Genomic DNA, 57,671 nt, shown 5'->3' on the forward strand with positions numbered 1-57,671 from the left:
CCCTTGCCCATCTCGCCGGCGCGGGCCGCCTCGATGGTGGCGTTCAAGGCCAGAAGATTGGTCTGGCTGGCGATGTTGGTGATCAGGATCACCACTTCGCCGATCTTGGCCGCCGACTGCGAGAGCTCGATGATCTCCGTCTGGGTGCGTGCCGTCTCGTCCGCGGCGGTGGCGGCGATCTTGGCGGCGTGGGACACCTGCGAGCCGATCTCGCGGATCGAGGCGGTCATCTCCTCGGTGGAGGCGGCGACCGTCTGCACATTGTTGCTGGCTTCTTCGGCCGCGCCGCCCACGGCTTCCGCCTGACGGGAGGTCTCCTCGGCGGTGGAGGCGAGATTGCGGGCCGCTTCCGACACTTCGTTGGAGGACTGGGCGAAGGCGTTGGCGAGGGCGCCCATGCTGGCTTCGAACGTGCTGGCGATCTCCAGGCGCTCGTTGCGCACCTTCTCGGCGGAGCGCTGCTCCTGCAGGGCGGCCTCAGAGCGCAGGTGCTCGGCCTCGACCAAGCCGAGGCGGAAGGCTTCCACGCTCTTGGCGATGGTGCCCACCTCGTCCTTGCGATCGGTGCTCGGCACGGTGACCGTGAGCGCGCCGCCCTGGATCTGGGCGATCACCGCCAGGATGTCGTTGATCGGCTTGACGATGCCGAAGCGGGTCACGAGGGCCGCGATCACCAGCGCGGCAACCACGACGCAGCCCATGAGGATGTTGAGGAAGGTGACCGTGGACGCGGTTGATTTGTCGAGGTTGGTCAGAGCGGCCTTTGACTTTGTAACGCCTTCATCGATCAGTTTGGTCACGGCGTCGACCTGAGCGCGGAGGGCAGGGTCGCAATCCGCCACCATCATGCGGCCAGCCTTGATGATGTCATCAGGGGCCAGGGACTCTCGCGCCAGCTTGAGGGTTGGCGCGCAGGCGCCGCTAAGGACGGCACGCATGTCCACCCCAAGTTTGTCGATCTGCGCAGCTTGAGATGGCAGCATTGCCCGCGCCTCCTTGGCGCGGGTCTCGAATGCGGCGAGCGTCGAGGCGTAACGCTCTTCCGCGGCCTTGAGTTCGGTTTCGGTGGTGGCAACCGCGAGCTGGTAGATGGAGCGCTGGATGCCAACGGTCTGGCGGTTCACCCGGGCGAGCTGGAGATAGCCAGCCTCTTCCACCAGTGCGTCGTTGTAGGCGTCCGACACATCATTGATCTTACCGCCGGCGAAGAGGGTGCCGCCGAGGGCGCAGACACCCAGCATCAAGATCAGAATGCCGATCTTGAACATGATCGGAAGATTTTTGATCGACATGGCCGTGACCTTTCAACGTCAGGACGCCGCCGGTTCGGACGGGTCCGCAAGAAATGCATGACGTTGAAGGGCTTACCCCTCTTGCCCCGCCGCACTTACGGACAGTTGGGGAGGGATCTTGCGTGAGGCTGATGAGGGTGCAGGACGTGAAACATACAGCCTGCGGATAGTACGCCATTATGGAGCGGATGCGATCGGCTTGCCGCTGGAGGCCCATTCGGCCCAGGAGCCGTCATACAGTGCCAAAGGCATCTTGCCGATGCTCTCCAGTGCGACCCATAGGATGGCTGCGGAGACGCCGGACCCGCAGGTGGTCACCACCGGCCGATCAAGGTCCAAGCCGACGTCCAGCAAGGCGGCACGGACATTTTCGGGGGAGACCAGATGGCCATCCTTGACGATGCGGTTGAAGGGCAGGTTGAGGCTGCCGGGGATGTGCCCCGATGAAATGCCTGGGCGCGGCTCGGGCGCCGTTCCGGCGAAACGGTCCGCCGGCCGGGCATCCAGCACCTGGATGATCGACCCAGCAACCGCCGTTTCAACCTTGGCGATATCCGCCACAATGGAACGATCCAAGCGGGCAGAGAAGACCGCCGGAGCGCGGATCGCGGGGCCGCTTTCGGTGGGCCGGCCTTCCTCCACCCATTTCGGCATCCCGCCATCCAGAATCAGCACCTCGCGCACGCCGAAGGCCTTCAACGTCCACCACACCCGCGGGGCGGAAAACAGGCCCGAGCCGTCATAGACCACGACGCGCAGGCCATCGCCGATGCCCAGCGCGCCGACGGCGGCGGCGAAGGCGGTCGGGGTGGGGAGCATGTGCGGCAGCCCCGTCGAATCATCGGCAATGGCATCGATATCGAAGAAGACCGCGCCGGGGATGTGCCGCTCCAGGAACTCCGCCTTGCCGTTGCGCCCGCTGGGCGGCAGGTGCCACGACCCGTCGACAATCACCAGATCGGGTGCGGAGAGGTTGGCGGCGAGCCATTCGGTGGAGACGAAGGGGGAGGAGGCGGTCATTGCAGGGCTTTCGCGGTGTTGTCGGTCATTGCCGTCAGAGAAGGACGTTCGGGACCTCGACCTTGCGCTCCAGCCAGGCCGGAACCGGCAGGTCCTTGGAACGCAGGAACTCGGGGTTGAACAGCTTGGACTGGTAGCGGGTGCCGTAGTCGCAGAGAATGGTCACGATGGTGTGGCCCGGCCCGAGGTCCCGCGCAAGACGGATCGCGCCGGCAACATTAATGCCCGACGAGCCCCCCAGGCACAGGCCCTCGTGCTCCAGCAGGTCGAACACGATGGGGATGGCTTCCGCGTCAGGGATCTGGAACGCCGCGTCCACCGGCGCGTCTTCCAGATTGGCGGTGATGCGCCCCTGGCCGATGCCCTCAGTGATGGAACTGCCCTCCGCGTGCAGCACGCCGGTGGTGTAGAAGGAATAGAGCGACGCGCCCATGGGGTCGGCGAGGCCGATCTTGACCGCCGGATTGCGGTCCTTCAGCGCCAGCCCGACCCCGGCGAAGGTGCCCCCGGTGCCCACCGCGCACACGAAGCCGTCGACCTTGCCGTCGGTCTGGTCCCAGATCTCCGGGCCGGTGGTGGAGATATGCGCGTTCCGATTGGCCACATTGTCGAACTGGTTGGCCCAGATGGCGCCATGGGGCGCGGTCTTGGCGATCGCTTCGGCCAGACGGCCGGACACCTTCACGTAATTGTTGGGGTTGGAATAGGGCACAGCGGGCACCTCCACCAGGGTGGCGCCGGCGAGGCGGAGCATGTCCTTCTTTTCCTGGGACTGGGTCTCCGGGATCACGATCACCGTCTGGAAGCCGAACGGTGCCGCCACCAGCGCCAGGCCGATGCCGGTGTTGCCGGCGGTGCCTTCGACGATGACGCCGCCAGGCTCAAGCTGCTTCCTGGCGACGGCGTCCTGGATGATGCCCAGTGCCGCGCGATCCTTCACCGATTGGCCGGGGTTCATGAACTCGGCCTTACCCAGAATGGTGCAGCCGGTCAGCTCCGATGCCCGCTTGAGCTTGATCAGAGGCGTATGGCCGATGGAATGTACAAGCCCGTCGCGGAAATTCATGAGAACCACCTCAGCTATCTGGAGGCAGCCTACCGAACGGGCGAGAGGGCAGCAACCGCCGCCTCTGTGGTGTCCCGCCTCACCCGGCTGAGCGGATCTCCTTGCGGGTATGCTCGAACGCCCGCAGCGCCCGCTCACGGGCCGCGGCGTGATCGACGATCGGCCTGGGATAGTCCACGCCCAGGCGAATGCCGGCGTGGGCCAAGTCCAGGCTGGAGGCTTCCCAAGGCTTGTGAATCAAGCGGGCGGACAGGCGGGCGAGTTCCGGCACATAGGTGCGCACATAGCTGCCGTCGGGATCGAACTTCTCGCCCTGCAGCACAGGATTGAAGATACGGAAATACGGCGCCGCATCCGCCCCGGAGCCGGCCACCCATTGCCAGCTGGCCGGGTTGCTGGCGGGATCGGCATCCACCAGCGTGTCCCAGAACCAGTGCTCGCCGTCCTGCCAGTGGATCAGCAGGTGTTTGCACAGGAAGGAGGCCACCACCATGCGGACGCGATTGTGCATCCAGCCGGTGGTCCAGAGCTGGCGCATGCCCGCGTCCACGATGGGATAGCCGGTGCGACCGTGTTGCCAGGCCTTGAGATCACCGGAACATTCGCGCCAGGGAAAGGCGTCAAACGCCGATTGCAGGTTGCGGCGGGAGAGGTCCGGCATCGCATGGAGCAGATGGTAGGAGAACTCGCGCCAATAGACCTCGGCCTCGAACTTGCGCACGTCCCCCGCCGGCGCGTCGCCAGCCGCACCCGCAGAAGCAGCCGCGACGATGGCCTGACGGGGGGACAGCTCGCCAAACCGCAGGTGGGGGGACAGGCGGGACACGTGGGGCAGGTCCGGCCGATCGCGCTTGGTGCCGTAGCCGGCCAGGCCATCCTCCATGAACCCCTCAAGGCGCGCGCGGGCTGCGGGCTCGCCCGGGGTCCAAGCGGCACGCAAGCCGCCGGCCCAGTCCGGCGCGGTGGGTAGCAGATGCCAGGCGTCCAGCGCCTCGCTGGCCAAAGCGTGGGCGGCAGGGCGCAGCAGCGGCACCTGGAGCACGGCCAGCGCGGGACGATCGCGCACCGCCCCACGCATGAAGGCGGAGAAGGTGCGCGGCATCCCGCCGGCCACGGTCCGCACGCTGCCAGGCATATGCAGCAGATGGCCCAGGGTGGGACACACCTCGCGCCCGTCGGCCCGGAGCCGAGCCGTGACCGCCTCGTCCACCTTTGCGGCGGCGGCCTCGGTGCGGATATTGAACGCCACCAGCCCGCAGCCGGCCTGCCGGGCCACGTCGGGTACGATGCGGGCCGCCGGGCCGCGACGCAGCAGCAGGGGCACGCCATGGAGGCTCAATTCGTCCTGGAGCGCGCGCAGGGCGCCCGCCAGCCACCAGCGCGCGGCACCGCCGAGTGGACGCAGGCCGGGGCTGTCCTCGTCCAGCACATAGAGCGCCACCACGGGGCGCCCTTCGGCGGCGGCGGCACACAGGGCCGGGTTGTCCGCCAGGCGCAGGTCGTCACGGAACCAGACCAGGGCCGGGGAGATGGGGGAGGCTGGCTGGCGAGTCGCGGTCGAGGTTGGTGCGGTGGCCATGGCGTCATCCTCCGGCGGCACGATGTGGGATCGTGCAATGGATCTGCGACGCCCCGTGGGTGACGGGCCCGGTGGGGCGAGATCTGCGCGGGCTGACGTGCCTGCTCAGTGGCCGCGCCCCCACCTCAGATGCGGATATGGGCCGACGGAACCGTCATGTCCCTTGTACGCCCCACGCAGGGCAGGGGATCACTGGCCCGCGTTCACGCCCAACTGGCGAGGAAGGTCAGCACAGCCAGAATCATGACGACGCTCGCGAAGATCCAGTGCTTCGCGGTCCATTGATGCATCGTCACGGCGTGTCTCCCATGCGCGGTCGCAGGGCTGCGCGCCTACAACCCTGTCTCGTTCCGGCAAAGCATAGAGGGCCGCGGCCGGTGACAGAAGCGATTTTGCGCCGTCGTGGCGCCGCCCTCCGTGCCGTCTCCACGCACCGCGGGCGATCGGGCATGATCTCAACGTCAGAAACAAAAAATCCCCCAGGCGCGAAGCACCTGGAGGATCTTTTGAATGCGAAACGAGACAAGACCTAAGTCCATATCCCCCTTCGAATTTGGCTCCCCGGGCCGGATTCGAACCAGCGACCAACCGGTTAACAGCCGGTTGCTCTACCACTGAGCTACCGAGGAACGGGTGTTCAAACCCGAGGCCGGCGATATAGCAACCGTGTGCCGGCTTGTGAAGTCAAAGGCGCGCGATTTCTCACCCCATTTGTCCCAGAGCGGTGGATATCTTTCGAGAATCCAACGCCTGCAACGCTCAGGCGCTCAGGAGCGCCTGGCCTTCGATTTCGCCGCCATGCTCCGCTTCGGGCCCGTCCTTACGCTCGTGGGCGAATTGCACCTGATAGAAACCGTAATAGCGCCCGCGCCGAGCCATCAGCTCCTCGTGGCGGCCGCTCTCGGCGATCTGGCCGTGCTCGACGATGCAGATGCGGTCCGCGCGCACCACGGTCTGCAGGCGGTGGGCGATGACGATGGTGGTGCGGGTGCTCTGCAGTGCCTGCAGCGCCTTCTGCACTTCCGCTTCCGATTCACTGTCGAGCGCCGCGGTGGCCTCGTCCAGCAGCAGAATCGGCGAGTTTTTAAGGAAGGCGCGGGCGATGGCGATGCGCTGGCGCTGGCCGCCGGACAATTGCGCGCCGTGCTCGCCGACGGCGGTGTCGTAGCCATGCTCGAAGCTCATGATGAAGTCATGGGCATAAGCCGCCTTCGCCGCCGCGATGATCTCGTCCTCGCTGGCACCCTCGCGGCCGAAGCCGATGTTTTCCCGCACGCTGCCGGAGAACAGGTAGACGTCCTGGCTCACCAGGCTGGTCATGGCGCGGACCGAGCCGCGGTTGAAGCGGGTGATGTCCGCCCCATCAAGGCTGACCGTACCCGCGGTCGGGGTATAGAATCGCTCTATCAGGCTGATGATGGTGGTCTTGCCGCCACCCGAGGGGCCGACCAGGGCCGTGGTCTGGCCCGGCTCGGCGACGAAGTTCAGGCCCCGCAGCACCGGCTCGTTCTCGCGATAGCCGAACACCACATCCTCGAACACCACACGGCCAGGGCCCTTGGGCAGAGACGGCAGGTGGGCATCCTCGGTTTCCGGCGCCCGCATGTCGAGCAGCTCGAACAGCATGTTCGCGCCGATCACATGGGAGGCCAGCTCCACATGGAAGCGGGCGAGGCGCTTGGCCGGTTCATAGGCCAGCAGCAGGGCGGTCAGCACCGAGAAGAACTCGCCGGGGCTCTTGCCCACCACCATCACATTGTAGCCGGCATAGAGAATTACGCCGCCGATGGCGAATCCGCCCAGGGTTTCCATGAGCGGGCTGGACTTGGCCTGGGTGCGCACCAGCTTGTTGGCGGCACGCTCCACATCGTCCACATAGCTGTAGACCCGGCGTCGCATGATTTCTTCCAGGGTGTACGCCTTGACCGTGCGCATGCCCTGAATCACCTCCATGGAGGTGGACGACAGCTTGATGCCGCTGGCGAATTCCTTGCGGAAGATGTTCTTCGCCTTCTTGATGAGGTTGCGGGTTCCACCCACGGCCAACGGCATCAGCACCAAGGCGAACAGAGCCAGCGTCGGATCCTGGATCACCGCCACCGCAGCCAGCGAGATCAGCGAGAGCAGGTCGCGGCCGATGGAGGTGATGACCAGATTCAGCGTGTCGCGGGCGGAGTTGGCGCCTTGCTGCAGGCGCATGGTGATCTCGGCCGTATGCCGCGCGGCATAAAAGGAGACCTCCTGGCCGAGCAGATGGTCGAACACCTTCTTCTGATTGTCGGCGACGATGCGGTTGCCCACCTTCGACAACGCCACGGTCTGGCCATAGGCGGAAACGCCCTTGACGATGGACAGGCCCATGACACCCAGCGCCACGCCCCAGATGGCGGCGACGGTGGGGGTCACGAAGATGGAATTGACCGCGTCGCGCATCAGCCACGCCATGCCGGCGGTGGAGAAGGCCATCATCCCCATGAAGGCGAAAGCAGTCGCGTAGCCCCTCCAGTGCATCCGGCCGTCCGTAATGAACAGCCGTTGAACCACTCGAAGGCTCTCGTCTTTTTCGATGGTCGCACGCAGGCGCGCCAACGGTTTGAAGGTCATGAAAATCTCCGGGCGCGGGCCATGCGCCGATGCATCAACCGCCATCCCGGCGGCAAGTCAACGTCGCGGCACATTCTGTCGCGGCATCTCATCCCGCCCGGCCTATGGGTCTGGCGCGGGGAATAGCACGAGCCATCAGGGCTCGGAAAGCGGACGGCCATGCGGGAAGCGATTTCTGGCGGATGGCGCGTCGGCACTGGAGGCCACGCCCGGAATCGAACCGGGGTGCAAGGATTTGCAGTCCTCTGCGTAACCACTCCGCCACGTGGCCTCACCGAGCGGTTCCCTAAAGCACCGCGAGCCGGGGAGCAAGAGGCGAACGCGTATGCCGGCAAACTGTCCAACGGCATGTGAACGGGAGAGGCGGCGGCGCGTCTTGTTTTCGTTACCTTTGTACGGCACTCCAGGGCCGACTCCCAGCAAGGGAGATGTCCTGGAGAAAATGTCCATGTCCGTGCGCAAGTTCATTCTGACCGCCGCTTTTGCCTTGCTGCCCGGCATGGCACTGGCGGCCGGCCCGATTCTCGAATTCACCTTCGGCAATGTCACCGTTGCGGTGGCCAAGGTCTCTGCGGTGGATGCGGCTGCCCGTACGGTCACCCTGGTCGGTCCCGACGGTACGTGGTCGGCCATCAAGGTGGGGCCGGAGGTCAAGAATTTCCCGCAGATCCAGGCAGGCGACGAGGTGAAGCTGGCGGTGGAGCAGGTGACCAACATCCGCGTGGTGCACCCCAATGACGGCACGCCGGTTCCGGTGGAAGTGGTGACCGTGGACACCACCCCGCTGGGTGCCAAGCCCGGCGCCGTGGTCAGTGACCGCCGCGAATTCTCCGCCACCATCACCAAGATCGTGCCCGACACCCGCGCAATCACCTTGCAGGGCCCCGCTGGGAATTCTGTGACCTTCACCATGCCCGGCGACCAGGGCGATTTCAGCAAGCTGAAGTCCGGCGACCACATCATTTTCCGCCAGGTGACCTTCACGGGGCTGGCGGACCTGCGGGCCGACGCTCCCGCGAAGTAGCCGCGACGACGCCACATCGCCGCCTTGCAAAAACGGCGGCGGTGTGGCTCTTGAGCCCATATTGTGGCCCTGTCGGACCGGCCGGAGGATGAGATGATCGACTTCGTGGAGCTTCGCCGCGGCATGGTGGACAGTCAGGTCCGAGCCAATGACGTCACCGACCTGCGAATCGTTGCCGCCATGCTGGATATTCCGCGCGAACGGTTCGTGCCGGAGCATCTGCGGTCCCTGGCTTATATCGACGACGATCTGGTGATCCGCGCCGCCGCCAATGGTGCGCCCGCGCGATATCTCATCGAGCCCATGGTGCTCGCCAAGCTGCTTCAACTGGCCGACATTCCGCCGGACGCGCTGGTGCTGGATATCGGCGTCGGCACCGGCTATTCGGCCGCGGTCCTGGCGCGGCTGTGCCAGCAGGTGGTTGCCTTGGAGGATGATGGCGATCTTGTTGCGGCCGCCAATGCGGCATTGGCCGATCTTGCCATCACCAATGTGGCCGTGCTGAAGGGCGCGCTGACCGCGGGATGGGCGGGCGAGGCCCCCTATGATGTGATTCTGCTGAATGGCTCGGTGGATGTCGTGCCACAGGCGCTGTTCGCGCAACTCAAGGACGGCGGACGGCTCGTTTCGGTTGTGGGCCGTGGCGGGGCTGCCCGTGCGGCCGTGTTCACCAAGGTGGGCAGCGCGGTCAGCGAGCGCGTGGTGTTCAACGCTGCAATCCCGCCATTGCCGGGATTTGAGGCGGCACCCCAGTTTACCTTTTGACCACATCCATTTACCTTCTGACAACACCTGTGTCCGAACTGTCGCGGTAGCTCAAAAAAGCGTCGGTGGATCGAACCGGTTGGTTCCCTCTCCGAAGTCCGGTGGCTATGGTCCAGTTTAAATCCGCGCGTCTGGCTTCGTGTGGCGTCCTGCTTTGAGCGGAGCCGCGGTTCGGGAGATTTCGATGTCGCTTGCGACGAATATTGGCCGGCGCCTTTCTGTTTTGGCTACGGCGACGGCGCTGTCGGCGGTCCTGGCGTCGGGCGTTTCCGCCCAGACCCTGGATGCCGCCATGGCCCAGGCCTATGTGAACAACCCGTCCCTCAATTCCCAGCGTGCCGGCACCCGTGCCGTGGACGAGAACGTGCCGCAGGCACTGTCGGGCTATCGCCCCACTGTGTCTGCCGGTGCCAGTGTCGGGGGGCAGTACTCCCGGGCGACATCCTCGGGCGTAACCACGGACGGGACCCTGATGCCGCGGTCCGTGAACCTCACGGTCACGCAGACCATCTTCAACGGCCTGCTGACCGCGAGCACCACCCGCAAAGCCGAGTCGACCGTGAAGGGCTCGCGCGAGACCTTGCGCAATACCGAACAGACGGTGCTGCTGAACGCCGCCACCGCTTATATGAATGTGTTGCAGGCGATCGCCCTGCTGGATCTGCAGAAGCAGAACCTCGCGGCCCTGCAGCAGGAACTGCGCGCCACCCGCGACCGCTTCAATGTCGGTGAGGTGACCCGCACGGACGTGGCGCAGGCGGAGGCCCGCGTGGCCGACGCCAATTACCAAGTTGCCCAAGCCGTCGCCAATCTCTCGTCCGATCGGGCGGTCTACCGCCAGGTGATCGGCGTGGAGCCCGGCCAGCTGTCGCCGCCCCGGTCCATCGAATTCATGATCCCGCCCACCGTGGACCGCGCGGTCGCGCAAGGGCTGGCCCAGCACCCGGCGATCCAGGCCTCCAAGTTTGCCGTGGATGCGGCCATGTTCCAGGTGAAGATGTCGGAGGCGGGCCTAGCCCCCAATCTGAGCCTTCAGGGGCAATTGGCCCAGGGCTACGACCAGAGCAACGCGGTGGATAGCGCCAGTTCTGCCGGCGTCTCGCTGAACCTGACGGTTCCGATCTATCAGGGCGGTGCCGAATATTCCGCCATTCGGCAGGCCAAGGAATATCTGTCGCAGGCGCGCATCGAGGTGGATGTGAACCGCGATACCATCCGCGCCAACACCGTGCAGTATTGGGGCGCGCTTGAGGCTGCCAAGGTGCAGATCCAGTCGGCGCAGGCCTCCGTGGCTGCAAATACGCTGGCGCTTGAGGGCGTTCGCGAGGAATGGCGCGTCGGGCAACGCACGACCACCGACGTGCTGAATGCGCAGACGGACCTTACCAATGCGAAATCAGCGCTGGTGACTGCCCAGCGGGATCGTGTGGTGGCCGCCTACTCGCTGATCTCCACCATCGGCAAGCTCGATGCCGTGTCGCTGGCCCTGAAGGTTCCGGTCTATGACGCCCGCGTTCACTATGAACAGGTGCGTGATGCCTGGGCGGGAACCCGTACCCCGGATGGGAAATAATCACGGGACGGCGGCCGAACGCTGTTGTAGCGGCTCGGTGCGATGACATACTTCGAGCGATAGGTGGCGATTCTGGCGTCCATACTGAAACTCGGCGTTGCGCGCGGGTTGAAGGACGTCTTCGGCCGAGGGCGAGACATGTCCGCACATCCAAAGCCGCAAGAGCCTTCCATGGAAGAGATCCTGGCTTCCATCCGACGCATCATCGCCGACGACGATCAGGCGCCGGTCCGGCGCCCGGTGGCGCGGCGTGAGGATGGGCTGCCTGATGCACGGCGCCCGGAGGCGCCTCGCGCAGAGGCGTCTCGGCCTGCCGCACCGCGGCCGGAAACTGGCCGCGCGCCCGCAGACGAGCATCGCACGGAACGGGCGCCGGCGGATCGGGCGCGTCTCGAGGCCGACCGCGGGTTTGCGCCGCGCATGGACCCCGTGCGCACCGATGGCGGTGGCGGGGATGGTTCGCGCAATGACGCGCCGCGCCCGGTGACGGCACGGCCGGCTGAGGCGCCGCGGTCGGATCCGATGCGCGTGGAGCCGATGCGCGTCGAGCCCCAGCGTCCAGCTCCCCCGCGCCTTGATCCAGTGCGTGTCGAAATGGCCCCGCGGGCCGAACCACCGCGGGCGGAGGCGATGCGTCATGAGCCGCCGCGCGCCGAGGTGCCCCATCTGGATCGTCCGCGCCACGACGCCATCCGTCATGGCGCTGTGGTGCCGGACGCGTCACGCTTGGCGGCTCGGACGGAGGCAGCGCCTGCCGAGACCGCACATCCCGAGATGAGCCGGTCCGAGCCTGGGCGGGTCGAGCCGACGCATCGACAGGTCGCCCGACCTGAGGATGGCGCGTCTGAGGACGTGGCTTCCCGTCCGGTGCGGTTTGATCCGGTCCGTCCCGACGCCGCCCCGATGGCAGCAGAGCGTCCGGTTGCGGAGCCGCGGCGCCAGTTTGGCGAGCGACGCCCCTTCGCGGACGATGCCGCAGCGTTCGGAGACTTTTATCAGAGCGAAGGCTCCGCAGCGCTTGCCCACGAGCCGTCGGTGAGAGGCGGTGTATCCGCGTCAGCGGCTGCGGAACCTCAGCGGCCGACGGCCCGGGTCGCATTGGATGCCCGCCCGGCGCGTCCGGTGGCGTCGCCCGAACCCCGGCGCAAGGACCTGCTGTCGCCGGCGGTAGATGCCGCCGTCATGGCCGCGTTCGAGTCGCTGGGTGATGTCTCACTGGGCCAGGCCTCCCTGCCGCAGCAGGGGCGCACGGTGGAGGATCTCATCAAGGAGATCCTGCGGCCGATGTTGAAGACTTGGCTGGATGACCACCTGCCCGACATCGTCGAGCGCTTGGTCCGTGCGGAAATCGAGCGCGTCGCCCGCACCGGCCGCTGAGGCCGCTTCGGGCGTGTGCACCCGGCCGATCGGCCCTCGCACATCTTCGCCGCCATTGAGGCGCAAGAGGTCTCCGGCCTGTGATCGCGGCTGGATCGAGGCCTTCACGCCACCAGGCGCCATCTCTTGGTTTGGATGTGTCGTCTTTTCCCGCCACTGGCCGTCTCCGGAAGCGCCGGATCGTGATGGCGCGCGTCGCCCGTTGACGTGAGGGGCGTTGAGCGGCTTTAACGCGCACTCCGGGCCATCGGCGCTTTCGGCCCCTCGGGCCGCGGTGGTGGCCCCGCGCTATTCATGGGGACGGAGGATGGGCGCTGGTGCGCTCCCGGCCGGCCCATTGGTTTCTTCCTGAGGGACGCCCGCCGTCCGCGGAGCTGACATATGCTCGACAAGGTCTTCGACCCCGCCGCCGTTGAGGCCCGCATCTCCGCCGCCTGGGAAGAGGCCGGCGCCTTCCGCTGCGGCCGGCCCGAGCGCGTGGATGCCCCTGGTTTCTCCATCGTCATTCCGCCGCCGAACGTCACCGGCTCGCTGCACATGGGCCATGCGCTCAATAATACGCTTCAGGACATCCTGGCGCGGTTCGAGCGCATGCGCGGCAAGGACGTGTTGTGGCAGCCCGGCACCGACCATGCGGGCATTGCCACCCAGATGGTGGTGGAGCGCCAGTTGCTGGAGCGCAAGGAGCCCGGCCGCCGCGATATGGGCCGCGCCGCCTTTGTCGAGCGCATCTGGGCCTGGAAGGCGGAATCCGGCGGCACCATCGTCAATCAGCTCAAGCGCCTGGGGGCGTCCTGCGACTGGTCGCGCGAGCGCTTCACCATGGACGAGGGCCTGTCCCGCGCGGTGCTGAAGGTGTTCGTGGATCTGCACCGCAAGGGGCTGATCTACAAGGACAAGCGTCTGGTCAACTGGGACCCGAAGCTGCTCACCGCCATCTCCGATCTGGAAGTCCAGCCGGTGGAGATGAAGGGCAATTTGTGGCATCTGCGCTACCCGGTCGAGGGCGAGCCCGGCCGCTTCATCACCGTCGCCACCACCCGGCCCGAGACCATGCTGGGCGATACGGCGGTGGCCGTGCATCCCGACGATGAGCGCTATACGGATCTGGTGGGCAAGTTCGTCGTGCTGCCGTTGCTGGGCCGGCGCATCCCCATCGTGGCAGATACCTATTCCGATCCCGAGAAGGGCTCCGGCGCGGTGAAAATCACCCCGGCGCACGATTTCAACGATTTCGAGGTGGGCCGTCGGCATCACCTGCCGATGATCAATGTGTTGGATGCGGAAGCGCGCATCGTGGCGGACGACATTCGCTCGGACTATGAGGCCCGCCGCGAGGCCTATGTGGACGACCCGGATTTCGGCGGCGTGCTCAGCCACCTTGCCGGCATGGATCGCTTCGCGGCCCGCAAGCACATCGTCGAACTGCTCACCAATCTGGAACTGGTGGAGAAGATCGAGCCGCACGCGCACACGGTGCCCCATGGCGACCGCTCCGGCGTGGTGATCGAGCCCTGGCTCACCGACCAGTGGTATGTGGACGCCAAGACCCTGGCGCAGCCGGCCCTGGCCGCTGTGCGCGAGGGCAAGACCAGTTTCGTGCCCAAGAATTGGGAGAAGACCTATTTCGAGTGGCTGGAAAATATCCAGCCCTGGTGCGTCTCCCGCCAGCTCTGGTGGGGGCACCAGATCCCGGCTTGGTATGACCCGTTCGGCAATGTGTTCGTTGAACTGGATGCGGATGCGGCGTTCGAGGCGGCCCTGGCCAAGAATGTGGCGGCCGAAAACCTGACGCCCGATGAGGCGCAGGCGCTGATCGACGATGCGGACAAGCGCGCGGAATTCCTCACCCGCGACGAGGACGTGCTCGACACCTGGTTCTCGTCGGCTCTCTGGCCGTTCTCCACCATGGGGTGGCCGGACGAGACCGCCGAACTGAAGAAGTTCTACCCGACTTCCGTTCTCGTGACCGGCTTCGACATCATCTTCTTCTGGGTGGCCCGGATGATGATGATGGGCCTCCATTTCATGGAGGAGATCCCGTTCAAGGATGTCTACATCCATGCCCTCGTCCGGGACGAGAAGGGCGCCAAGATGTCGAAGTCCAAGGGCAACGTCATCGATCCCCTGGACCTGATCGACCAATATGGCGCCGATGCGCTGCGCTTCACGCTGGCGGCGATGGCGGCGCAGGGACGCGACATCAAGCTCGCCACCTCGCGGGTGGAAGGCTATCGCAACTTCGCCACCAAGCTCTGGAATGCCACCCGCTTCGCCGAGATGAACGGGTGTTCGCGGGTGGCCGGTTTCGACCCCATGACGGTCGATGGCACGCTCAATCGCTGGATCCTCGGCGAAGCCACCCGCGCCACCAACGAGGTCACGGCAGCCATCGAGGCCTATCGCTTCAATGAGGCAGCCGGTGCCGTCTATCGCTTCCTGTGGAATGTGTTCTGCGACTGGCACCTGGAACTGGCCAAGCCGGTGCTGACCGGCGCCGACGGCCCCGCCAAGGACGAGACCCGGGCCACCACCGCCTTCGTGCTCGATGTGGCTTTGCGGCTGCTGCACCCCTTCATGCCCTTCCTCACCGAGGAATTGTGGGCGCGCACCGGGGAGCAGGGCCCGGCCCGTGAGGGGCTGCTGGCGCTCGACCAGTGGCCGGTGCTGTCCCTGGAAGCCCCCGACGCCGAGGCGGAGGTCGGCTGGGTTCTGGATCTGGTCACCGAGATCCGCTCGGTGCGGGCGGAGATGAATGTTCCGGCCGCAGCGCAGGTGCCGCTGGTGCTCGTGGGCGTCAGCGCGGAGACCAGCGCCCGTGCCACCGCCTGGGAGGATGCCATCCGCCGGCTGGCGCGCCTCTCCGACCTCGGGTTCGCGGCTGATGTGCCGGCCGAGAGCGTGCAGATGGTCATCCGCGGCGAGGTGGCCGCGCTGCCGCTAGCGGGCGTGGTGGATCTGAAGGGCGAACTGGAGCGGCTGCGCAAGGAAGTGGCCAAGCTCGACCAGGAGGTCGGGCGGATCGACGGCAAGCTCGGGAATGAGAGCTTCGTCGCCCGTGCGCCGGAGGAGGTGGTCGAGGCGGAACGTGAGAAGCGTGCCGAGTATCTGGCCCGCAAAGACAAGGTGGTTTTGGCCATTAACCAATTGTCGCGCGGGGCTTGACCAGTCCTCTGGGCGCTAGGGGGCCGTGTGACAGCAAAGCCACACCGGCTTTCTTATAATGACTCTGGGGAGCTTGAGCCCCCAGACGCCGCGAAGCCGCCACAAAACGCCACGAAACCGAGTGGGGTAACGGCGGTCGCGTAGCTCGGGAAATGTTCCCCTCCGCCGGTCCCGAGGTGGGTTTCTGGATGCAAGGGTGCAGGACCGATTGTGGTCTTCAAGGATGGGCAATGGAGCCCCGCCGCCAAGGAGAAGCCTTGACGCGGCCTTGGGTCGGCCGTGATGTCGCCCGCACCCCATGGCACCTTGTGTCCATCATGAGATTGAACACCGCCATCATCGGACGACGTCACCTGCGGGTGGGCTTGGCACGCCCCGCTGCAATTGCGGCGGTGATGGGCTTGGCTTTACTGGTCGTGACGGGACTGCCCGCGCAGGCATTCGATGGCAACGCGCAAGGGGGCACATCGGCCGCCCTGACGCCGCCCGCCAGCCTGCCGTTGCCCCCCGGCGCGCGCCCGGTGGATGAGGCGTTCCGCTCCGGCACCCAGGCGCTACGCTCCGGCCAGACGGCCAAGGGGGTCGATGCGCTGCGCTATGCCGCGGACCAGGGCCATCCGGCCGCGCAATGGAAGCTGGGACGCATGTATGCGGACGGCGACGGCGTGAAACGCGACGATGCCAAGGCCTTCGAATATTTCAGCCGCATCGCCAATCTGCATGCGGAAGACTATCCCGGAACCGCGCAGGCGCGGTTTGCCGCCAGCGCCTTCGTGGCGCTGGGAACCTATTATCTGGCCGGCATCCCCAATACGGCGGTGCGCCGCGACCCCAACCGGGCGCGGGACATGTTCTCCTATGCAGCGTCCTATTTCGGCGATCCCGATGCCCAATTCCGGCTGGGCAAGATGTATCTGGACGGCGTCGGCACCCAGCGTGACCCCCGCCAGGGCGCCCGCTGGCTGATCCTCTCCGCGCAGAAGGGGCAGTATGAGGCCCAGGCGCTGCTGGGCCATCTGCTGTTCCGCGGCGACGACGGCATTCCTCGGCAGGGTGCGCGGGGCCTGATGTGGCTGACCTTGGCGCGCGACGGCGCCGCCGCGCCGGACGACAAATGGGTGGTGGACCTCTATGAGGACGCCTTTTCCGAGGCGACGCCGGACGAGCGGGCGCTGGCACTCCAGTATCTCGAACAATGGCTGAAGAGCGCGCAGCGCTGACGGCGCCGCGCCCCGGTCGTTTCCTCCGACACCTTCAAGCCGCGACGCGCAGGTCCACCCACACGGGCACATGGTCCGAGGGGCGTTCCCAGGCGCGCACGTGCTTGTCGATTCCCGCACCGATCAGTTTGTCCGCCGCCTGGGGCGACAGCAGCAGATGGTCGATACGGATACCGAAATCCCGCTGCCAGGCGCCGGCCTGATAATCCCAGAAGGTGAACAGCTTGTGCGAGTCGGATGTGGCGCGGATCGCGTCCGTCAGGCCAAGATGGATCAGATCCCGATAGGTGGCGCGGGTGCGCGGCAGATAGAGTGCATCCTGCACCCAGGCGGCCGGATCTGAGGCATCGGCGGGGCCGGGGATGACATTGAAGTCGCCCGCCAGCACCAGCGGCTCCTCAAGGGCCAGACGCGCGGCGGTGAAGGCCTTCAGCCGGGCCATGAAGCCCATCTTGTAGTCGTATTTCTCGGTCTGGGGCGGGTTGCCATTGGGCAGATAGATGCAGCACACCCGCATCACGCCACCCTTGACCGAGACCACGGCCTCAATGAACCGGGCCTGTACGTCGCCGTCATCGCCGGCGAGGCCCAGGGTAACGTCCTCCAGCGGCAGTTTGGACAGCACCGCGACGCCGTTGAAGGTCTTCTGGCCCAGCACCGCCACATTGTAGCCCAGCGCCTCGAACGGCTCGCGGGGGAACACATCGGTCTGGCACTTGATCTCCTGCAGGCAGACCACGTCCGGCTGGGCGTCCTTCAGCCAGGCCAGCACATGGTCGAGCCGAAGGCGGACGGAATTGACGTTCCAGGTGGCGATACGCATGGGCACTCCTTCGCGGCGGGAAGGATAGGGTGGGACGGCCCGGCTTTGAACCGGCTTGGTGAAAAATACCCGGTCCATGGCAGGGCGTGGAAATCCTGGGCCCGAGGATCCAAGCCCCGCGGGGGCCGCGCGGCGTTCGCAATCTCGTGATCCCGGCTTGCTCGCGCGGCCAAACGGTGGCATTGCCAGGGCAAGCCAGCCTGGAGATCGGCAACCACAGCATGACGTTCGCTTCGATAGAATTTTTATTCTATTTCCTGCCGCTCTTCCTGATCTTGTATTTTGCGGCAAAAGAGCTGAAGACGCGAAACGTCATTCTGATCGTTTTTTCGATCGTCTTTTATTCTGTGGGCTACACGCCGCATCTGATTCTTCTGCTCGCATCGATCTACGCCAACTATCGCCTCGCTTTGGCCATCGACCAGAGAGAAGGGGCCGCCCGCCAGCGGGTTCTCATCCTTGGCGTGGTGGGAAATGCGCTGCTCCTGGCCGTGTTCAAATATACCGGCTTCATTCTCCAGAACGTCAACGTCCTGCTGGAACCGTTGCATGCGCAGATTCCCGTTCCGGCCATTTCACTGCCGCTGGGGATCTCGTTCTATTCGTTTCACGCCATTTCCTATCTGGCCGACATCTACAAGCGGCGGGTGCATGCCAACCGCAGCCTGATGGAATTCACGCTCTACATGTGCATGTTCCCGCAGCTCGTGGCGGGGCCGATCGTGCGCTATTCCAGCGTGGCGCGGCAATTGGGAGAGCGGCGGACCACCTGGGGGCGGTTCTCCGCCGGTGCCCGGCTGTTCGTCATTGGCCTCGCCTGGAAGGTGCTGATCGCTGATGAGGTGGCCCGGCTGGCGGACTCGGTGTTCGATGCCACCACCAATCCCACCGTGCTGGAAGCCTGGGCGGGACTCTACGCTTATACCATCCAGATCTATTTCGATTTCGGCGGCTATTCCGCCATGGCAGTGGGACTGGGCGTGATGGTGGGCTTCACCCTGCCGCGCAATTTCCGCCTGCCCTATGCCGCACTCAGCATCACCGATTTCTGGCGGCGCTGGCATATGAGTCTGTCGTCCTGGCTGCGGGACTATGTCTACATCACGATGGGCGGCAATAGGAAAGGCCCGGCGCGCACCTATGCCAATCTCTGGGCGGTCTTCCTTTTGTGCGGGCTCTGGCATGGGGCGAGCTGGAATTTCGTGATCTGGGGCGCCCACCATGGCGCGTTCCTGGTGCTGGAGCGGGCCGGGCTGGGCCGGGTGCTCAAGCGCCTGCCGGCGGCGGTGTCGCATCTCTACACCGTGCTGGTGGTCATGCTGGGCTGGGTCTGGTTCCGCGCCGAGACGGTGCCCGAAGCCATCGACATGTTCGAAGGGCTTGTGGGCGTGAACGGCCTATCGGGCCAGTCCACCGCATTCGGGTTTGGCCTTCACCCGCTGAGCATCACGGCGCTGGTCGTCGGCGGCCTGATCGGCTTTTGGCGCTGGCCACGGCCCAAGGTGCTGAGCGGGGAGGGACTTCTCGCCGCCAGCGCGGATTATGCCATGGTGGGCGTGCTGATGCTGTTCTGCGTCCTGTGGGTGGGTGGCGGGACCGGTACGCCGTTCCTGTATTATCGGTTCTGACATGCCGCTGCTCTCCCGCCATCGCCGCTATCTCGGGCTCCTGTTCGTCGGCATCCTCGCGGTGCTGCTGCTCGGCAATATCGTGCCGGACCCGCTGGGGCGTGGCATTTGGCGCACCAAGGGCAGCGCGCCGGCCAATGTCTGGCAGCAGATCACCGGCACGCTGCAATCGGCCGGGCTCTATCTCCAGGATAATTTCGGCTTCCGCGCCAGTCTGCCGATTCTGCGGCGGGATCTGCGCGAGGCGCTTGGCTCGCCCAATGATCGCAACATCTATGTGGGCCGCACCGGGCGCCTGCTGTGGGGGCGGGAGAATACGCCGGAGCAATCCTCCGGCGCTCTGGTCAGGGCTCACGCCGTCGAGCGCTTCGTGGAGATGGCGGAGATCCTCCAGCGCGAACTGAAGCCGCTGGGAACGAAAGTGGTGGTGGCGATACCGCCCAATACCCAGTCGGTGGATCTCGACGCTTTGCCGGCGTGGCAGAAGGACTTCCAGCCCCGGCCGACGGAATATGATCTCATGCTGGCCGGACTGAAGGCGGGCGGGATCACCACCGTGGATCTGCGCGCTGTGCTGAAGGCGGCGCCGTTCGACGGGCCGCGCTATCTGCGGACCGATTCCCATTGGACCAACGCCAGCTCGGTCTATGCGTTCAACGCCACCATGGTGGCCGCCGGGCATCCGGACTGGCAGATCAACCCTGCCGACGTTCTCGGCCCGCTGGCGCCCACGCCCGGTGGCGATCTGACCAAGACCATGCGCATGCCGCCGGATATGCCCGACGCCAATTATGGGCTGCGGTTCAGCCCCACCGCGCCGGCAGAGACGCGCTCACCCGCATTGAAGCTCACCCACGAGCACCCCACCTTCCAGCCCTATGTGCAGCATTATGCCGACAGCGGGCCGCGCGTGCTGGTGATCGGCGACAGCTTCACCGCGCATATCTGGACGCAGTTCTTCGCCTTCACCCCGGTGGGGGAGGCTGCCTGGATGCACTTCAGCCGCCGCACGTTGGGCCATTGCGGATTCGATGTGGCCGACATCAAGGCCTACAAGCCCGATCTGGTCATCCTGGCGCGCACGGAGCGTTTCTTTCCCTGCCTTGGTGGGGCGTGGCCGTACAATCTGCCGAAACAGTGACGGGGCCGGGGCATTGCGCCGGCCCCGTTCGCTCAGAGCGCGAAGCTGGTGCCGCAGCCGCAGGAGGCGGTGGCATGGGGATTGTCGATCTTGAACGCCGAGCCGATGAGGTCGTCGACAAAATCAATCCGCGATCCGGAGAGGTAATCGAGCGACACCTTGTCCACCACCACGGTGGCGCCGTCCCGTTCGATGACGGTATCGTCATCACCCCGCTCGCGCGTCACGTCGAAGCGATATTGAAAGCCGGAGCACCCGCCGCCTTCCACGCTCACCCGCAGAACGCTCTCAGGAGCTTCCGTGGCTAGAATTTCAGATATGCGGCGTGCCGCGTTGGCGGTCACGACCACGGTTTCTTGATTGGGTTCCATGGCCTGCTTTCAGCGCCTTTCGGCGGTTGATCGGTTCGTCATTGGATAGTTAAGTGCGCGCGCCGCCAAGTCAACGCCGCCGGGTCGCCGGGCGGTCGGGATAATCATGCGGAAACGGGAGGGCGGATGGCGGTTTCTGGTGCACGGTCGAGGGTGTTGTGGGCCAGCGATCCGGTCTGGACCCGTGGGCGACTGGTGTCGGAGCCGGAAGGCTCCCGCAGCGCGTTCCGCCGGGATTGCGACCGGATCATCCATTCGACCGGCTTCCGCCGCCTCAAGCACAAGACCCAGGTCTTCGTGTTTCATGAGGGCGACCACTATCGCACCCGCCTCACCCATACGCTCGAAGTGGCCCAGATCGCCCGGTCCATCGCCCGGGCGCTGGGGCTGGACGAGGACCTGTCCGAGGCGCTGGCTCTGGCCCATGACCTTGGCCATCCCCCCTTCGCCCATGCCGGCGAGCGGGCGCTGGATGCCTGCATGGCGGCATTCGGCGGCTTCGACCACAATGCCCAATCGCTGCGCGTGGTCACCCGGCTGGAGCGCCGCTATGCGGCGTTCGACGGGCTGAACCTCACCTGGGAGACCCTGGAGGGCATCGCCAAGCACAATGGCCCGCTGACGGATCGCGACGGCGCGGTGCTGCATGGCCGGGGCGGCGGGCTGCCCCATGCCATTGTCGCCCATTCGGCTGTGCAGGACCTGGAGTTATGGAGCCATGCGGGCGCCGAGGCCCAGGTGGCCGCGATCTCCGACGACATCGCCTATGACGTCCATGATCTCGACGACGGCCTGCGCGCCCGCCTGTTCACCCTGGACGAACTGCGAGACCTGCCCCTGGTTGGTGACGTCCTTTCCGAGGTGCGGGCATTGTGGCCCGATTTGGAGGAGGGCCGCATCATTCATGAAGTGATGCGGCGACTGATCACCCGGCTGGTGGAGGATGTGGTGCGCGAGAGCGAACTGCGCGCCCATGCGGCGGCAGTGCGGTCCAGCTATGAGGTCCGGATGCTGGGCCACCCCCTGGTGGCTTTTTCCCCTGCCATGCGCACAGCGGAAGCGGCGGTGAAGGGGTTCCTGTTCCCGCATATGTATCGGCACCCGCGGGTCAACCGGATCATGGATGACGCCCAGGGCGTGATCCGGGATCTGTTCGGGCATTTCCTGGCGAACCCACGGGACATGCCCAGCGATTGGCACCTGAGCGACCCCGAGCCGGCCCGGCTGGCGCGGCGCGTCACCGACTATATCGCCGGCATGACCGACCGCTATGCGCTCGACCAGCATGCCCGTTTTTTTGACACGACGCCGGAATTGCGTTAGGCGCCGGTGCCCTCATCACATCGGATTGAGCCATGAACGTCTACGCGATCTTCGCCGATCACGTGCGAGATGCCGTTGCCGCCCTCGCCAGCGAGCAGGGTGCGGCAGGCACCCTCGATCTCACGCGCATCGTGGTGGAGCCGCCGCGCGACGCCAGCCACGGCGATCTTGCCACCAATGCCGCCATGGTGCTGGCCAAGGATCTGGGCCTCAAGCCGCGCGATCTGGCCGAGCGCATCGCCGCCAAGCTGGCGGCGATCCCGCAGGTGGTGAAGGTGGACGTGGCCGGTCCCGGCTTCATCAATCTGACCCTGGATCCGGCCTTCTGGCCGCTGGTGCTGGGCGCCGTGTTGCGCGCCGGGCCGGACTTCGGCCGCTCCACCGTTGGCGGCAATGAAGCTGTGAACGTGGAATATGTCTCCGCCAATCCCACCGGCCCCATGCATGTGGGCCATTGCCGTGGCGCGGTGTTCGGCGATGCCATGGCCAGCCTGCTGGCGTTCGCCGGCTACAAGGTGACGCGCGAATATTACATCAACGACGCCGGCGCCCAGGTGGACGTGCTCGGGCGCTCGGTGTTCCTGCGCTATCGCGAGGCGGTGACGGGGCAGGCGGCGGAAATCCCCGATGGCCTCTATCCCGGCGACTATCTGGTCCCGGTCGGCCAGGAACTGGCGCAGATCCACGGCTCGGCCTTCCTGGAGGCGCCGGAATCCGAATGGCTGCCGGTGTTCCGCAGTTTTGCCATCGGCGCCATGATGGTGATGATCCGCGAGGATCTGGCGGCACTGGGCATTTCGTTCGACGTATTCTTCTCCGAGCGCTCGCTCACGGTCGGCCCCGACCGCGTCGGCCTGACCATCGAGCAGTTGCGCCGGACCGGCGAGGTCTATCAGGGCCGGCTGGCGCCGCCCAAGGGCGCGCCCATCGAGGATTGGGAAGATCGCGAGCAGACCTTGTTCCGCACCACCGCGTTCGGCGACGACGTGGACCGGCCGTTGGTCAAGTCCGACGGCGGCTACACCTATTTCGCCGGCGACATCGCCTACCATAAGGACAAGTTCGACCGCGGCTTCCGGCGCATGATCGATGTCTGGGGCGCCGACCACGGCGGCTATGTGAAGCGCATGCAGGCCGCAGTGAAGGCGGTCTCCGCCGGTCAGGCCACGCTGGACGTGGAACTGTGCCAGTTGGTCCGGCTGTTCCGCCACGGCGAGCCGGTGCGCATGTCCAAGCGCGCAGGCTCGTTCGTGACCCTGCGTGAAGTGGTGGACGAAGTGGGCCGTGATGCGGTGCGCTTCATGATGCTGTTCCGCAAGAATGATGCGCCACTGGATTTCGATCTCGCCAAGGTGATCGAGCAGTCACGGGAAAATCCGGTGTTCTACGTGCAGTATGCGCACGCCCGGGCACAATCCATCCTACGCAATGCAAAAGAACAATATGCCGATCTCCCGGATGAATGCAGCTTCTATGCCCATGCGCCGCTCGGCCGGTTGGATGACGAGGGCGAGCTGTCACTGGTGAAGCGCCTCTCCGGCTGGCCGCGCCTGGTGGAGCAAGCCGCCACAGCACGGGAACCGCACCGGGTGGCATTTTATTTGCATGACGTAGCGAGCGATTTTCACGGCCAATGGAACCGCGGAAAAGACTTGCCACATTTACGCTTCATTATGGAGAATGATCGAGAATTGACCATGGCTCGACTGGCTTTGGTCCATGGCGTGGCCGCGGTCCTCGCCTCAGGCCTCGGCTTGCTGGGCGTTGAGGCCGTCGATGAAATGAAGTGACCGTCTCGTCTCGAACTCCGCTGCCGGTTGGCGCGGAGGTTTTCGGCGATCTGGGCGGCTAACGGGCACGATCGAGGCGACATGGGCGACGAAAGCAGGTTCCGCTACCGGCGCGACGAGAATTCCGCCAGCGATGGCCGCTTGCCGCGCGCGGAGCGCCCGGCTGCGCCTGCGCCGCGGGGCGAGGCCAGCGGGAGCCGCGCCGACGATGCGCTGGCCGAACTCGCCCGGTTGATTGGCGATGAAGACCCGTTTGCGGACTTTGGCGATCTGACCAAGCCCGAACCAGAGCCGGTGCGGGCACGTCCCCGCGCTGAACCCGCGCCGATGCCGAAGTTCGCGGCGCCGCCGGTGGAACGCCGGTTCGATGACTGGCAGCCCGGTCGTCGCGGGCTGCGTGAGCCCCCGGCGGGCACACCGGCCCCCCAGGCGCCGGCGCCCGTTCCTGCGGACGATTGGAGCGACCCGAGCCGTGGAAATGTCCGCTCTGGCTATGGATCGCTGTCGCGCAAAGCCGAGCCCGAACCTGAATATGATTATGACGAGCCGCAGGTGCCGGCCCGCCAAACCACGGCCTATGGGTCGACAGCCCCGGCGGCAGGTCAGGCCCAGCCGCAGGCGCGGGGCCAGGCCCATGCGGACGACGATGCCGCTTATGCCTATGGCGCGCAGCGGGACCAGTATGAGGATTATGACGACGCCTACGATCCGGCCTATACGGACGACGGCTACATGCCGCCCCATGACGACGATCTCTATGATCCAGAGCCCGCGCGTCGCAAGAACCGCCTGATTCTGCTGCTGGTTGCCTGCGTGCTCGGCCTGGTGGTCGCGGGTGTCGCCGGTGTGTTTGCCTATCGCATGGCGACGGGGACGGACTCGACGCAGAGCGCGGGCGCTCAGCCGCCCGTGATCAAAGCCGGGTCCACTCCGGTTAAGACCGCAGGTCCCACACCTGGCGCGCCGGCGTCCGATGGCCAGAAGCTGATCTACGATCGGGTGGGGGGCGCCCAGCCTGGCAATGAACGGGTCGTGCCCCGCGAGGAGCAGCCCGTGGACGTGAATGCCGCTGCCGCGGCCAATCAAGCGGCGAATGCACCGGGCACCACCGAGCCCAAGAAGGTGAAGACGCTGACGGTGCGTGCGGACGGCACGGTGGTGACCCCGCAGGCGGCCCCCGCCGCCGCGCCGGCTCGTCCGGCCGGTGTGGCGCCGGTAGCTTATGCCCCGAACCAGAACCCGCTGCCGGTGGCGGCGCCGACGCCGACCCCGGTGAGCACCGTTCCCGCCACCCCGACCGCACCGGCTGGTGTCACGGCCGCAGTGACCCCGCCGCCGGCGGCGGCGCCGGCTGGAGCGGGTGCCTATGTGGTGCAGGTGTCGTCGCAGAAGTCGGAGACCGATGCGCTCGGCTCCTGGAAGGTGCTGCAATCACGGTTCCCGCAATTGCTGGGCAGCTACAAGGCCACGGTGAAGAAGGCGGATCTGGGCGATCGTGGTATCTACTACCGGGCGCAGGTGGGGCCGTTCACGACCCGTGAGCAGGCGAACGACCTGTGCAACAGCCTGCGCGCCCAAGGCGGCGACTGCCTGGTGCAGAAGAACTGAGCCTGCGCCGCGGAACGCGCGGCGACGGCGGAGACAATGAAAAGGGGCGCCCCATGGGGGCGCCCCTTTTTGTTTCCATTGCTCTGGCCTTGTCGTTTGTGCGGCTCACCGAACGCAGATCGAAAGGCCGGGCACCTCGGCGCTCAACTGTCCTTGAGATGCACGCCCAGGCGCCCGGCCAGATCCTGAACATATTGCCAGGCGGTGCGCCCTGATCGGGCGCCGCGGGTCGTGGACCATTCCAGCGCCTCCGGGCGCCACACCGGCTCCTCGACCGGAATACCGTGATGGGCGATATAGCCGGCGACCATGGCCAGATACTCGTCCTGGCTGCACTTGTGGAAACCGAGCCAAAGACCGAAGCGGTCCGACAGCGAGACCTTCTCTTCCACCGCCTCGCCCGGATTGATGGCGGTGGACCGCTCGTTGTCCATCATGTCTCGCGGCAGCAGGTGGCGCCGGTTCGAGGTGGCATAGAAAATCACATTGTCCGGCCGGCCCTCGATGCCGCCCTCCAGCACCGCCTTGAGCGACTTGTAGGAGGTGTCGTCGGCATCGAATGACAGGTCGTCGCAAAACACGATGAACCGATGCCGCGAGGTGCGCACGTGCGCCATCAGCCCCGGCAGGGTTTCGATGTCCTCGCGATGGATCTCCACCAGCTTAAGGCGCGGTCCCGCTGGATCGGTCAGCGCGGCGTTGACATAAGCGTGGGCCGCTTTCACCAGCGAGCTCTTGCCCATGCCGCGGGCGCCCCACAGCAAAGCGTTGTTGGCGGACAGGCCGACGGCGAAGCGGCGGGTATTCTCCACCAGCTGATCGCGAACCCGGTCGATGCCCTGGAGCAGCTCCATGTCCACCCGATTCACCCGCGCCACCGGCTCGAAGCGCGTGGGCGCCGTGGCCCAGACGAAGGCATCTGCGAGGTCGAAATCCACCGCCGCATCCCGCGGCGGCGCGGTGCGCTCCAGCGCCTCGGCGATACGGGTCAAGACGGTGTGCAAGGCGGCGGCGTCGATCGTGCTGGTGTCTTGTGGCATCGGCATCTCCCTGCAGCGGCATTAAGGCTCGCGCCGTCCGCCGACAAGCGCCCGCACGCGCGGGCGCGGCACGGCAAGCCATGCACCTCGCGCAGACGTGCGGCGATGCCGGGGGCATGTTGCGGCGCAAGAAGAATGCGTTAACCTGCGCCTGGGACTATGGGGACGGGCTGGGTCGAAGGGGAACGAGCCGTTTGGGTTCGTCCGCTGATGGGCACCATCAACGGAGCACCGTATGCGACCAGGTAAGGGACAGGGCCGTGTGGCGTCGCGGGTGATCGGCGCGGCACTTTTGACATCGGCCGCAGGTTTTGCGCAGGCCGAGGATATCAAGACAACCATCGTCAGGACCGCCAACACCGATGGCAGCGCCGCCGTGTCGGTGGAGAGCGTCCCCGTGTGGCTGGACGGGACCAAGTTCGGCCTGGATCTGTCGCTCGCGGCGGCGCCCGTCGGCACGGTGCAGCCGAACCGCCCCCTGCCATGGACGGTGACCGATACGTCGGCGGCGGCGGCTTGGGCCAGGATGAGCGTTCCCACCCAGGCCCAATGGCTGCCATGGCAGGAAACGACGCTGGATATGCGGGTGGACCCCACACAGGACAGCAGCCGGATCGCCACCACCTTCACGCGCAGTTGGGTGGTGTGGGACCATGTGACCGCCAGCTTCAACGACAGTTATGCCCTGACCCGCAATCTCGACCAGGGGGGACGCTGGGAAACGGGCAAGTCGGTGAGCCTCGACCTCCAGGAGACCGGAACCCGGATCTCGGTGGCCGCGAACACCAACTCCAGTGATCATGCCTGGCTGCCGTCCGCCAGCGCCCAGCAGCAACTCCTGGGGCCGTTGAGCCTGACCACCACGGTGTCGAATACCGGCACCGAGATCACCAAGTCGATCACTGCCGGCTTCCGCCACACCTGGTAGCCCCACCGGGCGGGCGATCAGGGCCAGATGATCGCCACCAGAAAACGGGCGGCGATCAGCAGCAAGAAGACGCCGAAGCCGATTTCCAGAGTTCGGCGCGGTAGTGCGTGGGCCATTCGCACTCCCAGCGGCGCGGTCAGGGCGCTGACGGGGGCCATGCAGACGAAGCCGATCACCGAGACATAGCCCAGCGAGAGGGGCGGCAACTGGCCCATGTGGGCCCAGCCGGCGATGATGTATCCCACCACGCCGGGCAGGGGGATGAACATGCCGAGCCCCGCCGAGGTGGCCACCGCGGCGTGGATCGGCACCCCGTAGAGGCCGAGCAGGATGGTGGACAGGCCGCCACCGGCGACCCCGATCATGGACGAGGCCATGCCGATGAAGAAGCCGGAGATCCGCAGCGCGGTTTTTCCCGGCAGGCCGGTGCCGATGCGCCACTCGGTGCGCCCGGCGATGCTCTTTGTGGCCAGCACCGTGACCAGGGCGACGAAGATGGCCTGGAGTACCCAGCCACGGACGAAGCCAGCAATGGCACTGCCGACCACGACGCCCAGCACCGCGGGAACCCGCCAGGCGGCCAGCACACCCGGGATGGCGGCGCCGCGGGCCTGATGGGCCTTATAGGACCGGAAGGCGGTGGGAACGATGATGGCAAGCGAGGTGCCGATGCACAATTGCATCCGCACGTCCTCGCTGACGCCAATAATCCGAAACACCTCATAGAGCACGGGCACGATGATGCCGCCGCCGCCGACGCCTAGCAGGCCGGCCAGGATCCCGGTTGCCGCCCCGCCCACCAACAGGGCGATCACGAGGTAGCCGATTTCGGTCAAGGGGATGGCGGACAGCATGGGGACTCGCAAATGCCGGGACGGCACGGGAGCGCCATGTGCACCCCGGCGGTTCGCCTGTCCAGAGATGCCCCGTTGGGGCACCGTTCAGCGATCTTCTCCGGGCAGGGTGGCCGCCGTGCGTGGGCAATACAACCCACCGGGTCGTCTTGAGCGCCTCAGGCCGCGTCGGAACGGGCCTCGGGATGGCGGATGCAGGCCACCGCCTTCCGCACCACGGCGAGGCCGGCGCCGGGGACCAGGGCCTCTGTGGCCAGCGTCCGTCGATAGGCGCGGGCGCCCGCGCGCCCGCCAAACAGGCCGAGCATATGGCGGGTGATATCGTGCAGACGGCCACCCGCTTCCACATGGGCCGCCATATAGGGTTCGAACGCCGCTATGGCCGCAAAGCTGTCCGCATGGGGGGCAGGGGCGCCGAAGATGTCCGGATCCACCTGCAGCAGGAGATCGGGGTTCTGATAGGCAGCACGGCCGAGCATCACGCCATCGAGGCCAGCGCCTTCGCGCGCGGCATCGGCGAGGGTCAGCAGACCGCCGTTGAGCACGATCGGTACGTGGGGCAGCCGCGCCTTGAGGCGCCGGACCCGGTCGTAATCCAAGGGCGGCACTTCGCGATTCTCCTTGGGCGACAGCCCCTGGAGCCAGGCCTTGCGGGCATGCACGATCAGGCCGTCCACCCCGGCGGCGACCACCGCATCCGCCAGCGCATCCAAGGCAAGTTCCACATCCTGCTCGTCCACGCCGATCCGGCATTTCACGGTGACGGGGATCGACACCTCCGCCTTCATGGCCGCCACGCAGTCCGCCACCAATGCCGGGGCGCGCATCAAGCAGGCACCGAAATTGCCACCCTTCACGCGGTCCGAGGGACAGCCGACATTCAGGTTGATTTCGTCATAGCCGAACTCGGCGCCAATCCGCGCCGCTTGCGCCAGAAGGACGGGGTCGCTTCCGCCCAATTGGACCGCGACGGGGTGCTCACAGGGGGAGAAGCCCAAGAGACGCGCACGATCGCCATGGATCACCGCGAGCGCCGTGACCATCTCGGTGTAGAGCAGCGCGTGCTGCGTCAACGTGCGGTGGAACGCGCGACAATGACGGTCCGTCCACTCCATCATAGGGGCCGTGGCAAATCTATATGAGTGAGTTTTCGACATTATTTTCGTAACTTCAAGGAGTTGGGTCTCGTCGTGTGCATTCGAGTTTTCGCCACGATACGCCCCAATTTCCGATTTTTCGACGTGTGAGTGCACACGGAGCGCACACGGTTTGGCCACCCTCACTAAACTAAAATCCGGCTCCTGGAGAGCCCAGATCTGTCGGACAGGGCAGTAGGTCAACGAGACGTTCCTGCGCCGCAAGGATGCAGAGGAATGGGCGCTCGACATGGAGCGGCGCATCGATCGCCAGGAACCCTCGTCGCGCGCAGGTCGCGCGACGCGAAACGCTTCCGCGATCTCGTCGCCCGCCACCGCCCGGACATGGCAGAGGTGGGGATCAGGATCGGCCGCTCCAAGGGGTTCTGCCTCACGCCTCTCGATCTCGCGCGCATCGCCCTGAAGCGGCTCGGCCTGATCGGGAAAGGCAAGGAGCGGGATCGCCGTCCGACGCAGCATGAACTTGACCGCATCGTCACGGCGCCGGACGAGAACCCTCGGCAGAGCATCCCCGTCGGAGGGATCGACGCGCTTTGCCGTGGTCACAGGCCATGCGCCAGGAAGAAATCTGCCGGGTCGAATGGCGCGACTTCGATCCGGGGACATGGATGCAGCTCATTCGGGACCGAAGGACCCCCGCAGGAAGGACGGCAACCATCAGCGCATCCCGCTGCTCGACGTCTCGGGTGATGACGCGGCTCCCCGTGTAGATGCAGCCATCGTTGAGCCATGCCGCCACGATGGCTGGGGCGACTGCGGCCTGCGCCAATTCGTCAAATCGCTCTTCCGCGCCGCGCAGCATCATGCAGCGTGCGCGAGACACGCGCCGAATTGGGGCCCCGTGCCAGCCGCGTGGGGCGCACCGGCAGGCTGGTCCGCACGTCGTGTTCGATCTGTGCGACCTGCTGACACGCCACCGCCTCGGTAAGGCCGAGGGGCGCGACTGCGCAGCAAGCAAGCCCTTAACGGCGCTTTAGCCTAGGGGGATGCCTCTCATAAGGGTGCGCTTATCTTATTCACCTAGCCCCTTCGCATCCGTCACCTTCTCGATCCAGCTGACCACCTTGCCGTCAAGTTCCTCGGCCACGGGGCGGGTCACCCATGCGAGCCATAAGGCGCCGCACGGGCTTGCGCCCCACCTCGTGCCCCTGCCGGCGTAAATGGCGGACATCTGCATGGCATGGCGCCGGCTCCGCATCGAGAATTTGCGCGAGAATTGGCACCTTCACTCGTCTAACTGATAGGGAGCCCGTGCGGCCTCCCTAGCGCAGGAGCCCCGCGGGTGAACAAGACAACCTCCCAGAAACCGCCCCTGCAGCCGCCCTGCCGACCATGCCCCCCGCGCCGAGATAGCCGGCGAGGGAAACGCTGATGCCGGCCAGCACGCTCAGGATCTGGGTCTTCATCCATACGTGGACCAGCCTGGTCTGCACGGTCTTTCTCTTGCTGATCTGCCTCACCGGCCTCCCGCTGATCTTTCACGAGGAGATCGATCCGTTGGTCGATCCACCGCCGGTATATGTGCAGTTGCCGTTCGATACGCCGCATCTCAGTCTCGACAGCCTAGTCGGCCGGGCAGGGGGCATGTATCCGGGCGAGGTCATCGTTTCGCTCTTCAAGGACGACGACGAGCCGCAGGTGCTCGTGTGGATGGCGCCGTCATTCGCGGCGATCGAGGAGAACCCTCGGCTTGAGCATTTCATCCGCTTCGATGCGCGCACCGGGGAGGTGATCGATGAAACGAAGCCGCCGGAGCAGCAGCGCACGCGCTTCCTGACGCTCATGCTTCGGCTCCATGTGGACCTGTTCGCGGACTTGGCCGGCAACCTGTTCATGGGGGCGATGGGGCTGCTTTTCGTGGCGGCTCTCGTGTCCGGCGTCGTCCTTTACGGCCCCTTCACACGCAAGCTCGACTTCGGCGTGGTGCGTGGCACCCGCGCGCCGCGCACCCGCTGGCTCGACCTGCACAATCTCCTCGGCATCGTCACCGCCCTTTGGATGCTGGTGGTCGGCGCGACAGGTGTCCTCAACGAGCTGGCATCTCCCCTGTTCGACCTCTGGCAGCGAACGGACGTGCGCGCGATGCTGTCGCCGTGGCAGGGCCAGACGCCGCCCGCGCCAAACGAACTGGCCTCGGTGCAGGCCGTTTATGAAACCGCGACCCGTGCGTTGCCGAACATGCATGTGATCACCGTCATCTATCCCGGCAACCCGTTCGGAAGTCCGCATCATTATGTGCTTTGGGGGCATGGCAAGACGCCCCTGGCTGAGCGCCTGTTCAGCCCCGTATTGGTGGATGCGCGGACCGGCGAACTGACGGCGGTGGTGCAGATGCCCTGGTATCTGCGGGCGCTCGAAATCTCCCGCCCTCTGCATTTCGGTGACTATGGAGGCGTGCCGCTCAAGATCATCTGGGCTCTGCTCGACCTCGTGACCATCGCGGTGCTGGCGAGCGGCCTCTACCTCTGGCTCGCCAGGCACCGCCGCGCCTCGTCCTCGGGACGCAAGCACCTTCCAGGCCCCGCTGCCACCGCGTTGCCGGAGGCGGCGGAATGACAGGCCGCCATTCCCCCTTCTGGCGACAATGGCGCTGGCCGCTTGGCCTTGCCCTTCTCACCATGTTCGGCCTGATGTCCGCCTTGCTGGGAGAGGGCGGCATCTGGTGGGTCCTCTCGTGGATCGCCCTCGGATTCCCGCTGTTCGTCGCGCTCCGGCACATCCTTCGCTCCCGGCGGTCGCAAGCGGCGGGCTGAGCCGCGTGTGCACCCAGGATTCGCGCGGTACCGCCGCCACGCTCAGGATCGGCGAATGGATCTGCGTGGCCCCGGTTGTTTTGGGATACGCAGATCAATTGGCGGCCCCGCTTCGACCAATGGTCTGAAAAGAAGCGTTTTACGCAGACGGAACCCGCGAAGCGGATCTGGCGGGCCGCTTTGCTTAGAACCGATATAAATCATTGGTGTTGCGATAGAATTTCCATTTGCGCTAAATCGCACTCTGTTTTGTTGGACGCCGCGCGTGACGGTTCTCCGGTGCAGCTAGCCGTCGCTGAAGAACGCAAGGCGGCTCCCTGCTGCACCTCAGCGACGTGACCGAAGGGTGGTGGTTCAGTGGGTTGGGATCTCGCCACATTGTTCAAGCGGCACGCGAAGGATATCGCGCAGGCGTTGCGCAGGCGCGGCCTGACGGCGGACATTGCCGCCGACCTCACCCAGGACACGTTCGTCCGGGTGCTCGTGTCGCCGCCCGCCGACAACGCCCCGGTGAACAACCCCGCCGCCTATCTCTTCCGGGTGGCGCGCAACCTCTCCATCGACCATCAGCGGCGAGAGCGGCTGCTGAACCGCGTGGATCTGTGCGAGGACAGTTTCGCGGCGATCCTCGATCCGTCGCCCTCCCAAGAGGTGACCGTCTACGACAGGCAGAAGCTGGCCCTGACCTCGGCAGCGCTGTCCGAGCTGCCGGAGAGAACCCGGCGGGCTTTCGAACTGCACCGGATTGAGGAGATGACGGTCGCGGAGGTGGCGGCGGAACTTGGCCTGTCCAGGTCGCGGGTCTGGGCACTGCTGCGGGATGCTTACGAGCATGTCGATCTGCGGCTGACCGGCCTCTGAGAGGCCCGCATCACCGGCGCTGAACATTCGCGCGTGCCATTCGTATATTGGTAGGAAGCGAGCGATCCTGCCGCGTCGGCAGCCGGTCTGCTGGAGGTATGCCCATGAGCGAGGTTCCGGAAGAGCGTCTGCTGTTTCGGGAAGCTGCCGATCTGGCCATCCGCCTGCAGAACGATCCCGCTAATCCTGTCTCGCTTGAAATGGTCCGCGCATGGAATGCCCGCAGCCCCGGGCATGCCGCGGCCTGGGCGCGCGTCGCTCAGATCCACGGCATGACGGGCAAGGTTCTCGGTGATCAGCGCAGGGCGGCGGAAGGCGATGGGTTGCTGACACGCCGCAATGTCATCGTGGGTGGCCTGATCGGACTGGGCGCAGCGGCGGGAGCATGGCTCGGTCCGCAGGCGATCCTCTACGCCAATGCAGACCAGGTGACCTCCACGGCCGAGATCCGCCGGGTCGCGCTTCCCGATGGAAGCGTGATGACGCTGGGGCCGGATAGCACGGTGGCATTCAACTTCTCGGAGACCAGGCGAGAGACGACACTGCTGGACGGGATGGCATTCTTCGAGGTCGCGCGCGACCCGGAAAGGCCTTTCTCCGTTCTATCGGGACTGGTGGCGGCGACGGCCATCGGCACGGCTTTCGATGTCTCCAGCGATGGCGGATACATCTCTGTTTCCGTCGATCAAGGTATCGTGGATGTGCGTGCGCCGAACTCCGTGCTCAGCCAAGGACAGCGCCTCAATGTCGGCGACTGGATCGCGCTCGATCCATCCTTGCACAAGGTGACCCGCGGCGTGCGTGAGGCATCCCAGATCGCCGCTTGGCGCGATGGCATGATCATCGCGGAGCAGGAAACCGTCTCGGCAATGGTGGCCAAGATTGCCCGCTGGCAGCCTGGTCGCGTGGTGCTTGCGGACCCCTTCCTCGGATCGCGCGTCGTGAGTGGTGTCTTCGACCTGAGCGATCCTCTTCGTGCCCTTGAGGCCGTGGTCCGCCCATTCGGCGCGAAGGTGCGCCGGATAGGGCCGTTTGCGACGGTGATTTCTCCCGTCTGAGAAAAAAGTGACAAAACCGCAGGAGAGTTCTGAGCCCCCGTTCGTAAGGCCCAATAGGGGCTACAGAAACCAGCGACTTGGCAATGCCAGCCCTCCTGTGACAGCGACGGAGAGGCAAGGACATGCGGCCAAGGTCTGGGACAACGCGCTTCGCAGGCGTCGGCCGGAGGATGTTGATCGCAACGCTGCTGGCGACGACCGCCAGCCTGGTGAATGCAGCGCTCATCGACAGCCAGGCTCACGCCCAGGCCAGCGTGCAAACCACCTTCAACATCCCCGCTGGCCAGTTGAACCGAGCCCTGGCGGCCTTCGGAAGGCAGTCGGGCACGCAAGTCTCCTACGAGGCCGCGATCGCGAACGGCAAGACTTCGCGCGGATTTCAGGGAACCGCGACGCGAGAGCAAGCGATTGCGCAGCTTCTTCAGGGATCGGGGCTCGTTTACTCATTTTCCGACGCGACAAACGTCTTGATCACTCAGCCGCGCTCCCAGAGCCGGGCGAGTGGAAACGATGGCTCGCTCGTCCTCGATACGATCAATGTCGAAGGACAAGAGATCAACAATTGGGACGCGCCGCCTTCTTATGCCGGCGGCCAGGTTGCGACTGGCGCACGGCTCGGCGTGCTCGGCAATGTCAGCATCATGGATGCCCCCTTCAGCATCACCAGCTACACGTCGAAGGTGATTCAGGAGCAGCAGGCCGTGACGGTCGCCGACGTCGTGGCGAATGATCCTTCCGTGCGGGTCTTCACCAATGGCATCAGTTCCTCCGCTGGCGCGGGCGAGGTGTTCTTCATCCGCGGCTTCAGCGTCACCAACCAGAGCATCCTGATCGACGGCTATGGTGGAATCTCTCCCGATCGCCTGATCCCGGTGGAAACCATGGAGCGCGTGGAGGTATTGAAGGGGCCGAACGCACTTCTGACCGGCTACACCCAATATGGTTCCCTTGGCGGGTCGATCAATGTGGTTCCCAAGCGCGCGACGGACGAGCCCGTCACGCGCATCACGCAGAGCTATCTTTCCGATTCACAGTTCGGCACCCAGATCGATTTCGGGCGGCGCTTCGGCCCCAGCAAGGAATGGGGCGTGCGCGTCAACGGGATATTCCTTGATGGCGACACGTCCGTGGACGGCCAATCGGCCCGGCTGGGGACCGGGACTCTGGCGCTGGACTATCGGGGAGCGGACCTGCGTGCCAGCCTCGACGCGGGATATATCAGCCAGAAGACATATGCCCCGACGGGGGCCGCCGGATTCGGTTTCGCCTCCGATATCGCCATTCCGCGCGCCCCGGACGCCAGCAAGCAGATCTACCAGAACTGGGAATATTCCGGCACCAACACGGCCTATGCGCTTGGAAAGTTCGAGTATGACATCAACCCGGCATGGACGCTCTATGGCGGCATCGGCGGCAGCACCTATAGACAGTCCATGCTGTCCACGGACATCTTTGTTCTTGATTCCGCCGGCAACGCAACGGCCACTGCGTATTACAGCCCCATTCAGGGGAATGCCGCTTCCACTCAGGCGGGCATTCGCGGCGAGTTCGCAACCGGCCCCATCGGTCACAAGATCAACCTGAACACCTCGTACCTTTATCAGAATATGAATCAGGAAAGTAATTATTACGGATTTTATTCATTCGATACAAATATATACAGCGCTACCACCGTATCGAGTCCTTCAACCCTAGGTTTCAGCGATAATCCACCGAAGTATTGGAATGTCAACGCGCCGGCCGTGACGCTGTCAGACACGCTTTCCTTCCTTGGCGAACGCATCCTGTTCACCGCCGGCGTGCGCTATCAACAGATCAAGGTTGACGTGTTCAATCCGGATGGAAGTGTCGCGCAGGCTTATGACGAGCAGGCGGTGACACCCGCCTTCGGCCTCGTGCTGAAGCCGTTCGACAGGATGTCGCTCTACGCCAACTACATTCAGGGCCTCCAGCAAGGTCCGATCGCCTACCAGGGGACGGCGAATGCCGGTGAGGTGTTCCCACCAATGATGACGGAGCAGATGGAAGCCGGCATCAAGTATGATTTCGGGGCCTTCACCGCCACCGCCAGCATCTTCCAGATCACCAAGCCCAGCAGCATCATCTCGACCAATGCCGCGGGCGAGTCCATCTTCAGCGTCAACGGCGAACAGCGCAACCGGGGCGTGGAGGTCAACGTCTTCGGTCAGCTTTGGCAGGGCCTGCGTCTCCTCGGTGGCGTCGCCTATACACAAGGCACCCTGACCCAGACAGCGGACGGCCTCTATGATGGCAATTCGGCCGTGGGAGTCCCCAACTGGCAGACCAATATTGGCATCGAATGGGACCCCGAGCCGTTTGCCGGGCTGACACTCTGGGGCCGAATGATTGCCACCAGCTCGCAATATGTGGACCAGGCGAACACGCAGCAAATCCCGAGCTGGGTCCGCTTCGACATCGGGACGCAATACAAGACGCAGGCATTCGGCAACCCCCTGGCCTTGCGCTTCGCGGTGGAGAACGTCTTCGACAAAAATTATTGGGCGGCCGTGAATGATGGTTGGGTCTCGACCGGCCTTCCGAGGACCTTCAAGTTTTCGGCGGTGATGGACTTCTGAGGCTGGAGTTGGCCAGTGCACGGCCCAGCGTGCGCGGTTACTTGGCAACCGAAGCGGAGGTCTATCCCCTCGTCTGCGGCGCATCGTGACTCCTTCCCGGAGCAGCTGCGCCGCAGCCGCGAAGCCAGTGTTGCTCCCAGCGGATGCAGGAATAGACATGGGGAATGCTGTGGCGGCGCTCCCCAGTCCGCGTTAGGGCACCTTTCTCGACCAGATCGTGCAGGTCGCGCGTGGCAGTGGGGCGTGAGGTGCCGGTAATCGCGCGGTCGTTCTCCGCGCTCGGGCCGCCCGTGAAGCCGCCGGCCCCTCACGAAGTCCGCAGCGGACTTGGATGTCAGCTGCGACCCTGTTCGTCCAACGCGACAACCAGATCGCGAAATGTCGCCGCGAGCGGAGACAGGGCGCGCCCGGTGCACCACACCACGCCCCCTTCATAAGTGAGCCATGGCAGGTCCAGGTCAAGGCACACGAGACTTGCGGCCTCCAGCGCGACCATGTCGCGACTGCCGAAGGCGAAGGCATCGGTCTCCCGGACGATGGCGGCGACCGCGTCCCACGAATAGGCCTCGAAATGCGGCACCAGAAGGGGGCGGCGGGGGTCCATGGTGCCGAGGTTCGAGTGGGGTGGAAACCGGCCATGGATGCGCTCCGGCAGCCGGGCGCCCGCGAAGGGATAGCGCGCGACCGCGTCGACCGTGCAGGCCTCAAGGCCGCACAAAGGGTGATCCTTGCGCACCACGATCGCGCCTTGGCGCTGCTTCAGCGCACGCTGGCTGAAGCGGTGGTCATCGTCCGGCTCGATCTGCTCGCCGATGAACAGGTCCATGACGCCGCGGTCGAGAAGATCGCGGCAGTCCCGCCACCCGCCGGAGATGAAATTGAGCTGGACCCTGGGATGGTCCGCCGCAAAGGCTGACACCGCCGCCGGCATGAGCTTCATGTTGGAATAGAGGCCGGACCCGAACACGATGGTGCCGGCCTGGGCGCCGCGCTTGTCCTGGATCGCCCGCTCCAGCGCCGTGGCGCGGCGCAGGATGTCCTGCCCGTCGTGGACAACCAGGGCGCCGATCTCGGTGAGGCGGACCTGCCGGTTGCCGCGGTCGAAGAGGGGCGCACCCAGCTGGCGCTCCAGCTCCTGCACGCTGCGGCTCAGGGCCGGCTGCGACAGGTTCAGGAGCTTTGCAGCCTGGGCGAAGCTGCCGGTTTCGGACACCACGATAATCTGGCGCAGGCGCTTCAACTCAATCATGACGCTTCATCGGCTTTCCGGCCCGCTGGTCAAGGCGTCGCAACCACTCGCGTGGCTTGCTGTCGCGTGGCTTGCTGCCGCGTCACTTGCCACTGCCATGTCCTCCTCGCCACACGGCGTTCGGTCCTGCCGCGCCGCAAAATGATCCACTCTGGCGCAATCGCATCGGCAGAGATCCTGGTCGCCGCAGCACAGCATGCACTGCGCCTATGGACGATTAGCAAGATTGCATTGGACGGCACCTTTCGCACTGCATCAGATACCGCCTGTGGCGCATCCTCGCCACCTGCGGGGGCGCGTGGCATGCACCGCCGGCTCGCCATTTCCGCAGCCGGTGGTTAGGTGCAATGCAGTAAATGGACGGCAGCATCGCCAATAAAAGTCAATTTCTCCAAACGATGACGACCCGCGAAAGATATGTCACCCCGATGTGTATTGGGACAAACCGGTCTGTTCCATATCGGAACTGAATTCTATCGGCTTAAGGGTTCTGCATCTTTCCGGGTGCTCTCGCCAAAGCTAACGTCTCTTCATCGGTTTCCGTGTTTGAACCGAGGCCGATGGTCAAACCATGCAAAGGTGAATGATGGCTAAGACCACAACGATCAATTGGGCCTGGGGTGCGAATGCGGTGATTGCGTTCGATCCTGCGGTCGATATTTTGGACTTCGGCTGGTTCCAGGCAGAGCAGTTTGTGATCACCGAGGTCAACGGCTCCGTTGTGATCTCCATTCCCTCGAACAATCAGACCTATACGCTCGCTGGCGTCAGCCTGTCGGCGCTGTCGCTGGCCAACATCGCCGCCAAGGATTCGTCCGCCCTGAGCGAGTGGACGACGGCTTTGAGTGCACTCCCATCGGACCCCGGCAGCGGCACCGGGCAGACGGGGGGCGAGTCCGGCAGCGGGTCGGGCAGCGGTACGGGCGGCGCCTCCGGTGGCACCACCGGCGGAACCGGGGCCGGGGACGGCGCGGCCACCGTGACGACCATCAACTGGGCCTGGGGAACGGACACCATCCTCCAATTCGAGCCGGGGCGTGACACGCTGGATTTCGGCTGGTTCTCCGCCGACAATTTCACCATCAGCGAAGTGAACGGGTCGGTGGTGGTCTCCATTCCCACCAATCACCAGACCTACACCCTGGCCGGCGTCGCGCTGGCGGATCTGACCCTCGCCAACATTTCCGCCAAGGACGTCGGCGCGCTGGCCGAGTGGACCAGCGCGCTTTCCGCCGGCACCGGCACCGGCACCGGCACCGGCACGGGCACGGGGAGCGGTGGAAGCACGGGCGGGGATAGCGGTGGGTCTAGCGGTGGCAGCACCGGCGGCAGTTCAGGAGGGAGTACGGGCGGTTCGACGGGCGGCAGCACCGGCAGCGGCACCGGCGAGGCCGCCTATGCCCAGGCCTGGAGTGCCGGGACCGTCTACGTGGCCGGCGACCTCGCCGCCGTGGGCGGATCGGTCTATGAGGCCAATTGGTGGACCCAGGGCACGGATCCCGCCAGCCATAGCGGCGCCGTGGGCAGCGGCAATGTCTGGAGCTTTGTGGGCTATCTGGATTCGACGCCGGTGGTGCCCAGCGCGCCAGAGGATCTGTTCGCCACCAACGTCACCGACACATCCGCGGTGCTGATCTGGGATGCGGCCAGCGTGAATGGCGCCGGCACCGTTTCCAGCTATCAGATCTATGAGAATGGGGTGCTGATCGCCACCACGTCCGACACCTATTTCAAGGTGGCGGGGCTCGGGGCAGCCACCAGCTACGCCTTCACGGTGGTTGCGGTTGACGAGGCGGGGGCATCGCCGCAGGCGCATCCGATCACCGTCACCACCGATCCCGCTGGAAGCGTGCATACGGATCAGACCTATTCGCCCTACATCGACATGTCGCTGACCACGAGCCAGGATCTCATGGCCGTGGCCCGCGCCTCCGGCGTGACCGACTTCACGTTGGCCTTCGTGCTCAGCTCCGGCCACGACACCATCGGCTGGGGCGGCACTGGGACCATCGCCAATGACACCTTGTCCAATGGCAGCACGATCCACGACCAGGTGGCTGCGCTCCAGGCCATTGGTGGGGACATCACCATCTCGTTCGGCGGTGCCAATGGCCAGGAAGCGGCGTTGACCTTCAGCGATGCCACAACCCTGACCCAGGCGTATCAGTCGGTCATCGACACCTATCATGTGAACAAGCTCGACTTCGATATCGAAGGCTCGGCCCTGCCCAACACCGCGGCCAATCATCTGCGCGACCAGGCCCTGGTGGCTCTGGACGCGGCCAATCCGGACCTGGAGATTTCCTTCACCTTGCCGGTGCTCACCGATGGCCTGACCCATGACGGCCTCAACATCCTGAAGCAGGCGATCGCCGATGGCGTTCATGTGGACGTGGTGAACATCATGGCGATGGACTACGGGGCCTATGCGGATACGGGCGACATGGGCGATGACGCCATCTCGGCGGCACAGGCGACTCTTGCTCAGTTGAAGGTGCTCGGGCTTGATGCGAAGCTGGGCGTCACGGTGATGATCGGCATCAATGACGTGCAGAGCGAAGTTTTCACGCTGGAAGATGCGCACCAGCTGCTGGATTACGCGCAGGGCAACGAGGATATAGCGGGCCTGTCCATCTGGTCGGTGGGCCGGGACAATGCCAGTTCCATTGGCTATGTGTCGCCCACCAGCAGCGGCATTGCCCAGATGGAGTACGAATTCAGCCAGATCTTCGGGCATATCTGAAGGCCGGCTGCACCAGTCACCGACTGCGCCCTGGGGCATGCCGCCCCTGGGGCGCGGTTGGTGAGGCGAAACACGGGCGCGCCCTGCGAAACATCGCAGCGCTCCAAGGTTCCGCCAATGACATGGGAGGCGTAGGCAATGGCAAAAACGGTAACCCTGCACGGCGGCGAAGCCGTGCCCGCCCTGGGACAAGGCACTTGGCTACTGGGTGAACAGAGCGAGCGGCGCCGCGAGGAAATCGAGACCCTGCGGGAGGGGATCGAGCGCGGGCTCACCTTGATCGATACCGCCGAGATGTATGGCGACGGCAGTTGCGAGGAGATGGTCGGCGAGGCGCTGTCCGACGGCTGGCGCGAGAAGGTGTTCCTGGTCAGCAAGGTCTATCCGCACAATGCCAGCCTCAAGGGCGTGCAGGAGGCCTGCGAGCGGTCTCTCAAGCGCCTGAAGACCGATCATCTCGACCTCTACCTGCTGCATTGGATGGGCGATCACCCCATCAACCAGACCATCGCCGGCTTCGAGGCGCTCCAGCGGGCCGGAAAGATCCGCCGCTGGGGCGTCAGCAATATCGACACGGATTATCTGGAAGAGATGATCGATGCCGGCGGCACCGAGTGTGCGGTCAATCAGATCCTCTACAATGTCAGCCGCCGCGGCGTGGAATTCGATCTGATGCCGTTCCAGTCCAAGCTGGGGCTGCCCTTCATGGCTTACAGCCCGATCGAGCAGGGCCGCTTGCCGCGGAACGGCGCCCTGGCCAAGGTGGCCGACAAGCACGGGGTGGACCCCTATCAGGTGGCCCTGGCCTGGGTGATGCGCCGGCCGGATGTCATCGCCATTCCGAAGGCATCGACCAAGGCGCATGTCATCGCCAATGCGGCGGCGCGCGATATCGTGCTCGATGCGGAGGATCTGGCGGCAATCGACGTGGCGTTTCCACCCCCGCGCCGGAAGCAAAGCCTCGAAATGCTCTGAGACGCCGGACGACATCCGGACGCCGATAAAAGGCCGCTCCCACGACACCCGTCGCGGGAGCCGCCGAAGGCGGGGGGATCATCAAGCCGGTGCCGGCTCAGGCGGTGGGCACGCCTTCAGCGGAAACCTGGGGCTGCCCGGCAGCCTCCGCGGGCAAGGCGCGCGCGATCAGCACCGCATCCACGTCCGGCACCTCCTGCTTGAGGTGGGCTTCCATCCGCGCCAGCACGTCCGAAACGTCCGCGATGCTGCGGGTGGGATCGAAGCCGACGGTGATTTCCACATGGGCGACATTGCCGGAGCGCCGTGTGCGCATGGACAGAAGCGCATCATAGGAATTGAAGAAGGCGGCCAGGGTGCGGTTGACCTTCAGCTGCACCGGCTCGCTCAACGCCCGGTCCAGCAGGTCGGGCAAAGCGGTGCGGACCATGGACACCCCGACCACCGCCATGAACGCCGCGCCCACGAGGCCGCCGATGCTGTCGGCGGTGCGCGCCACCACCGGATCATGGGCAACCGCATCAATGATGACGCAGACCACCACGGGAAACGAGGCCACAGCCTTGGCGATGTGCGCGCGCAACTGGGCCTGCACGATCATCGAGCCGCCGGTGCGATTGGCGCGCCATAGCGGCAGGATCGGGCCGGCATTGACGAGGAAATTATAGATCACCATGAGGATCGCCACGGTGGCCCACACCTCGCTCTTGGGTTCACCGCCCCCTTGGGTCAGCGCGCGATAAGCGATGAAGGCGGCGGCCATCACCAGCAGGACGCCGACCACCAGCCCGATGCCGCGCTCCAGCTTGCCGATGCCGTATTCATAGCCCGCGATGCGGCCGCGATGCAGCTGTCGCAGCGTGTGCAGGGAGACGATGGCCACCACCAGCAGCAGGACGCCGCGCAGCAGGTCCGACAACATGGACAGCGAGCCGATGATCAAAGCCGCGGCGCCATAGGGGATTGCCAGGCTCAGGTCCAGCAGGATGGCGATGAGGATCGCCCGCTCTTCCCGGCGCTCCTGGGCATTGGGCGTGCGCAGGTCGGCGCTGGGATGGCTCATCGCTCGGGTCCGGGGCCGCGCAGCAGAAGCCGGTCGCCGCGGACTTCGAAGCTCTCCAGCCGCGACAGGAAGCTCATGCCGAGGAGTGGCGTGCGCAACATGCCCGCCGGGGCGACCAGGGCCGGAACGCGCCGCTCCACGATCCCGCCGACGGTCACCCGGTCCAGCACCACGGCGGCGGCCCTGGTGCGGCCATTGGCGGTGTCCACGGGAACGTCGTATTTCAGGAAGTCCACCGGCAAACCGGCGGCGCGCGCGGCTTCCAGCGTCAGCACCACCGAGGAGGCGCCGGTATCCAGCAGCATGGGGACGGTGGCCTCATTGATGCCGACGCGCACGGCGAAGTCTCCGTCGGCGGCCCGCGTCACCTCCACGGTGAGCGCCGCCCCCGGCAGGTTGAGAGCATAGCCGGGAATCAATTGCCCGACCACGCGTTCCGCCACTTGGATCAGTGGCCCGCGATAGGTGTAGCCAACCGCCAGCACCGCTCCCAGCAGGACCCAGAACAGCGCGGCGAGGAGGGCCTCGCCGATCCGCCCGCGGACGATGGACCACGCAATGGCGCCCACCAGGATCAGCAGCGGCACCTGGTAGGTGAGGCTGCCGAATTGGTTCAGGTCCATGCCCGCCACTGTGCCCTGCTCATGGTGAACCGCCAGAACAACCACGGCCCCGAGCACACCGATCAGCAGCATCCACAGAAAACGGTCGCTGCGCATGGAATCAGTCCGCGAAGGCGTCGGGGTTCTGTGCCCGAAGGCGGGCGAGGCGCTCTGGGAGCGCGGCCATCACGGCGTCCCGGCGCTGCGCCGAAAAGCCCACCCAGCCGCCGATTTCCTGCAGCGAGCGGCCGCAACCAATGCACAGACTGCTGATCGGATCGACCACACAAACCTTGATGCAGGGGGAGGGAATCGGCACGGGGCTCTCGGGCATGGGGTGTGGCCGGATCAGGAGACCCGCGCGAACATAAGCACCGCCAGCAGGAAGGCAATCTCCGTGACTTGCTGGGTTGCACCGGCCACGTCTCCGGTCTGCCCGCCGATCATGCGGCGCGAGAGCCTGGTCATGACGAACAGCCCCCCCAGCGTTGCCCCCAGCCCCGCCAGGGTTGCGGCCACACCGAGGCTCGGGACCACTGCCACCGCGGCCAGCAACGCGCCCATGAGGCCGGCCTTGCCGGCGGCATCGGGTCCGGGCTGGCCGGCGGCGGCGGACGCGCCATCGGTGCGGGCAGGGGGCAGGAATTCAAGCAGGAGAAGACCCGCAGCGCGGGACAGGGCTGCCGCCGCCACCAGGGCGAGCGCGGTTCGCACCGCTCCGGCACTCACAAGAAGCGCCTGCAGCAGGGCCACACGCAGCAGCAGGGACAGCATCAGCGCGCAGGCGCCATAGGTGCCGATCCGGCTGTCGCGCATGATTTCCAGCCGCCGCAGCCGGCTGGCGCCGCCGCCGAAACCATCGGCCGTGTCCGCGAGGCCATCTTCGTGCAGCGCACCGGTCACCAGCACCAGTGCCGTCACGGCGAGGGCCACGGACACCAGGGGGGGAAGCGCGAGGGCGTGCCCAACCAGAAGAATCACGCCACCGATCGCCCCGATCACCGCACCGGCCACTGGCACCGCATAGGCGATGCGGCGCAGGGACGGGGCGGCGAACGGGTCCGCGTCATCCGCCGACACCGGGATCGGCAGACGAGAATAGAAGCGCAGCGCCGCGCTGGTGTCCTGGACAATCCGATGTCGCCGCATGGGCCGTTTTGCTCTCCGATGGCGTCCGAATGGCTGCCGCGTCTCGACTTGCGCCCGCAGAGCGCGCGCACGCCCACAGCGCGGATTGGGTCGGACGACGGCCTTCCGGCACCGTGAGGGTGGATCTTCAAGCCCTGCCTGTGCCCCCGTCCTTGGGAACCTGATTTGCCGGGCCGGTCAAGGGGAGGCGCCGGTCCCGTCACGGCGCGTTTGCATTCGTGCGCTTCGCCGGTATAGTCCCGCCGCTTCGGCAGGGACCGCCACGCTGGCCCGGTCCGCCCCATTCCTTTAGACAAAAACGAGGCTACAATGTTCATATCGCCCGCTTTCGCTCAAGGCGCTTCGGCTGCCGGTGGCGGGACAGACATGCTCATTCAGCTCGCGCCGTTCGTGCTGATCTTTGTGGTGATGTACTTCTTGATTCTGCGTCCGCAGCAGAAGCGGGCCAAGGATCATCGCGAAATGGTGAACTCCCTGCGCCGCGGTGACGTGGTGGTCACCGCCGGCGGCCTGGTGGGCAAAGTGGCCCGCGTGGTGGATGATGCCGAGATCGAGCTTCAGATCGCCGACAATGTGAAGGTGCGCCAGCTCCGTTCGCAGATTTCGACGGTTCGGGCCAAGGGCGAGCCCGCCAAGGACGAGTCGGCCGCCTGAGGCCCGTGAACCGTAAGAACTGATAAACCGACGATGCTGCACTTCTCCAGGCTAAAGACGGCGCTGATCCTTGTGATCACCGCGCTCGGAATTCTGTTCGCCGTCCCCAACCTGCTGCCGGCGTCGGTTTTGCAGGTCCTGCCCACTTGGCTGGCCTCCAGCCGGGTGACGTTGGGCCTCGACTTGCAGGGCGGCTCCCACATCCTGCTGGAAGTGGATGCCTCCGCCCTGAAGAAGGAGCGCACGGAGCAGGTGCGCGACGAGATCCGCCGCGTCCTGCGCGAGCAGAAAATCGGCTACACCGGCCTCACCATTCGCGACACCACGGTGCAGTTGCGGTTGCGGGATCCCAACGACACCCAGAACGCGCTGACCGAACTGCGCAAGCTGGCGACGCCCCTGACCAACTCGATTCTGGGCGGCAGCACCGGCGAGAGCGACATGACGGTCGCCAGCGCCGCCGACGGCCAGATCAATGTGAGCCTCACCGAGGCGGGCCTCAATGCCCGCATCCGCTCGGCGGTGGACCAGTCCATCGAGATCATCCGTCGCCGCATCGATCAGCTCGGGACCACCGAGCCCACCATCCAGCGGCAGGGTGCGGACCGCATTCTGGTGCAGGTGCCCGGGCTTCAGGACCCGCAGCGGCTGAAGGCCCTCCTGGGTCAGACCGCCAAGCTGTCGTTCCGCATGGTCGATCAGTCCATGTCGCCGCAGCAGGCGCTGGAAGGCCGGCCGCCGTCGGATTCCGAAGTGCTGCAATCCGCCGACGGCGCGCCGTATCTGGTGGAAAAGCAGGTGCGTGTGTCCGGTGAGGATCTGGTGGATGCCCAGCCGGGCTTCGAACAGACCACCCGCCAGCCCATCGTCAGCTTCCGGTTCAATGCCAATGGCGCCCGGCGGTTTGCCGCCACCACCCAGGATGCGGTGGGTCGCCCGTTCGCCATTGTCCTCGACAACCAGGTGATCTCCGCTCCGGTGATCCGCGAGCCGATCCTCGGCGGTTCGGGGCAGATCTCCGGCTCCTTCACCGTGCAGCAGGCCAACGATCTGGCCATCCTGCTGCGCGCCGGCGCGTTGCCGGCCCCGCTGAAGGTGGTGGAAGAGCGCACCGTCGGCCCCAGCCTGGGGCAGGATTCCATCCACGCCGGAAAGGTGGCTGCTGTCGTTGCCGCAGTGCTGGTGGCGGTGTTCATGCTGGCGGTCTACGGCCTGTTCGGCATGTTCGCCCTGATTGCCTTGGCGGTTCACATCACCTTGATGTTCGCCTTGCAGTCGCTGCTGGGGGCCACATTGACGCTGCCGGGCATCGCTGGCGTGGTCCTGACCATCGGCATGGCGGTGGACTCCAACGTCGTGATCTTCGAGCGCATCCGCGACGAAGCCCGCGAAGGCCGCTCGGCCATCGCCGCCATCGACAAGGGGTTCTCATTCGCGCTGGGCACTATCCTCGACGCCAACCTCACCTCGCTGGCCACCGCCGTGATCCTGTTCCTGCTGGGTGGCTCCGGCCCCGTGCGCGGGTTCGCCGTCACTTACATCCTCGGCCTGTTGACCACCGTGTTCACCGCTTACACCTTGACGCGCCTCATGATCGCCTGGTGGGTGAAGTGGCAGCGCCCGGCCAAGCTGCCCATCTGAAAGTGCGCCGCTCATGCCTCTGATTCACTATATCCCGGCGCAGACCCACATCGGCTTCATGCGGCTGCGCCGCGTGTCGTTCGCGTTCTCCGCTGCCATGACCTTGTTCGCCGTGTTCATGTTTGGCACGGTGGGGTTCAACCTCGGCATCGACTTCCGCGGCGGCACGCTCATCGAGGCGCAGTCGGCGCAGAACGCCGCCGACCTCGGTGCGCTGCGTGAGCAACTCACCGACAGCGATCTCGGCGATGTGCAGATCCAGGAGTTCGGATCCCCGCGCGACGTGATGATCCGCGTCGGTCGCACCGGCGAGAATGACGCCGCCCAACAGGCGATCGTTGAGAAGGTCCGCACCGCGCTCGGCGCCGATTATACGGTGCGCCGGGTTGAGACGGTGGGGCCGAGCGTCTCCTCCGAACTGGTGCGCCAGTCGATCCTGGCCCTGGTGCTGGGTGCGGTGGTGGTGCTGATCTATCTGTGGTTCCGCTTCGAATGGCAGTTTGCCGTCGGCGCGCTGGTGACCACGGCGCACGATATTTTCGTCACCTTGATGATCTATTCGGTGCTGGGGCTGGATTTCGATCTGACGTCCATCGCCGCCATCCTGACCATCATGGGCTACTCGCTGAACGATACGGTGGTGGTCTACGACCGTATCCGCGAGATGCTGCGGCGCTACAAGAAGATGCCGCTGCCGGAACTGCTGGACGTGTCGGTGAACGCGACCTTCTCGCGGACCATCATCGTGTCCCTGACCACCTTCCTGGCCACCATGGCGCTGTATTTCTTCGGCGGCGAAGTCCTGCGCGGCTTCTCGCTGGCCATGGCGGTGGGCGTCATCATCGGCACCTATTCCACCATCTTCGTGGCGGCGCCGATCCTGATCCATCTGGGCCTGCGCAGTTCGACGGTGCTTCCTCCCGATGCGGTGGAGGTGGACGACGAGCCGGTTGCAGAGACGCCGGCTCTTGCGCCGCCCGCCCCGACGCCACCCACGCCCGCCCGGACCAGCGCCGGGCGTGGCAAGAAGGGGTCCGGCGGTCCGCGACCGGCGAAAGCCTGAGGGGACGGCGGTGACCGATCCCTCGGGCGCCCCCTTCCTGCCGCGGCAGGTGGCCATTGATGGCTACGGGCCGCAGTTCTTCCATTTCCATGGCATGTCCCATACTGGGTCGATCCTCGCCCTGCCCAGCGGCATTCGCCCCTGGGGGGTGGAGACCTTTGCCGCGGTCGACCGGGCGGCGCTGGCGCCAATCCTGGCGGAGGCGAAGGCGTTCGAGCTGCTGTTCATCGGGACGGGGCGTGATCCCGCTCATCTGCCGGAACCGCTGAAGGCGGCGCTGCGGCAGGTGGGGCTGAGGTTTGAGCTGATGCCGACAGCGGCAGCGGCTGCTACCTATAACGTCCTGCTGGCCGAGGGGCGGCTGGTGGGCGCGGCGTTGATCGCCTTGTGATCGCGCTCTGCGCGTCTCCCATGGAAAGGGCCTGAGCGCGCATGTCCTCGCTTCCTCCCGATTTCGGCACGCCGCGCGACCCCGCCTCCATTCCGGCCCTGGCCAGCGATTACGCCTATTGTGCCGAACTGGTGCGGGCGCAGGATCGCGACCGCTTCCTGGCGGCCCTGTTCGCCCCGGCTGCGGCACGGCCACACCTTCTGGCGCTCTATGCCTATAATGTGGAAATCGCCCGCGTGCGGGAGGTGGTGCGTGAGGCATTGCCCGGCGAAGTGCGCCTGCAATGGTGGCGGGAACTGATCGAAGGGCATGGCCGGGGCGAGGTCACCGGCCACCCGGTGGCCAGCGCCTTGCTGGACACGCTGCGGCAGAAGGCCTTGCCCCGCGGCGCGCTGCTCAACATGGTCGAGGCGCGGGTGTTCGATCTCTATGACGACGCCATGCCCAGCCTGAACGATCTGGAGGGCTATGCGGGCGAAACCGCATCGGCTTTGCTGCAGCTCTCGGCGCATATTCTCGCCGGCGGGCCGCGCCCGGCCCTGGCGGATGCCTGCGGCCATGGCGGGGTGGCCATCGCGCTGACGGGGCTGATGCGGGCGCTGCCGGTGCATGCGGCGCGGGGGCAGTGCTTTCTGCCAGCGGATCTTCTGGCGCGGCACGGGGCCAGCCGCGAGGAGGTGGTCGCGCGCAAGGCGACGGCCGGCGTTTTGGCGGTTCTGGCGGACCTGAGACAGCGAGCGACCCGGCATCTGCAACAGGCCCATGAGGCCCTCGCCGGTGTCGACCGTGACGCGGCGCCGGCGTTCCTGACCCTGGCGCTGGTGCCCGGCGATCTCCACGCCCTGGCGCGGGCGAAGGATCCCTTCAAGCGAATCGCCGGCCTCTCGCCCCTCTGGCGGCAGTGGACCTTGTGGCGGGCTGCGCGGGCGTCCGCGCGCACCTGAAACGCGCGACTGACGCCTGCGACCCGCGGCGCGTCTAAGCCGCGGGGCGGGTGATGCGATCGGTCAGGTTCAACCGACCGCGCGCGATGTCGGCGACCAGGAGGCGGGTCGCCTCGTCCCCGGCGAGGGCATCCAGCATCTCGATCTGGTTGCGGGCCACCAGCAGCAGCAGATCATCCCGCACCGTTTCGTCCAGGGCACGCGGCAGCCGCGACACCTGCTGGAGATGGTCCAGGTGCGGACGATCCGGCAAAGCGTGGGCCAGATGCTGGCGCAAGGCCTCGTCGCTGACCTTGGTGGTGGTCTCCACGAAGGCATAGAGCCCGACCTTGCCGCCCAAGGTCTGGAAATCCGCCATATGGACGTCGCTGACCGACGGATGGCCCGACAGGGCGGCGGCGATGCGTGGGGCCACCTGCGTCACCCGCGGGCCGCGGCCCTCGGTGTCGGAATAAGACATGAGCCGGCGGGTGACGAAGCGATAGACCCGCTTGCCGGTGGCCATCCAGGTGCGGGTGATGATGCTCTTGGTGGCGAGCATCTGGCGCTCGCGGGGGGTGAGGGCGGCGGGGCAATAGGTGCGCTTGTGCTTCAGCAGATGGCGCAGGTCTTCGTAGGCCAGCACCCGCCCCAGCTTCCAGCGGCGGGAAATGGGTAGCGCCAGCTGGAAATCCATCAGCCAGGCTTCACCATCGGCGCCGCGCAGCCAATTCTGCTGCTTGGCCAGATCATTATGGGCATAACCAGCCCGGTGCAGGATGCGCAAAGCGGCACGGGCGGAATGGAAGAAATGCTCATCCCCGGTGGGACGGGCGATCTGCAACGGCACGCCGTCGATCCAGCCGCGCACCAGGAAGCGCCGGCCCACCGCCAGCAGGGGCGTGGTCACGCCGGTGGACGTGACCTGCTCCAGCGCATTGATCTCGAACTGCGCCAGCCGCGCCGCCAGCAAGGCGAACCAGGGCGACACCTCGTTCCACCGCCGGCGCACGGCAGGATGGGCAGTCCCATTCCGGTCGATCCAGGTGCCACGCTCGACGGTGGAGAACACGTCGCGCTTGAGCACCGTATCGACGGTAAAGCGGGCGAAGTCCGCCCGGTGCTCGACCGGCGGAACGGAGCGGTGCGGGGTGCGCATGGGGCCTCTTAAGCCGCCGACGCGGGGCTGTCGAGCCACGCATCCATATGGGCCAGCGCCCGGGCGGCCAGGAGCCGCTTCTTGGCCTGGGACTTCTCCGCCCCGCGCAGGCGCTTGCCCGGCTCGGCCTTGGGGCCGACCTCGAGGGGCGGGAACAGGCCGAAGTTCACATTCATGGGCTGGAACGAGCGCGGTCCCGCATCCAGCGTCTCGATGTGGCCGCCGGTGATGTGGGCCAGCAACGCTCCATGGGCGGTGGTGACCGGGGGCGGCGAGAAGGCTTCGCCGCGGCGCTCGGCGGCGGCAAAGCGCCCGGCCATGAGGCCAACGGCAGCGCTTTCCACATAGCCTTCGCAGCCGGTGATCTGGCCGGCAAAGCGCAGGCGCGGATCGGCATTCAGGCGCAAGGTGCCGTCGAGCAGCCGCGGCGAATTGAGATAGGTGTTGCGGTGCAGGCCGCCCAGGCGGGCGAACTCGGCATTCTCCAGCCCGGGAATGGTGCGGAACACCCGGACCTGATCGCCATGGCGCATCTTGGTCTGGAAGCCGACCATATTATAAAGCGTGCCGAGCTTGTTGTCCTGGCGCAGCTGGATGATGGCGTGGGCCTTCACCGTGGGATTGTGCGGGTTGGTCAGGCCCACGGGCTTCAGAGGCCCGAAGCGCATGGTCTCGCGGCCGCGCTCGGCCATCACTTCCACCGGCAGGCAGCCGTCGAAATAGGGCGTGGCTTTCTCGAAGTCCCGCTGGGCCACCTTCTCGGCGCCTAGCAGCGCATCCACGAAGGCTTCGTATTGGTCCTTGTCCAGCGGGCAGTTGATATAGTCGGCGCCATTGCCGCCCGGTCCCACCTTGTCGTAGCGCGACTGGAACCAGGCCTTGGACATGTCGATGCTGTCGAAATGCACGATGGGGGCGATGGCATCGAAGAAGGCGAGGGCGGTTTCTCCGGTCAACCCCAGCACCGCCTCGGCCAGCGCCGGCGAGGTGAGGGGGCCGGTGGCGATGATCACCTTGTCCCAGTCCGCCGGGGGCAGGCCGGTGATTTCCTCGCGCCGGATCTCCACCAAGGGATGATCCTCCAGCGCCTGGGTGACCGCCTGCGAGAAGCCGTCGCGATCCACCGCCAGCGCGCCACCGGCGGGAACCTGGTTGGCATCGGCGCAGCGCAGAATCAGCGAGCCGGCACGGCGCATCTCCGCATGCAGCACGCCCACCGCATTGGTTTCGGGATCATCGGAGCGGAAGGAATTGGAGCAGACCAGTTCGGCGAGGCCGTCGGTGTGGTGGGCTTCGGTGCCGCGCACCGGGCGCATTTCATGCAGCACCACCGGAACGCCGCGCTCGGCTGCCTGGAAGGCCGCCTCAGCGCCGGCAAGTCCGCCGCCGATCACGTGGATCGGGTCGAAAGGCAATTGGCTCATGCATCCTCACCTGAGCGGACCAACCGGCGGATCTCAGCGCCTGCGGCGCACCCCTGCCGGAGCCGCGCGCCCTCGCGCAGTGTCCGTTCCGGTTCTGTGCCCGATCCCGCCCGCCGCATCAAGTTAGCGAGCGTCCTGAAACGAAAATGGCCCCCGATGGGGGCCACGTTCGAAACCAGCTCATGTCCGGGCGCCGAAGCGTCCGGTCGCTGATCAAGCCGCCAGATGAGCTGCGTGATGCGCGATCGAGCGGATCTCGCTGCGGGACACATTGATGTCGCTCAGCGTGCGGTCGTCCAGCTGCGAGAGTTCGGCAACGGTGCGATTGTAGGCATTCCAACGACGCACCTGGCGAGCGATATAACCCCAGATCAACATTTTCAGTCTCCTTACCAGAGCCCTTCCGGCCCAGGTCATGTTCTGGAGCTGTAGATAGCCCTAAGCGGGTCAGCGCCCAAGGCAGATTGATGCATTGCAGCATTGCATGCGCTGCATATAGGCGTCATTGGATCGCAATCATTTATCAATGCTCTCTCCATAGGCAGCGATAACTTGGAATGCCTGGAAAGAAAGCCGCCTTTGCCCAAGGCATGGCGCGAAATGAGGCGCTTTCGAGCAATATCCGTAAGTATCTGAAAACGTGAGAGTTATGCGGAATTAGCGCCGCTGACGACGGAACGCGCAGGTCGTTTGCATACATCCAAAATGGACCGATCGGACTCGGAACACTCCACCCCATTCGCCTTTTGGTGAGATGGGTGCGGTGCAGTCGAGGGATATTCGCACCTGCGGCAAAATTGCATGACTGGGCTGCAAGCGCCCGGAGGGGCCTTTTCCGCCATTGTCTGGGGGCGGCGGCGGAGCCGTGCCCGTCGCGCCGCCTTGGAATCGAAGCGGATGGCCATGGCCTGGCTGCTCATTGGGGCACCGTTCTGCCCATCGGGTCATCGCGTCCGGGGCTTTCCAAGGCGCGCGGCATCGGGCGCGGTTGATCCTGTGCGTGCCCCTTCCCCCGCTTACATCCCCGATGGCGGCGGATCACCGCCGACGACACGCCGCCGGCGTGGCCGCGATTCTCCACATGCCTTCAACGCCCGAAGGTGCCATCCGCAGCATGATCGACGGCTGACGATGGGGTCCCACAGGCCGCGCCGCCTCCCGTGCCGTGGGGACGGGACACGATGCACGGCATCCCTCAGCGACATGGCCGGGCGCTTTCAGGCCCTGCAGCCGCTCCCGCCTTGCGCTGCGCGGCCCCGCGCACTGCCGGCGGCGGCACGGGATGGGGGAGTCGCGAGCGACTACTCGGCCGCTTGCGACTTGCCGGCCGCCGGCAGCTTGCGCTTCTTCATCGGCCGACGGGCCAGAACCTCCGCCAGGAAGTGCCCGGTGTGGGAGCGCTTCTCCTTGGCGATGGTCTCCGGTGGTCCGCGCGCCACGATCTCCCCGCCGCCGTCACCGCCTTCGGGCCCAAGGTCGATCACCCAGTCCGAGGTCTTGATGACTTCGAGATTGTGCTCGATCACCGCCACCGTATTGCCCTGGTCCACCAGTTCGTGCAGCACGTCCAGCAGCTTGGCCACGTCATGGAAATGCAGGCCGGTGGTGGGCTCGTCGAGAATATAGAGCGTGCGGCCCGTGGCGCGCTTGGACAGTTCCTTGGCCAGCTTCACCCGCTGGGCCTCGCCGCCGGACAAGGTGGTGGCCTGCTGCCCCACCTTCACATAGCCCAGCCCCACCCGCGCCAGCGTTTCCAGCTTGTCGCGCACGCTGGGCACCGCCTTGAAGAATTCGGCGCCCTCATCGACCGTCATGTCCAGCACATCGGCGATGGACTTGTTCCGGAACATCACTTCCAGCGTCTCGCGATTGTAGCGTTTGCCCTTGCAGACGTCGCAGGTGACATAGACGTCCGGCAGGAAGTGCATCTCGATCTTGATGACGCCGTCGCCCTGGCAGGCTTCGCACCTCCCGCCCTTCACATTGAAGGAGAAGCGGCCGGGGCCATAGCCGCGCGCCTTGGCTTCCGGCAGGCCGGAGAACCATTCGCGCATGGGCGTGAACGCGCCCGTATAGGTGGCCGGGTTGGAGCGCGGCGTGCGGCCGATGGGCGACTGGTCGATGTCGATGACCTTGTCCAGATGCTCCAATCCCTCGAGCTTGTCGAACGGGGCAGGGGCGTCATGGGCATTGTTCAGGCGCCGGGCCACCGCCTTGTAGAGCGTGTCGATGAGCAGCGTGGACTTGCCGCCGCCGGAGACCCCGGTCACCGAAGTGAACAGGCCCAGCGGGATTTCCGCCGTCACATTCTTCAGATTGTTGCCACGCGCGCCGAAGAGCTTCAGCATCTTGCGCGGGTCGGGCTTGCGCCGGGTGGGCGTGTTCACCGCCAGTTCGCCGGTGAGATACTTGCCCGTCAGCGAGGCCGGATTGGCGAGAATCTCCGCCGGTGTGCCCTGGGCCACGATACGTCCGCCATGGATGCCGGCACCGGGGCCCACGTCCACCACATAATCGGCGGCGAGGATGGCGTCCTCGTCATGTTCCACCACGATGACGGTGTTGCCCAGATCCCGCAGCCGCTTCAGCGTCTCCAGCAGCCGGGCATTGTCGCGCTGGTGCAGGCCGATGGACGGCTCGTCCAGCACATAGAGCACGCCGGACAGGCCCGAGCCGATCTGTGAGGCCAGGCGAATGCGCTGGCTCTCGCCACCGGACAGCGTCCCCGAGGCGCGCCCGAGCGTGAGGTACTCGAGGCCCACATCCATCAGGAAGCGCAGCCGATCGCGGATCTCCTTCAAGATGCGCGCGGCAATCTCATTCTGCTTGGCATTGAGTTCGCCCGGCAGCGCCTCGAACCAGTCGCTGGCGCCGCGCACGGAGAGTTCGCCGATCTGCGCGATATGCTTCATCGCCACTTTCACAGCGAGCGCTTCCGGCTTCAGCCGGTAGCCGGCGCACACCTTGCAGGGCACGGTGGAGAAATATTTCGAGATTTCCTCGCGCGCCCAATCGCTCTCGGTCTCGCGCCAGCGGCGATCGAGATTGCGCACGATGCCTTCGAAGGTCTTGGTGGTCTCATAGGCCCGCAGGCCATCGTCATAGGAAAAGGCGATCTGCTCCTCGCCGGAGCCGAACAGGATCACCTCGCGGGCCTTCTCCGGCAAATCGGCGAACGGCACGGTCAGCTTGAACTTATAGTGCTTGGCCAGCGCCTCCAGCGTCTGCCCATAATAAGGCGACGTGCTCTTGGCCCAGGGCGCCAGCGCCCCCTGCTTCAGGGTGCGGGAGCGATCCGGCACCACCAGATCCGGATCGATGGTCTGCTCCACCCCGAGGCCATCGCAGGCCGGGCAGGCGCCGAACGGATTATTGAACGAGAACAGCCGCGGCTCGATCTCCGGAATGGTGAAGCCCGACACGGGGCAGGCGAACTTCTCCGAGAAGATCACCCGGCGGGGCGTGCCGTCCGGCTCCTTCTCGTCGGCGAATTCCACGAAGGCGATGCCGTCGGCCAGCCCCAGGGCGGTCTCGAAACTGTCGGCAAGGCGCGCCGCGATGTCCCCGCGCACCACCACCCGGTCCACCACCACGTCGATATCGTGCTTCAGCTTCTTGTCGAGCGGCGGCGCCTCGGCAATTTCGTGGAACGCACCGTCGATCTTGACCCGCTGGAACCCCTTCTTGAGGAACTCCGCCAGCTCCTTGCGGTATTCGCCTTTGCGACCCCGAACCACGGGCGCAAGGATATAGAGCCGCGCGCCTTCCGGCAGGGCCAGGGTGCGATCCACCATCTGCGAGACCGTCTGGCTCTCGATGGGCAGGCCGGTGGCCGGGGAATAGGGAATGCCCGCGCGCGCCCACAGCAGGCGCATATAGTCATAGATCTCGGTGACGGTGCCGACGGTGGAGCGCGGGTTCTTCGAGGTGGTCTTCTGCTCGATGGAGATGGCGGGCGACAGACCATCGATCTGGTCGACGTCCGGCTTCTGCATCATCTCCAGAAACTGGCGCGCGTAAGCCGAAAGGCTTTCCACATAGCGCCGCTGGCCTTCCGCATAGATGGTGTCGAAGGCGAGCGAGGACTTTCCCGAACCCGACAATCCGGTGAACACCACGAGGCTGTCGCGGGGGACGTCCAGGTCGACGTTCTTGAGATTATGCTCCCGTGCGCCGCGCACGGACAGCATCCGTGCATCGCGGCGGGCTGCGGGGGCGCTGACGGCGCGGGCAGAAGGCTTGCGATCGCTCATGTCACTCGCGCTTGGGATGGCGGGCATGCCCGCAGAATGAGGGAAAATCGGGCCGCGCCCGGTTTGCAATATACGCCATACGGCGCTGGAAGCGGGATAAGTTCGCACGTTCGAGACCGCTCCCCGCAGATGCCTAGGCTAGCGGGGCGCAGCGTCCGCGCACACAGATTACGGACCACAACCGGTGATGGATGACCCCAGGGCCACGGGCGCACCCACCCCGCTGCGGCCGGACTGACACATGCCCGTCCTTTCACCCTCGATCAGCCCCATCGGATTCCCCCATCAAGCGCATGGCTGTCATTTAGGATGCCGCGTGCGCTGCAACAGGGAACATATCAAGAACGATGTCACTGGGCCAGTAAAAAAGCGTGCATATCACCCTTGCCTCAGGGTGGGATCGCATTTAGAACATAACAAGAACTTCTGTGTTCCTTTTTGGTGGACAAGCCGTTCAGGCCGCTCGCGTCCCGGCGCGGGACGGCTACGGTGCCCCATCCGGCGCCCGCGGGCGCCATCCTGGCCGCCGCGCAGCGACGGTCGCGACCAATGACCTGAGAGCGGAGACCGTTATGGCCGGCAGCGTCAACAAGGTGATCCTGATCGGCAATCTCGGCCGAGACCCGGAAGTGCGTGCGTTCCAGAATGGCGGCCGGGTGTGCAACCTGCGCATCGCCACCTCGGAAACCTGGCGCGACAAGGCGTCCGGTGAGCGCCGCGAGCGCACCGAGTGGCATTCGGTGGCGATCTTCAACGAAAACCTCGTGGGTGTGGCCGAGCGCTTCCTGAAGAAGGGCTCGAAAGTCTACATCGAGGGCCAGCTTGAGACCCGCAAGGCCACGGATCAGCAGGGGCAGGAAAAGTATTTCACCGAAGTGGTGCTGCGCCCCTACCGGGGTGAACTCACCTTGCTGGATGGTCGCACCGGTGGCGGCGGCGGGAGCGAGGGCGGCGACGATTATGCCGGCGGCGGCAACGACTTCGGCTCCTCCAGCCCCATGAGCGGTGGCGGCGGCGGTGGTGGTGGCGGCAGTTACGGCGGGGGCCGTTCCGGTGGCGCGAGCAGTGGCGGCGCGCCCAGCGGACGGGCCGGCGGTGGCGGGGCGCGTCCTTCCGATGACATGGACGACGAAATTCCGTTCTGAGCGCGACTGATCTTCGCAAAGACGGGCGGGCGCCCTCGGCGTCGCCCGTCGTCTTTCCGAGCCGCCGCAGCGACGTTTCGGTTCGCCGGGCCCTGCCTGCCTTCGGCGTCCGCATCGGTTGCTGCGGTGCCGAGCCGCGTGCGCAGCAGGGTGGCGTCGTCCGACGGTAGACCGGTGCATTATCGTCAGAAGAACAGATTGCGAACAAAGAACAAATGAGGTACAAAATTCGAGCGCGTATTTCTCTTGCGCCAGGCACGGAGCGCGGCGATGACTCAGTCCACTCTCAGACTCGTCGAAGGGTCCTCTATGGATAAGACCAAGGCGCTGGACGCCGCGCTCTCTCAGATCGAGCGGCATTTCGGCAAAGGCTCGATCATGCGGCTCGGCAAGAGCGGCAAGGTGATGGAGATCGAGAGCATTCCCTCCGGTTCGCTGGGGTTGGATATCGCGCTCGGCATCGGCGGATTGCCCAGGGGGCGCGTGGTCGAAATCTACGGCCCCGAATCGTCCGGCAAGACCACATTGGCCCTGCACACCATCGCGGAAGCCCAGAAGAAGGGCGGCACCTGCGCCTTTATCGACGCGGAGCACGCGCTGGATCCCATCTATGCCCGCAA

At 65.7% G+C, this 57,671-nt stretch carries 44 protein-coding genes, 2 tRNA genes and 1 pseudogene (1 of these 47 running past the window's edge); 25 read left to right on the forward strand and 22 right to left on the reverse strand.

Annotation, left to right across the window (positions count from 1 at the left end; all coding sequences use genetic code 11):
• The 7 genes from AAG816_RS13335 to AAG816_RS13365 form a co-directional block, all read right to left on the reverse strand.
• Positions 1–1,292: HAMP domain-containing methyl-accepting chemotaxis protein (locus tag AAG816_RS13335; RefSeq protein WP_341990134.1), on the reverse strand; the 1,292-nt coding region annotated here is incomplete at its 3' end.
• A 177-nt stretch (positions 1,293–1,469) separates the two neighbouring features.
• A complete protein-coding gene (gene sseA, locus AAG816_RS13340) occupies positions 1,470–2,312 on the reverse strand; it encodes a 3-mercaptopyruvate sulfurtransferase (protein ID WP_341990135.1) in 843 nt (280 codons plus the stop codon).
• 34 nt (positions 2,313–2,346) lie between these two features.
• Positions 2,347–3,378: a cysteine synthase A gene (locus AAG816_RS13345; RefSeq protein WP_341990136.1), complete on the reverse strand. Its 1,032-nt coding sequence runs from the start codon at positions 3,376–3,378 to the stop codon at positions 2,347–2,349.
• 79 nt (positions 3,379–3,457) lie between these two features.
• Positions 3,458–4,957, reverse strand: coding sequence for a deoxyribodipyrimidine photo-lyase (locus AAG816_RS13350; protein ID WP_341990137.1), 1,500 nt, complete (start codon positions 4,955–4,957; stop codon positions 3,458–3,460).
• Positions 4,958–5,511: 554 nt separating this feature from the next.
• Positions 5,512–5,586: transfer RNA gene (locus tag AAG816_RS13355), tRNA-Asn, on the reverse strand.
• A gap of 130 nt (positions 5,587–5,716) precedes the next feature.
• Entirely contained in the window at positions 5,717–7,561 is a 1,845-nt protein-coding gene (locus tag AAG816_RS13360) for an ABC transporter ATP-binding protein (protein WP_341990138.1), read from the reverse strand.
• Between the two features lie 197 nt (positions 7,562–7,758).
• Positions 7,759–7,832, reverse strand: a tRNA-Cys gene (locus AAG816_RS13365).
• A gap of 177 nt (positions 7,833–8,009) precedes the next feature.
• Here AAG816_RS13365 and AAG816_RS13370 point away from each other — a divergent pair.
• The 6 genes from AAG816_RS13370 to AAG816_RS13395 all read left to right on the forward strand — a co-directional run bounded on the left by AAG816_RS13370 (position 8,010) and on the right by AAG816_RS13395 (position 16,685).
• Positions 8,010–8,585 (forward strand): hypothetical protein, encoded by a 576-nt coding sequence (locus AAG816_RS13370; protein WP_341990140.1) that lies wholly within the window; start codon positions 8,010–8,012, stop codon positions 8,583–8,585.
• 93 nt (positions 8,586–8,678) lie between these two features.
• Positions 8,679–9,350 carry a protein-L-isoaspartate O-methyltransferase gene (locus AAG816_RS13375; RefSeq protein WP_341990141.1) on the forward strand — a complete coding sequence of 224 codons (672 nt, stop codon included), beginning with the start codon at positions 8,679–8,681 and terminating at the stop codon, positions 9,348–9,350.
• Positions 9,351–9,534: 184 nt separating this feature from the next.
• A complete protein-coding gene (locus AAG816_RS13380; RefSeq protein WP_341990142.1) occupies positions 9,535–10,923 on the forward strand; it encodes a TolC family outer membrane protein in 1,389 nt (462 codons plus the stop codon).
• 171 nt (positions 10,924–11,094) lie between these two features.
• Positions 11,095–12,300, forward strand: a complete 1,206-nt coding sequence (locus AAG816_RS13385) for a DUF2497 domain-containing protein (RefSeq protein ID WP_341990143.1) — start codon at positions 11,095–11,097, stop codon at positions 12,298–12,300.
• A 381-nt stretch (positions 12,301–12,681) separates the two neighbouring features.
• Positions 12,682–15,465, forward strand: coding sequence for a valine--tRNA ligase (locus tag AAG816_RS13390; protein ID WP_341990144.1), 2,784 nt, complete (start codon positions 12,682–12,684; stop codon positions 15,463–15,465).
• Positions 15,466–15,782: 317 nt separating this feature from the next.
• Positions 15,783–16,685, forward strand: coding sequence for a tetratricopeptide repeat protein (locus AAG816_RS13395; protein ID WP_341990145.1), 903 nt, complete (start codon positions 15,783–15,785; stop codon positions 16,683–16,685).
• 34 nt (positions 16,686–16,719) lie between these two features.
• On the opposite strand, the gene xth is transcribed toward AAG816_RS13395, so the two are convergent.
• Positions 16,720–17,508, reverse strand: coding sequence for an exodeoxyribonuclease III (gene xth, locus AAG816_RS13400; protein ID WP_341990146.1), 789 nt, complete (start codon positions 17,506–17,508; stop codon positions 16,720–16,722).
• Between the two features lie 221 nt (positions 17,509–17,729).
• On the opposite strand from xth, the gene AAG816_RS13405 reads away from it, so the two are divergent.
• Together AAG816_RS13405 and AAG816_RS13410 are read left to right on the forward strand one after the other, a co-directional pair.
• Entirely contained in the window at positions 17,730–19,136 is a 1,407-nt protein-coding gene (locus tag AAG816_RS13405; RefSeq protein WP_341990147.1) for an MBOAT family protein, read from the forward strand.
• Position 19,137: 1 nt separating this feature from the next.
• Entirely contained in the window at positions 19,138–20,277 is a 1,140-nt protein-coding gene (locus AAG816_RS13410) for a hypothetical protein (RefSeq protein ID WP_341990148.1), read from the forward strand.
• Between the two features lie 32 nt (positions 20,278–20,309).
• Here AAG816_RS13410 and erpA read toward each other — a convergent pair whose 3' ends face one another.
• Positions 20,310–20,648 carry an iron-sulfur cluster insertion protein ErpA gene (gene erpA, locus AAG816_RS13415; protein WP_341990149.1) on the reverse strand — a complete coding sequence of 113 codons (339 nt, stop codon included), beginning with the start codon at positions 20,646–20,648 and terminating at the stop codon, positions 20,310–20,312.
• A 126-nt stretch (positions 20,649–20,774) separates the two neighbouring features.
• On the opposite strand from erpA, the gene AAG816_RS13420 reads away from it, so the two are divergent.
• The 3 genes from AAG816_RS13420 to AAG816_RS13430 all read left to right on the forward strand — a co-directional run bounded on the left by AAG816_RS13420 (position 20,775) and on the right by AAG816_RS13430 (position 25,369).
• A complete protein-coding gene (locus AAG816_RS13420; protein WP_341990150.1) occupies positions 20,775–21,971 on the forward strand; it encodes a deoxyguanosinetriphosphate triphosphohydrolase in 1,197 nt (398 codons plus the stop codon).
• Positions 21,972–22,003: 32 nt separating this feature from the next.
• Positions 22,004–23,761, forward strand: a complete 1,758-nt coding sequence (argS, locus tag AAG816_RS13425; RefSeq protein WP_341990151.1) for an arginine--tRNA ligase — start codon at positions 22,004–22,006, stop codon at positions 23,759–23,761.
• A gap of 81 nt (positions 23,762–23,842) precedes the next feature.
• On the forward strand, positions 23,843–25,369 hold the full coding sequence (locus AAG816_RS13430; protein ID WP_341990152.1) for an SPOR domain-containing protein: 1,527 nt from the start codon (positions 23,843–23,845) through the stop codon (positions 25,367–25,369).
• 143 nt (positions 25,370–25,512) lie between these two features.
• Here the strand turns inward: AAG816_RS13430 and AAG816_RS13435 are convergent, their stop codons facing one another.
• On the reverse strand, positions 25,513–26,409 hold the full coding sequence (locus AAG816_RS13435; RefSeq protein ID WP_341990153.1) for an ATP-binding protein: 897 nt from the start codon (positions 26,407–26,409) through the stop codon (positions 25,513–25,515).
• 235 nt (positions 26,410–26,644) lie between these two features.
• Here AAG816_RS13435 and AAG816_RS13440 point away from each other — a divergent pair, with 235 nt between their 5' ends.
• Positions 26,645–27,337 carry a hypothetical protein gene (locus tag AAG816_RS13440; RefSeq protein ID WP_341990154.1) on the forward strand — a complete coding sequence of 231 codons (693 nt, stop codon included), beginning with the start codon at positions 26,645–26,647 and terminating at the stop codon, positions 27,335–27,337.
• Between the two features lie 17 nt (positions 27,338–27,354).
• Here AAG816_RS13440 and AAG816_RS13445 read toward each other — a convergent pair whose 3' ends face one another.
• Entirely contained in the window at positions 27,355–28,191 is an 837-nt protein-coding gene (locus AAG816_RS13445; protein ID WP_341990155.1) for a sulfite exporter TauE/SafE family protein, read from the reverse strand.
• Between the two features lie 158 nt (positions 28,192–28,349).
• Positions 28,350–29,348, reverse strand: a complete 999-nt coding sequence (dusA, locus tag AAG816_RS13450; protein WP_341990197.1) for a tRNA dihydrouridine(20/20a) synthase DusA — start codon at positions 29,346–29,348, stop codon at positions 28,350–28,352.
• 1,371 nt (positions 29,349–30,719) lie between these two features.
• On the opposite strand from dusA, the gene AAG816_RS13455 reads away from it, so the two are divergent.
• The 4 genes from AAG816_RS13455 (at position 30,720) to AAG816_RS13470 (ending at position 36,617) form a co-directional block, all read left to right on the forward strand.
• A complete protein-coding gene (locus AAG816_RS13455) occupies positions 30,720–31,904 on the forward strand; it encodes a PepSY-associated TM helix domain-containing protein (RefSeq protein ID WP_341990156.1) in 1,185 nt (394 codons plus the stop codon).
• Positions 31,905–32,458: 554 nt separating this feature from the next.
• On the forward strand, positions 32,459–32,962 hold the full coding sequence (locus tag AAG816_RS13460) for a sigma-70 family RNA polymerase sigma factor (protein ID WP_341990157.1): 504 nt from the start codon (positions 32,459–32,461) through the stop codon (positions 32,960–32,962).
• Between the two features lie 104 nt (positions 32,963–33,066).
• Entirely contained in the window at positions 33,067–34,020 is a 954-nt protein-coding gene (locus AAG816_RS13465) for a FecR domain-containing protein (protein WP_341990158.1), read from the forward strand.
• Positions 34,021–34,190: 170 nt separating this feature from the next.
• Positions 34,191–36,617: a TonB-dependent receptor gene (locus tag AAG816_RS13470; RefSeq protein WP_341990159.1), complete on the forward strand. Its 2,427-nt coding sequence runs from the start codon at positions 34,191–34,193 to the stop codon at positions 36,615–36,617.
• A 166-nt stretch (positions 36,618–36,783) separates the two neighbouring features.
• Here AAG816_RS13470 and AAG816_RS13475 read toward each other — a convergent pair.
• Both AAG816_RS13475 and AAG816_RS13480 read right to left on the reverse strand, forming a co-directional pair.
• A pseudogene (locus AAG816_RS13475) lies at positions 36,784–36,915 on the reverse strand (DUF4172 domain-containing protein); the annotation flags it as partial.
• A gap of 36 nt (positions 36,916–36,951) precedes the next feature.
• Positions 36,952–37,866 carry a LysR family transcriptional regulator gene (locus AAG816_RS13480; protein ID WP_341990160.1) on the reverse strand — a complete coding sequence of 305 codons (915 nt, stop codon included), beginning with the start codon at positions 37,864–37,866 and terminating at the stop codon, positions 36,952–36,954.
• A 586-nt stretch (positions 37,867–38,452) separates the two neighbouring features.
• Here AAG816_RS13480 and AAG816_RS13485 point away from each other — a divergent pair.
• On the forward strand, positions 38,453–40,609 hold the full coding sequence (locus tag AAG816_RS13485; protein ID WP_341990161.1) for a glycosyl hydrolase family 18 protein: 2,157 nt from the start codon (positions 38,453–38,455) through the stop codon (positions 40,607–40,609).
• 138 nt (positions 40,610–40,747) lie between these two features.
• A complete protein-coding gene (locus AAG816_RS13490) occupies positions 40,748–41,584 on the forward strand; it encodes an aldo/keto reductase (RefSeq protein ID WP_341990162.1) in 837 nt (278 codons plus the stop codon).
• Positions 41,585–41,681: 97 nt separating this feature from the next.
• On the opposite strand, the gene AAG816_RS13495 is transcribed toward AAG816_RS13490, so the two are convergent.
• The 4 genes from AAG816_RS13495 to cobS are packed head-to-tail and all read right to left on the reverse strand — an operon-like array spanning position 41,682 to position 44,398.
• Entirely contained in the window at positions 41,682–42,647 is a 966-nt protein-coding gene (locus tag AAG816_RS13495) for a cation transporter (RefSeq protein ID WP_341990163.1), read from the reverse strand.
• Positions 42,644–43,366, reverse strand: a complete 723-nt coding sequence (locus AAG816_RS13500) for a TIGR02281 family clan AA aspartic protease (protein ID WP_341990164.1) — start codon at positions 43,364–43,366, stop codon at positions 42,644–42,646. Before AAG816_RS13500 ends, AAG816_RS13495 begins: the two co-directional genes overlap by 4 nt.
• Positions 43,367–43,370: 4 nt before the next feature.
• Positions 43,371–43,583, reverse strand: a complete 213-nt coding sequence (locus AAG816_RS13505) for a DUF1289 domain-containing protein (RefSeq protein ID WP_341990165.1) — start codon at positions 43,581–43,583, stop codon at positions 43,371–43,373.
• 14 nt (positions 43,584–43,597) lie between these two features.
• Positions 43,598–44,398, reverse strand: a complete 801-nt coding sequence (gene cobS / locus AAG816_RS13510) for an adenosylcobinamide-GDP ribazoletransferase (protein ID WP_341990166.1) — start codon at positions 44,396–44,398, stop codon at positions 43,598–43,600.
• Positions 44,399–44,707: 309 nt separating this feature from the next.
• Between cobS and yajC the strand changes: the two genes are divergently transcribed.
• The 5 genes from yajC to AAG816_RS13535 are packed head-to-tail and all read left to right on the forward strand — an operon-like array spanning position 44,708 to position 49,091.
• Complete coding sequence (gene yajC, locus AAG816_RS13515) at positions 44,708–45,052, forward strand: preprotein translocase subunit YajC (RefSeq protein ID WP_341990167.1); 345 nt, start codon at positions 44,708–44,710, stop codon at positions 45,050–45,052.
• A 33-nt stretch (positions 45,053–45,085) separates the two neighbouring features.
• Positions 45,086–46,693 carry a protein translocase subunit SecD gene (gene secD / locus AAG816_RS13520; protein WP_341990168.1) on the forward strand — a complete coding sequence of 536 codons (1,608 nt, stop codon included), beginning with the start codon at positions 45,086–45,088 and terminating at the stop codon, positions 46,691–46,693.
• A gap of 13 nt (positions 46,694–46,706) precedes the next feature.
• On the forward strand, positions 46,707–47,756 hold the full coding sequence (secF, locus tag AAG816_RS13525) for a protein translocase subunit SecF (RefSeq protein ID WP_341990169.1): 1,050 nt from the start codon (positions 46,707–46,709) through the stop codon (positions 47,754–47,756).
• A 10-nt stretch (positions 47,757–47,766) separates the two neighbouring features.
• Entirely contained in the window at positions 47,767–48,147 is a 381-nt protein-coding gene (locus AAG816_RS13530) for an Mth938-like domain-containing protein (protein ID WP_341990170.1), read from the forward strand.
• A gap of 41 nt (positions 48,148–48,188) precedes the next feature.
• Complete coding sequence (locus AAG816_RS13535) at positions 48,189–49,091, forward strand: phytoene/squalene synthase family protein (RefSeq protein WP_341990171.1); 903 nt, start codon at positions 48,189–48,191, stop codon at positions 49,089–49,091.
• A 34-nt stretch (positions 49,092–49,125) separates the two neighbouring features.
• Here AAG816_RS13535 and AAG816_RS13540 read toward each other — a convergent pair whose 3' ends face one another.
• From AAG816_RS13540 to uvrA, 4 genes are all read right to left on the reverse strand, one after another.
• On the reverse strand, positions 49,126–50,229 hold the full coding sequence (locus tag AAG816_RS13540; protein ID WP_341990172.1) for a serine/threonine protein kinase: 1,104 nt from the start codon (positions 50,227–50,229) through the stop codon (positions 49,126–49,128).
• Positions 50,230–50,237: 8 nt separating this feature from the next.
• Positions 50,238–51,653 (reverse strand): methylenetetrahydrofolate--tRNA-(uracil(54)-C(5))-methyltransferase (FADH(2)-oxidizing) TrmFO, encoded by a 1,416-nt coding sequence (trmFO, locus tag AAG816_RS13545; protein WP_341990173.1) that lies wholly within the window; start codon positions 51,651–51,653, stop codon positions 50,238–50,240.
• A 213-nt stretch (positions 51,654–51,866) separates the two neighbouring features.
• On the reverse strand, positions 51,867–52,031 hold the full coding sequence (locus AAG816_RS13550; protein WP_341990174.1) for a DUF1127 domain-containing protein: 165 nt from the start codon (positions 52,029–52,031) through the stop codon (positions 51,867–51,869).
• Positions 52,032–52,954: 923 nt separating this feature from the next.
• The gene (gene uvrA, locus AAG816_RS13555; RefSeq protein WP_341990175.1) at positions 52,955–55,906 is read right to left on the reverse strand and encodes an excinuclease ABC subunit UvrA; all 2,952 of its coding nucleotides are present in this window, start codon (positions 55,904–55,906) and stop codon (positions 52,955–52,957) included.
• 572 nt (positions 55,907–56,478) lie between these two features.
• Between uvrA and ssb the strand changes: the two genes are divergently transcribed.
• Positions 56,479–57,051 carry a single-stranded DNA-binding protein gene (gene ssb / locus AAG816_RS13560; RefSeq protein WP_341990176.1) on the forward strand — a complete coding sequence of 191 codons (573 nt, stop codon included), beginning with the start codon at positions 56,479–56,481 and terminating at the stop codon, positions 57,049–57,051.
• A 270-nt stretch (positions 57,052–57,321) separates the two neighbouring features.
• Positions 57,322–57,671, forward strand: the start of a protein-coding gene (gene recA / locus AAG816_RS13565) for a recombinase RecA (protein WP_341990177.1). 736 nt of this gene lie beyond the right edge of the window; 350 of the gene's 1,086 nt are visible here — the first part of the coding sequence; it begins with the start codon at positions 57,322–57,324; its stop codon lies off the right edge, out of view.

It is taken from the genome of Azorhizobium sp. AG788, from assembly GCF_943371865.1.
GTDB lineage: Bacteria > Pseudomonadota > Alphaproteobacteria > Rhizobiales > Xanthobacteraceae > Azorhizobium.

Excerpts from the sequence above, each read along its gene's own strand:
- AAG816_RS13385 (WP_341990143.1), top strand. The coding sequence starts at position 11,095 with ATGGAAGAGATCCTGGCTTCCATCCGACGCATCATCGCCGACGACGAT.
- sseA (WP_341990135.1), bottom strand. The coding sequence starts at position 2,312 with ATGACCGCCTCCTCCCCCTTCGTCTCCACCGAATGGCTCGCCGCCAAC.
- AAG816_RS13430 (WP_341990152.1), top strand. The coding sequence starts at position 23,843 with ATGGGCGACGAAAGCAGGTTCCGCTACCGGCGCGACGAGAATTCCGCC.
- AAG816_RS13395 (WP_341990145.1), top strand. The coding sequence starts at position 15,783 with ATGAGATTGAACACCGCCATCATCGGACGACGTCACCTGCGGGTGGGC.
- AAG816_RS13455 (WP_341990156.1), top strand. The coding sequence starts at position 30,720 with ATGCCGGCCAGCACGCTCAGGATCTGGGTCTTCATCCATACGTGGACC.
- argS (WP_341990151.1), top strand. The coding sequence starts at position 22,004 with ATGAACGTCTACGCGATCTTCGCCGATCACGTGCGAGATGCCGTTGCC.
- AAG816_RS13535 (WP_341990171.1), top strand. The coding sequence starts at position 48,189 with ATGTCCTCGCTTCCTCCCGATTTCGGCACGCCGCGCGACCCCGCCTCC.
- AAG816_RS13375 (WP_341990141.1), top strand. The coding sequence starts at position 8,679 with ATGATCGACTTCGTGGAGCTTCGCCGCGGCATGGTGGACAGTCAGGTC.
- AAG816_RS13405 (WP_341990147.1), top strand. The coding sequence starts at position 17,730 with ATGACGTTCGCTTCGATAGAATTTTTATTCTATTTCCTGCCGCTCTTC.
- xth (WP_341990146.1), bottom strand. The coding sequence starts at position 17,508 with ATGCGTATCGCCACCTGGAACGTCAATTCCGTCCGCCTTCGGCTCGAC.
- secF (WP_341990169.1), top strand. The coding sequence starts at position 46,707 with ATGCCTCTGATTCACTATATCCCGGCGCAGACCCACATCGGCTTCATG.
- ssb (WP_341990176.1), top strand. The coding sequence starts at position 56,479 with ATGGCCGGCAGCGTCAACAAGGTGATCCTGATCGGCAATCTCGGCCGA.
- AAG816_RS13435 (WP_341990153.1), bottom strand. The coding sequence starts at position 26,409 with ATGCCACAAGACACCAGCACGATCGACGCCGCCGCCTTGCACACCGTC.
- AAG816_RS13350 (WP_341990137.1), bottom strand. The coding sequence starts at position 4,957 with ATGGCCACCGCACCAACCTCGACCGCGACTCGCCAGCCAGCCTCCCCC.
- AAG816_RS13420 (WP_341990150.1), top strand. The coding sequence starts at position 20,775 with ATGGCGGTTTCTGGTGCACGGTCGAGGGTGTTGTGGGCCAGCGATCCG.
- AAG816_RS13445 (WP_341990155.1), bottom strand. The coding sequence starts at position 28,191 with ATGCTGTCCGCCATCCCCTTGACCGAAATCGGCTACCTCGTGATCGCC.
- AAG816_RS13505 (WP_341990165.1), bottom strand. The coding sequence starts at position 43,583 with ATGCCCGAGAGCCCCGTGCCGATTCCCTCCCCCTGCATCAAGGTTTGT.
- AAG816_RS13390 (WP_341990144.1), top strand. The coding sequence starts at position 12,682 with ATGCTCGACAAGGTCTTCGACCCCGCCGCCGTTGAGGCCCGCATCTCC.
- erpA (WP_341990149.1), bottom strand. The coding sequence starts at position 20,648 with ATGGAACCCAATCAAGAAACCGTGGTCGTGACCGCCAACGCGGCACGC.
- AAG816_RS13500 (WP_341990164.1), bottom strand. The coding sequence starts at position 43,366 with ATGCGCAGCGACCGTTTTCTGTGGATGCTGCTGATCGGTGTGCTCGGG.
- dusA (WP_341990197.1), bottom strand. The coding sequence starts at position 29,348 with ATGTCGAAAACTCACTCATATAGATTTGCCACGGCCCCTATGATGGAG.
- AAG816_RS13485 (WP_341990161.1), top strand. The coding sequence starts at position 38,453 with ATGGCTAAGACCACAACGATCAATTGGGCCTGGGGTGCGAATGCGGTG.
- secD (WP_341990168.1), top strand. The coding sequence starts at position 45,086 with ATGCTGCACTTCTCCAGGCTAAAGACGGCGCTGATCCTTGTGATCACC.
- AAG816_RS13440 (WP_341990154.1), top strand. The coding sequence starts at position 26,645 with ATGCGACCAGGTAAGGGACAGGGCCGTGTGGCGTCGCGGGTGATCGGC.
- AAG816_RS13360 (WP_341990138.1), bottom strand. The coding sequence starts at position 7,561 with ATGACCTTCAAACCGTTGGCGCGCCTGCGTGCGACCATCGAAAAAGAC.
- AAG816_RS13370 (WP_341990140.1), top strand. The coding sequence starts at position 8,010 with ATGTCCGTGCGCAAGTTCATTCTGACCGCCGCTTTTGCCTTGCTGCCC.
- cobS (WP_341990166.1), bottom strand. The coding sequence starts at position 44,398 with ATGCGGCGACATCGGATTGTCCAGGACACCAGCGCGGCGCTGCGCTTC.
- AAG816_RS13470 (WP_341990159.1), top strand. The coding sequence starts at position 34,191 with ATGTTGATCGCAACGCTGCTGGCGACGACCGCCAGCCTGGTGAATGCA.
- AAG816_RS13540 (WP_341990172.1), bottom strand. The coding sequence starts at position 50,229 with ATGCGCACCCCGCACCGCTCCGTTCCGCCGGTCGAGCACCGGGCGGAC.
- AAG816_RS13380 (WP_341990142.1), top strand. The coding sequence starts at position 9,535 with ATGTCGCTTGCGACGAATATTGGCCGGCGCCTTTCTGTTTTGGCTACG.
- AAG816_RS13410 (WP_341990148.1), top strand. The coding sequence starts at position 19,138 with ATGCCGCTGCTCTCCCGCCATCGCCGCTATCTCGGGCTCCTGTTCGTC.
- uvrA (WP_341990175.1), bottom strand. The coding sequence starts at position 55,906 with ATGAGCGATCGCAAGCCTTCTGCCCGCGCCGTCAGCGCCCCCGCAGCC.
- AAG816_RS13495 (WP_341990163.1), bottom strand. The coding sequence starts at position 42,647 with ATGAGCCATCCCAGCGCCGACCTGCGCACGCCCAATGCCCAGGAGCGC.
- yajC (WP_341990167.1), top strand. The coding sequence starts at position 44,708 with ATGTTCATATCGCCCGCTTTCGCTCAAGGCGCTTCGGCTGCCGGTGGC.
- AAG816_RS13345 (WP_341990136.1), bottom strand. The coding sequence starts at position 3,378 with ATGAATTTCCGCGACGGGCTTGTACATTCCATCGGCCATACGCCTCTG.
- AAG816_RS13550 (WP_341990174.1), bottom strand. The coding sequence starts at position 52,031 with ATGTTGATCTGGGGTTATATCGCTCGCCAGGTGCGTCGTTGGAATGCC.
- AAG816_RS13490 (WP_341990162.1), top strand. The coding sequence starts at position 40,748 with ATGGCAAAAACGGTAACCCTGCACGGCGGCGAAGCCGTGCCCGCCCTG.
- AAG816_RS13465 (WP_341990158.1), top strand. The coding sequence starts at position 33,067 with ATGAGCGAGGTTCCGGAAGAGCGTCTGCTGTTTCGGGAAGCTGCCGAT.
- AAG816_RS13480 (WP_341990160.1), bottom strand. The coding sequence starts at position 37,866 with ATGATTGAGTTGAAGCGCCTGCGCCAGATTATCGTGGTGTCCGAAACC.
- trmFO (WP_341990173.1), bottom strand. The coding sequence starts at position 51,653 with ATGAGCCAATTGCCTTTCGACCCGATCCACGTGATCGGCGGCGGACTT.